The following is a 57,114-nucleotide window of genomic DNA, read 5'->3' on the forward strand; positions in this document are numbered from 1 at the left end:
CGCTGCTCGCCCAGCAGGCACTGCTCTTTCCACATCTCACCGTGCTCGACAACGTGGCCTTCGGCCCCACGAGCTCGGGGGTGAAGAAACGTACGGCCCACGATGCCGCGCGAAAGTGGCTGGCCGAAGTGGATGCCGCACAATTCGAACGGCGTAAGCCCGCCCAGCTCTCGGGCGGCCAAGCGCAGCGCATCGCGGTGGCGCGGGCGCTCGCCGCCGAACCTAAACTGCTGCTGCTCGACGAGCCGATGGCCGCGCTCGACATCGACGTGGCACCCGCACTGCGGCGCACCCTGCGGCGCGTGCTCGAGAATTGCACCGCCATCATCGTGACGCACGACATTCTCGACGCGTACACACTCGCCGATCGGGTCATCGTGATCGACAACGGGCGCATCGTCGAAGACGGCCCGACCCGGCGCGTGTTCGAGCAGCCGCGAGACCCGTTCACGGCGAACCTCGCGGGGCTCAACGTGCTGTCGGGCATCCGCACGCCCCTGGGCTTGCGCACCGCAGACGGAGTGGAGCTCGCGATCGGCGCGGGCGCGGCTGGGGCGGTCGGGAGTGAGTGCTCCGCCGCGATCCGCCCGAGTGATGTGCGGGTTTCGACCTCGCCGCCCCCCGACGGGGCGAACGCTTTGCCTGCCACGATCACAGACCTCGAGCCACGTGGCGACCTCGTCAGAGTGCGTGCGCTGAACTTTGCGGCAGACCTCCCGCCCGCGCTGGTAGCCGATCTCGACGTCTCGATCGGCACGGCCGTGTGGTTCACGTTCGACCCGGGCTCAGCGATCATCTACTCGGCCAACCGCTGACGCCGCGACCGCCGGACTCGCCTGGCTGGGGGCGTGGCCGAGCTGGTCGGGTGGCCAAGCCGGTCGGGTGGCCGAGCCGGTCGGGTGGGCGAGCCGGTCGGGTAGCTGAGCCGGTCGGGTGGCCGAGCCGGTCGGGAGGCCAAGCCGGTCGGGTAGCTGAGCCGGTCGGGTGGGCGAGCCGGTCGGGTAGCCAAGCCGGTCGGGCAGCCGAGCTGGTGCGCCCACGCGCACACCCGCACCCGCACCCGCACCCGTTCGTCGTTTGGTGCAGGGGCGGGGTGTCTGTGTCCAGTCGATTTCGGGTGGCGGAATGATGTGCGGTGCGCCTTCGATCATGATGAGCTTCCACCGGCTCTTGTGCAGGTGGCTGTGGTGAAACGTGCAGAGCAATACCCCGAGATCGACGTCGGTGCGGCCGGGCAGGTAGCCGACATCACGCCACGGCTCGGTGTGATGTGTCTCACACCACGAAGGCGGCCGATCGCATCCCGGCCAGACGCAGCCACCGTCGCGCGTGGCGAGTGCTCGGTTCTGCGCCGCGGTGAACAGGCGTTTCGTCTTGCCGTGCTGCAGAACGCGCCCTTCGTGCATAAGGGTCGTGATGATGTCGCCATGGCAGACCAGCTGCTCGACGGTCGAGACCGGCACCGGCAGATCAAGACCGTCGATCCAGCCGACTCCGGTGCCGGCGACAACGTCGTCAAGGGTGGCGTGAACGTTGATCGTGGGCCTCGCCCCGCAGAGCTGCGGCACATCGGGTAGCGCTGCGACCCGGTCGATGTACGCGGTCAGCCCGTCGGCGAGCAACTGCTCTCGCGTTCGCGGGTCAGCCAGCGTTGGGCTCACCTCCGCCACATCGTCGCCATCGCCAGCGCCAACGGCACGGGCATCGGCATCGGCATCGGCGTCGGCTTCAAACGCGAAGGGAATCCCGTCGCCAGCCTCGTGATCATCGCTTACGGCGCCACCATCACGGCCGTCGACTCCTTTCGGGGTGGCATCGCCCGAATCGTCTGGGCCATCGAAGCGGGGCAGGCGGGGGCTGAGAATGGTTTGCGCGATGGCCTGCCACTTCGCACCCTGCTCTGGGGTGAGGATTCCGCCGATCTTGAATGTGCCGTCGGCCTGCTCACGCAACCAGATGCCGCGCTTGGCTTCGAGGTCACGGGCGGTGGGTTCCGCGCCGTCAGGGTCGAGGTGCCCCTGCCACTGCGCCGCCATCACGGCGACCTGATCAGCCGACAAACCGAGCCCGCCGACGGCAGTGCGGTCAGCGGCGATCACGAGCATCTGCTCGCACTCGTGCAGATCAGCGCCGTACCCGACACGTTTCGCCGAGTCACCGAGCATTCGGGTCACCACGCCCGCGGTATCGACCCCAAGCCGACCCTCCCGCAATGCCTCTTGCACAGCGGAAAAGCGACCGGGATTCGCCGTACCAACCGCCGACACCGAAGACCGCACGGCAGTACCCAGACGCACCCGAGCCGCGGCAGTGCGCTTCGACACCCCGGTCAAGGCGCTGATCAGCGACACCGCATTCGGGCATCCGTTCTTCACCGTCAACCGCTCATCACCGAACTCGGCCCGCGACCGCTCAGCCACCTCACCGGCCACCTCGACAACGAGAGCCTCAGCGCATCGCAGAAGACCTTCCGCAGCAACCGCAAACGCGACCAACACCTCGTCAGCAAGCCCACAGGGCGCGGCAGCCTGGAATCCGCCAGACTCAACGACACCCTGAACAGCCGCGAGCAGCACCGCAAGTCGAGGGACGTCACACCCTGAGGGCGACGCCCCTGAAGGGGCCGAAGAGGCCGGTGCTGATCTGTTCATGCCACCAGTCAAACACCAGGCACTGACATTCCCTCACTAAAGAGGCCAGAATGTGTACAACTCGCCAACCCCACGATTGTGGAGAACAAGACAACACACCGGTCGGCCGTTCGACCGCGCGCTCGGCTAAACCGAGCGTCGCGGCCGCCGCGGATCGCTGGCGAAAAAGCGACTAGCGCGAACCGCCCACCGCGCCGTCGACCAGCTCCCGCGGATCGTCCGAGTCACCCGCGCCACCCAGGCCGGCGGCATCCGTGCCACCCAACCCCGAACCCGAACCCGAACCCGAACCAGCACCCGAACCCGAACCCGAACCAGCACCCGCACCAGCACCAGCACCAGCACCCGCACCCGCACCGAACCGCTCGAGCTTCGCCCCCTCCACATCGACGTCGGGCGTAATGCGATCGAGCCACCGCGGAATCCACCACGCCTTCTCACCGAGCAGGTACATCGCCGCTGGCACGAGCAACAGCCGCACCGCGAAGGCGTCGACGAGCACGCCGATGGCCAACCCGAAACCGATGATCTGCGCCTCGACGAGGTCACCGAAGATGAATCCGCCGAACACCGAGATCATGATGATTCCGGCAGCAGTCACCACCGAGCGCGCGGCGCGCAGACCCTCATTCACCGCCTTGCGAGCCGGCAGACCATGCACGTGAGCCTCACGCATGCCCGAGGCGATGAAGAGTTGGTAATCCATCGCCAGACCGAAGATGATGCCGATCAGCAGAGTCGGCAAGAAGCTCAGAATCGGCCCCGGGTCGTGAATGCCGAAGAGAAAGCCGAGCCAGCCCCACTGGTAGACCGCGGTCACGGCGCCGAGCGTCGCCAGCACGGTCAGCAAAAATCCGCCCGTAGCGAGCAACGGAACCGCAATCGACCTGAACACCAAGATCAGCAGCAGAATCGAAAGCCCGAGCACGATGATCAGGTACGGCGGCAGAGCCGAGCCGAGCTTCGCCGAAATGTCGATGTTGATGGCCGTCAACCCGGTCACCCCGATGCGCACGCCTTGCTGTTGCTCGATGGTGGGCGACAGATTGCGTAGGTCTTTCACGACCTGCTCGGTGCTCGCCGCCGACGGACCCTCGGCCGGAATGACCTGAAAGATCACCGTACGGTTGTCGGCCGACGCGCCACCGGGGGCCGCAGCCACGACGTTGTTCACCGTCAGCAGTTCGTCGGCGATGTTCGCTTCGAGGTGCGTGAGCGCGGCGGCGTCGGCCACCTCGGGCAGATTCGCAACGACGATGATCGCCCCGTTCATCCCGGCGCCAAAAGCGTCGTCGATTTGCGAGTAGGCCTTGTACTCTGTCGAATCGGACGGTTGTGACCGACCGTCGGGCAGCGCCAAGCGCATTGACAGCGCGGGTATTGCAACAATGAGCAGCACGATGACGCCCGTCACGAGAACGAGAACGGGGTGCCGCGTGGCGAGACTGCCCTCTTTCTTCGCCTTGGTCTTCACATGCTCAGCGTGCCCGGCAGCATGCTCAGCGTCATGTCCGGCCCCTCTCCCAGCAGCATGCCCGTCCGCACGCTCAACAGCGTGCCCCGCAGCATGCGGCACCGGATGCTCGCCCGCCCCCACCGCCGCGTGCTCACCCGAAGGCTCCGCAGAACCGCCGGCCACCGACGCCCCAGCCAACCGAGCAGCCACCGCCGCCCGCTCTTTCTTCGGCAGCACCCGAAGGCCGGCCAGCGACATCAACGCCGGAGTCAGCGTCAGCGCAATCAGCACAGCGACGCCCACACACACCGCGCCCGCCGAACCCATCAGCCCCAAGAATCCGATGCCCGTCACGTTGAGGGCCACCAGCGCAATGATCACCGTGATGCCGGCGAACATCACGGCGTTGCCCGAGGTTCCGTTGGCCAGACCGATCGACTCGCGCACCGGAACCCCGGCCCGCAACTGCCGTCGGTGCCGGTTCAGAATGAATAGCGAGTAGTCGATACCCACCGCCAGCCCGAGCATCAACCCCAATGTCACCGTCGCCGACGACATGGCCACGACTCCGGAGAACGACAAGACGCCGAGCGCGCCGACCCCCACGCCGACGAACGACGACAGCAGCGGTAGCCCGGCTGCGATGAGCGACCCGAGCATGATGAACAGCACGATGGCCGCAATGAGAACACCCACGACCTCGCCGGCACTCAGGCCAACACTCACCGCCGACATATCGGCCGAGTAGTTGACGTCGACCCCCGGCAGCGAGGTGGCATTGATCGCGTCGACGGCGGCTTGTTTATCGTCTGGAGTCACATCGACAGTCGCCTTGTTGAACACGACGGTCGCCACCGCCGTCGAACCGTCGGTCGAAACGGTCTGAATCTTCGACGCGGCTGCCAGCAATCGCTGCCCGTCGGCGATCTGCTGCTGTTGCGCTGCGAGGGTGGCCGGGTCGAGCTGGCCCGCGGCGGCCTGAAGCTGGGCCTGGGCATCCGTCAGCTTCTGGGCAGAAGCAGCGCGCTGAGCCTCGGTGTCGAACGGGTTGAGCGTCGACGAGACGCCCGGAGTCTTAGCCGCGGCATCGAGCGCCGTGCCTATGTCGGTCTGCTGCTCGGCGGTGAACGCCGAACCATTCGAGGTACTGAACACCACCTGCCCGGTGCCGCGATCTGCCTCGGGCAGCGATGCCTGCAGTTGATCGGCCACGTCTTGCGCGGGCGTACCCGAAATCGAGAACGTGCTCGACAGCGAGCCGCCCACCGTCGCGAACGCCGTGGCGACGCCCGCGAGAATCACTACCCAAACAGCAATCACGATCCAGGCCCGTTTGGCCGAGAACAGCCCGAGACGTTGTAAGAGCGTGGCCATGAGGTGCCTCTCGATGAGATGTGATCGCGGTTCGGTGAGCATCCGCTCGCACACCAGGCCAACGGATGCTGCCCAGCACTACGAACGGACGGCATCGTCTCTGCGACTATAACAAAACGGTACGTAACGTAATATGGCAATTGGCTGTGAGGTACGCTCGTCACGTGGAGAAGCTCGGACGCAAACGCAGCGAGAAATCGCGCGACGCCGTGCTTCAGGCGACCCGCGAACTGGTCACCGAATCGGGATTCACCCACGTGACCATCGAGAAGATCGCGGCACGGGCACACGTGGGCAAGCCCACCATCTACCGGTGGTGGCAGTCGAAGAACGCCATTCTCGCGGAGTGCGTGCTCGGCGGCGAAGTGCTGCCCGCCGTCGACGAAACATCTGCTTCAGAAATTCACACGAGCGCGAGCGAATGGTTTCGGGCGGTGCTCGGCTACGTCGATGAGAACGCAGCGCTGCTGCGCGGGCTTGTTGCTGCGGCATACGAAGACCCCGAGATCGCCGCGCAGCTCAGAGCGCACCTCGGCGACCCCATCGAGGCGGCGCTCATCGAGTGGGCGGGCGGCGCCGGCCGAGAAACACCGCTCGCCGGCGAGCTCTCGCCGCACGCGTTGGCGCAGCTGCTGTTCGGCGCGATTCTGTACCGACTCGCACCGACCCTCGGGGCAACCGACGCCTCAGACGTCGAGATGTTCGACGTGCTGATCGCTCGCCTGCACACGCAGTAGCGCAAAAATAGCTAGAGCCTGAAGAGCCGTTCGGCCGTGCCATGCGCAATGGCCTCGCGCTGGGCATCCGTCAGCCTCGCCGCCAGCAGAAACGGTTCGGCCTCGTCGTTGCCAACGAACGGGTAGTCGACCGAGTACATGATGCGCGAAGCCTCCATCATCTCGATGACGTATTGGAGGTTCGCCTGGGTGAACATTCCGCTCGGTGTGACATATACGTTCTCACGCATATATTCGGCGAAGGTTCGGTCGAGGTGCGTCACAGCCCGCGGTAAAGCTTCATCGAGCCGCTCGATGAAGAATGGCACCATCTCTCCCCAGTGCCCGAGAATGACCTGCAGTTTCGGGTAGCGGTCGAGCACGCCCGAAAGCACGAGGCGAATAAAGTGCACTCCCGTCTCGCTGTGCCAGCCCCAGGCCGCCGTGCCGAGGCGCGCCGAGACGAGCGGCGCGAAGCCAGAGTAGTTCTCGGCGATGGTCGCCGTCGGCGGCAACCCGGGGTGCAGATACAGCGGAACATCGAGCTTCGCCAGCCGCTTCAGAATCACGTCGAACCGAGCCTCGTCGAGAAACTGGTCATTCGTGCGGCCCATGATCATCGCGCCCACGAAACCGAGTTCGCCGACGCCGCGCTCGAGCTCATCGGCAGCAGCATCGGGCACGGTCGTCGGCAACGCCGCAAACCCGGCGAAGCGATCAGGATGCTCGGCAATCGCCGCGGCCAGCTTGTCGTTCGTCGCCCGAACCACCTCGACCGCGACCGAAGCCGGAACCCGCTGAACCGACTGAGACGACAGCACCTGCATCGCGATGTTGCCGCTATCCATGGCGACCAGCCGCCCCTCACCCAGATCGGTGAGCTCGTCATTGCTCGGTGTGTACGAGATCTTCACCGACGGGTCGATGCCCGTGGTGTCATGGCGGGCCGCCGCCGTCGGGTCGTCAGATGCCGCCCGAACGGCGGGGTCTGAGTAATGCTCTTCAATGGTGATGATCTTCATGGTGACAGCCTCTTCGATGCCCGGTCAGCCGGTGATTCCGGCCATCCCGATAGCTCGCGGCCGCGGTGCCGCGCTACGCTATATCGTCTATCTTGGCATGCGCGGGACGCTCGGCTAAGCTCGACGCATCGAGACTCGAGGCGCGTCAGGCCTCGAACCACGGAGTGATCACTGCACGCGCCAGCGTGTGACCGAACATGCTGAAGCCGAGAAACGCCGGTGTCGCGTCAGCGTCGAGGCCGAGCGACTCCACATCGAGCGCGTGGATGCCGATGTGGTACGGGTGATTACCGTGCCCTGCCGGTGGCGCGGCCCCGAGATACCGGGCCAGCCCTGCGTCGTTCTTGAGCTGAACAGCGCCGGCCGGCAACCCCGACCCCGTGTCATCTCCCGCTCCGGACTCCAGCGACGAGACCGACGCCGGAATGTCGGCCACGGCCCAGTGCCAGAACCCGGCCCCCGTTGGTGCCGCCGGGTCATACATGGTGATGGCGAAGCTCTTGGTCTCGGCCGGAAATCCGCTCCAGCGCAGCTGCGGGCTCGTGTCGCTGCCGCCCGCACCGAAGATACCGCTCACCTGAGCCGTAGGCAGTTCTTCGCCGTCTGTGACGTCGGTGCTGGTGACGGTGAAGCTGGCGACCTCGCCGATCGCGTCGTAGGGTGTGCTCTTCTCGTCGCTCATCAGCTTGCCGCCTCCTCGGCGGCCTCGCCGTGATCGACGATGTCTCCCTCGGTGAAAAGAATGCCCTGGGCGATCTCGCGCCACTTCGGCGTCTTGCGCAGCAAGAATTCCAGCTCCATGCTGAAGTGCTTGAATTCTTCACCCAGCGAATCTTCCATGATCGCCTTCGCCTGCTCGTCGGGCTCGACCGAGATGCGCTGCACGTACCAGCCGATCGCCTCCGCCTCTTCGCTGAGCCCCGCGCACATGCGGGCGAACGTTCGCGTCTCGGCGCTGAGTTCTTCGGGTGGCTCGTGATACTGATTTGACCCCATGGGTTCTGCCTTTCGTCTGAACAAGTGCAGCACATCGCAGCAAGCCCGCGAAAGCCCTTGCGCGGGCATGCTCCATTCCCGACGAGAGCGTCGGGATCAGGGGGTGACGATATTGAAGGCCGGGTCGCCGGGCGAGAGAACTGCAAAGACACTGGTGAGAGCCGTTTCGTCGCCCGCCGTGGTGAGACCGGCCTGCTTCGCGGCCTCGATGGAGCCGGCAGCGAGGGCGAGAATGGCGGCGTGCGGCAAGGTCAGGGTGAGATCGCTCGGTAGTGCTGAGTTCGCGACGTAGACGAGCACACCGTTTTTCAGCGTCGTGCGATATGTCTCGCCCGTGTCGGTGAAGTTCCAGGAGATCGAGCTGTCGATGTGCCAAGCCTTCGGGCCGTCGATCTGAATTGCGAACGCGTCGAAGAACTGGGTGATGCTGAGACTCTTCAGAATGTCTTCGGAGACAGTGGATTGAACGCTGCCGAAGTTGCCGGTGCGAAGTTCCATCGCGCCGGAGAGGTAGACAGACCGCCAGGTGCCGTTCTCACTACCGAAACCGAGCTGCTCCAGCGTGTCTGCGAGCAGAGCCTTGCCAGCCGCGTGGTCGGGTTCGGCGAAGACGACATGATCGAGTACTTCGGCAACCCACCGATAGTCTCCAGCGTCATAAGACACTTGCGCCTTGGCGACGATGCTATCGGCGCCGCCCATATATTCGACATACCGAACGGCCGCATCAACAGGGGTGTGCTGCCACAGCCTCGCCGGGTTGCCGTCGTACCAGCCCATGTATCGCTGGTAAATCGCCTTGACGTTATGGCTGACCGAGCCGTAGTAGCCGTGGGTGTGCCACTTCGACGTCAGCGCTGGAGGCAGCTGCAGCGTCTCGGCGATTTCTGACCCAGTAAAACCTTGGTTGATCATCCGAAGCGTCTGGTCGTGCAGGTAGGCGTACAGGTCTCGTTGGGTGGAGAGAAATTCGACGATGTTGGCTTTGCCCCAGGTAGGCCAGTGATGTGAGGCGAAAGCGACATCGGCGTGGTCGGTGTACCTGGCAATGGCCTCGGTCAGGTAGTGCGACCAGATGTGCGGGTCACGAACGACCGCGCCGCGCAGGGTGAGGAGGTTGTGCAGTGTGTGGGTGGCGTTCTCTGCCATGCATAGGGCCCGGTAATCGGGAAAGAGAAAATGCATTTCAGAGGGTGCTTCGGTACCGGGTGCCATCTGAAATTCGACCCGAACACCGTCGATGACGTGCGTTTCTCCGGTGATGGAGATGTTCACCGTTGGGGCGATGAGACTGACAGTGCCTCTGGAGGTGGTTTGGCCGAGGCCCGCGCCGACGCCGCCGGTGGCGCTGATTGGCAGTGCGACGCCATACATGTAGTTCGCCCGACGGCTCATCGCCGTTCCGGCGAACAGGTTCTCTTCGATCGCGTGCTGCATGAAACCGTCAGGAGCATAGATCGCGACCGTTCCGGCGTCGACCTCTGCTTGGGTGGTGACACCCTTGACGCCACCGAAGTGGTCGGCGTGCGAGTGGGTGTAGATCACCGCGACCACGGCACGGTCGCCGCGATGCTCGCGGTAGAGCTCGAGCGCGGCGGCCGCCGTCTCCGTGGAGATGAGCGGGTCGATGACAATGACTCCGTTGTCGCTTTCAACGAACGTGATGTTCGACAAGTCGAACCCGCGACCCTGATAGATACCGGGAACGACCTCAAAGAGGCCATGAGCTGCGACGAGCTGCGACTGCCGCCACAAACTCGGATGCACCGTAGCTGCGGCTTCGCCAGTGACGAACGTGTACGCGTCAGCGTTCCAAATCACATCGCCGCTTGCGTTCAAAATCTTGCTCGAGTCGAGCGTGCCGAGAAAGCCACGCCGTACATCGATAAAGTCTTGCGTGTCGTCGAACGGGAAGTCAGGCGCGGAAGACGGCGAATTGACGATCATGATGCATTCCAATCAGATAGATCTTGCCGCAGGCATCAGAAACCCGCACCCTGGGCTACGAGCAAGTCTCGAGCGGTGCCTCGCACCGCTCACCATAGCGCTCGCCAGCACCTACTCGGTATGTAAACAGGTATTGACTTGAGGCCGAGTCGCGCTACAGTAGCGGAGTCAGCAAACGTTTACATCGACTGTGGAGAGACATGTCTCAGACTTCTCAGGTGCCGGCATCGGGCACCGCGGCTAGCGGCACTGCGGCTACCGGCACCGCTCCGTCAACGACCGCCAAGGGTAAAGGGCGGCGGCCTAACAGCACCGCGATCATCCTGTTCCTGTCGCTCGGCGGCCTCTCGTATTCGGTGCTGCAGTCACTCGTCGCGCCGGCACTGGCCACCGTCGGACACGACCTGAACGTGTCGACGGCCGATGTGAGCTGGATTCTGACGGCATACCTTCTCTCGGCATCGGTTCTGACGCCTATTTTCGGCAAGCTCGGCGACATGCTCGGCAAGCGCCGCATCATGATCGTGGTTCTCGCGTTGCTGCTCGTGGGCACGGTGCTTGCCGCGCTGGCCCCGAACCTCGGCGTTCTGATTGTCGCTCGTGCGCTGCAGGGCGCGGCCGGCGCAGTGCTGCCGCTCTCGATCGGCATCGTTCGCGATGAGCTGCCGCGTGAGCGCGTGAGCGTCACCATCGGTCTGCTCTCGGCGATCTTCGGCATCGGAGCCGGTGTGGGCATCGTCGCCGCCGGGCCCATCGTGCAGTCGCTCGACTGGCACTGGCTGTTCTGGCTGCCGGCGATTCTCATTGTGATCGCCCTCGTCGGCACCATCGTGGGCGTGCCCGAGTCGCCCGTGCGCACGCCCGGCCGCATCGACCTGGTTGGAACCGCGATTCTCGCCATCGGCCTGGTGTCGATTCTGCTCGCCATCAGCGAAGGCGAAACCTGGGGCTGGGGCTCGTTCAACACCGTGGGCCTGCTCATTCTCGGCGGCATCGCCCTGATCGTGTTCACCCTCGTCGAGCTGCGGGTCAATGACCCCCTGATCGATGTGCGCCTGTTCAAGCACCGCGGTGTGTGGACAGCCCACATCGTGGCTCTGATCTTCGGTTTCGCGATGTTCGGCACCTTCGTGCTCGTGCCGACCCTACTGCAGCTGCCGTCGGCTCTCGGCTACGGATTCGGCGAATCGGTCTCGAGCGCCGGCCTGTTCTTGCTGCCGACCGTGGCAGCGATGATCGTCTTCGCGCCGCTCGCCGGCGTCATGGTGAAGCGATTCGGCCCGAAACTCCCCATGCTGCTCGGCGGCGTCTTCGTCACGATCGCCTTCATCATTCCTGCGGTGGCACACGACCAGCTCTGGCAGATCGTCGTCTCGGGCATCCTCACCGGCGCCGGCATCGGCCTGGCCCTCTCGGCCATGTCGAACGCCATCATCGAGAGCGTGCCGGCCACGCAAACGGGTGAGGCGATCAGCGCGAACACCATCGCCCGAACCATCGGCTCGAGCGTCGGAACGGCCGTCATCGCAGCGATCATCACCGCGAACACGACCGCGCAGGGCGTGCCGACCGACAACGCTTTCACGGTGGGCTTCTGGGTATGCGCCTTCGTCGGAGTGGCCGCTATTCTCGCCGCTCTCGCCGCTCCCTCTATGCGCAGACTGCGGCAAGAGGCCGTGGCCTCGGGAGTCGACGACCTGCCCGACGAGGTCGCCGCAGCTGGGCACTGAGTCATGGCCGACCAAACTCCGGGCACGAGCCGGGCCGTGCTCGAGGCAGACGAGGCCGCAGCACGAGCGGCGGCAGGCGTGACAGAGGTGGATGCCCGTGCCGACGCCGAGCTGACGCGCTCAGGCCGAGACGCCGTGGTCACGCAGCGCGCCCTCGTACGCGCGGCCCGGCGCCGCTTCGCCACCGACGGCTACCGCGCCACCACGGTGCGGCAGATCGCAGCGGATGCCGGCGTGAACGTCGCCCTGATCAACCGCTACTTCATGTCGAAGGAGGGCCTTTTCGAGGCGTGCATGATGCGCACGTCAGACGAACTCGACACGCAGACCGAGGCACGGGCATCCGGTATCGCAGAGGTGATCGAACGGCTCGTCTCGCACGCGGTCGACTCACCGAACGGCGACGACCCTCTGCAACTGCTGCTGCTCTTGCGCTCGTCGGGCGACGAGAACGCTGACCGCATTCGCCGCAAGACCATGGAGCACTTCACCGAGCGACTCGCCACGGCCGCCGGCTGGCATGCCGACGACGCCGCAACTGCCCCGCTTCTGCTGCGCGCCCAACTCGCCATCTCGATGATGCTCGGTGTGGTGATGCTGCGCACCTCGGCCGCCGTGCAGCCGGTCGCTTCGGCGACGGCCACAGAACTCGCCGCCCCGCTCAGCCAGGTCTTCACGGCCCTGCTCGCCGAGGGTCACGCACCCGAATAGCCGGAGCAGGCCGCTCCGCTCGCGGAATGGCGCAGGTCAGTGCACCGGAGTGCCCCCGGTCACCGCAATGGTTTCGCCGCTGATGTAGCTGGCCTCTTGGGAGGCGAGCAAGACGAAGGGCGGCGCGAGTTCTACGGGCTGGCCGGGGCGACCGTAGGCCGATTCGCTGCCGAACGACTCGATCTTCTCGTTGGGCACGAACGCGGGCTGAAGCGGTGTCCACACGGGGCCGGGCGCGACGCCGTTGACGCGAATACCGCGCTCGGCGAGCTGCTGAGCCATCGCCCTGGTCCAGTTGGCAATGCCAGCTTTCGATACCGCGTATTCCGCGAGCGCCGGCGACGGCTGAAAGCCCTGAATGCTCGAGCAGGTCACGATGGCGGCCCCGGGCTTCAGGTGCGGTGACGCCGCCTTGGTCAGCCAGAACAGCGGGTAGATGTTCGTCTTCAGCACGTGATCGAGCGTTTCGGTCTCGAAGTCGTCGATGCTGTCGACGGTGGGCATGGTGCCGGCGATGATGGCGAGAATGTCGACCCCGCCGAACGACTCGACCGTCTTGGCGACGAGTGCGGCATCCACTGTCTCGTCTTGCAGATCGCCGGGAAAGAGCAGTGCGCGCTGGCCGGCCGCCTCGACGAGAGCAGCCACTTCTTTGGCCTGCTCGTGTTCTTCGGCCAGATACGAGAGTGCCACGTCGGCGCCTTCACGGGCGTAAGCAATGGCGACGGCTCGGCCGATGCCCGAGTCTGCACCCGTCACAATCGCCTTTCGACCGGCCAGCCGGCCCGAGCCGATGTAGCTCGTTTCGCCGTGGTCGGGAGCCGGATCCATCTTTCTGATGTCGCCCGGAGCCGACTGCTGCTGGGCGGGGAAGGGCGGGTTCGGGTACTGGCGAACAGGGTCTTGGGGCGTGTAGATCGAAGGCATGATTTCACGCTAGTTCTGACCCTGAAGCCTGCGCACCCCCTTGACGCGCGGTCGAGCGCCAGGTGCCCTTCGCAATGAAGTTCACCATCACGTTGACCACAGCGATGGTCGGCACGGCGAAGAGGGCGCCCGGGATGCCCGCCAGCAGTGTGCCCGCGGCGACGGCGAACACCACGGCGAGCGGGTGCACCTTCACGGCCGAGCCCATGACGAGCGGCTGGAGCACATGCGCCTCGAGCAGGTGCACGAGCAGAACGCCACCGAGCATGATGAGGGCCTGAACCGGCCCGACGAAGACGAGGGCGACCGCGACCGCAATGATGCCGGTTGCAATGGCGCCGACCACGGGAATGAATGACGCCAAGAAGACGATGATGGCAATCGGAATGGCGAGCGGCAGTCCGAGGAAGAACGCGAACAGCCCCACACCGACTGCGTCGACCGTCGCCACCAGCAGCTGCACCCGAACGAAGGTGGTCAGCGTCAGCCAGCCGGCGTGACCTGCGCCGTCGATCGCCGGCCGCGCCCGACGCGGAAAGAGCCGCGTCACGAACCGCCACACTCCGGCGCCGTCGATCAAGATAAAGATGGTGGCGAACAGCGTCAACAGGGCCCCGGTGAGAATGTGCAACGCAGACGACCCCACCGTCAGCGCCCCGCTGAACAGTTGACTGCTGTGCGATTGGATGGCCGAGCCGATCTGATTGAGGTAACCGTCGAACTGCGAGCTGTCGATCTGCAGCGGTGACGTGCTGAGGTAGTTCTTGAACGAGTTGTAGGCCTGTACCGACTGCGTTTCAAGCGACGGCAACCCCGCGCGAACCTGCGTCTCGACGAGCAGAATCAGCGCGCCGAGAATGGCGAACGTGGCCACCAGCGACACCACGATCGCCAGCCACCGCGGCCAGCGGTGTCTGCTCAAGAACTGAACGAACGGCACCAGCAGTGCCGAAATCAGCAGCGCAACGAGAAACGCAACCACGATCTCTTTGAACGTGGCGATGAGATAGAACGCCACGGCCAGAACGCCCGCCACAGCGAGAAGGCGCCAGGCCCACTGCCCGGCGATGTCGACGGCGACCGGTACGGCACGCCGCACCTGGTCGGAACCAGCCGGGTCAGATCCAGCCGGGCCAGAACCCGCCGGCTCAGGGGAGAGGTCAGAATCGGTCATGGCGGTTCCCTTCGATAAAGCGGCCACCGTGCGGCCGTCATCACACTGTGCTGCAGAACTTCTCTCGTCGGTAGGCCTTGATTCGAACATCCGTAGGCTGACTGCTGCTCAACTCGGGTGGATAAAACTGTGACCGAATCAGAAGGTAGGCGACTCGGTGTCAGCCAGCGGCGAGGTCGTCGTTGGTGTTGTCAACGTCGGGCATGTACTCCCACCCATGTGCGGCGAGATACTCGCAGAACTCCGTCTCGAATGTGGCCTCGTGCTTGATCGACATCAGAATGCCCTCTCCGACGGTTTTCGGGCGACGTCATCGGGCTCCGCATCGTCGTCCTTTCCCGCAAGAAGATAGTAGAGGCCGCGGCCCATCCCGCTGGCACGCGATGGCTTCAGCGCTCCGTCAGTTACCAGGCCCTTCAGTATTGAGCTTGCGTTATTGCCAGCAACCTGCGCGACATCGGCAAGCTCGGGGCTGCTCACCCTTCCGCGCGACCGCGCCCATTCGAGGGCAATTCTCTCGCGCCCGCGCACGTTGAACACCGAGGCCAGTCGCTCTCCCAGTGCGGCCCGAATGCCAGGGCCTGGCGTGAAAACAGGCGGATCTTCGAGGGGGTATCCACTGACGAATCGGAGAACTGCGCCATCTGCCGTCTCACTGTGCGTCAGACGCCGGAGAACAAAATCTGCCTCGCCCACCGTCTTTTGAAGAACTGGCGCGAGTTCGACCGAGGTGATCCACCCACGCTCGACTGAGCACCGAAGGGCCAGAATGCTGTCTAGATCACCTCCTACGTCTGAAGGCTTGATGGAGTTGAGGAACTTCAGCCAGGGAACATCGACTTCGCCTCCGAGAAGCACGGTGCGAACGTACGGCCCGTCTATCTGATAGATCTCCGGGGCCGTTCTGCCAAGTCTCACCATGTCTGCCACCATGCGATCAACTCCGACGCCCTGACGTTCCGAAACTCGGAGTTTTGCTAAGGCATCGGCCAATGCGCGATTCCGAGTTGCCGAGGGGTGAGTGATGATGTTCTGCGGTGTCACGTCTGAAAAGAAGCCACCCGGCGTGTTCGCCACGCAGGCTACCTCGCCCGCAAGGTAGTCGGCTGCCTTTTAGTTTTGAGTTTGACCGGGGGTAACTCGCCCACCGCGCGCGCGTCGGCCGGGTTCCTCTTTCAGATCGACACGCAACAGCTCCGGCGGTCTGCCTCGAGACAATTCAGCCAGAACGTGATCGACCTCAGCAGCCACCGGGGCCGTGCCGACAAAGTAGATGCTCACAGTCGTCTCCTGGAGTTAGCGTAGACATTATCGCCTAAAGTATTTGCTCAGCTCTCCCGATAACGTCTTGCATACACTTTCGACTTCCCGGAATCTATGCACAACCGGATCAAGCGCCACGAACATCTGTTTTCCCGGTCACGGACGCCGAGATGAACGCAGATCGGCGTTCCTTCGAGAGCGCGATCGCCTCACGTGCGTCAGCCTCGCCTGGTAGCACGCCGCGCTCGGCGCCGAGCGACTGCCGCAGTTCGACCACGTGCTGCCGGGCGGCACGGTGTTCGCCTACATCGTGAAGGTTCCGGGCCTCGACACGCTCGTCGAACTGCGTCAGGCGCCCGCGGTGGCGGCGCGCCAGAGCGGATTCGACCCAATCGTTTTCGCGGCCGAGACCGTCGCCGACCTCGGCGCGTGGCAGCGGCACTTCGACGCCAATCACATTGCGCACTCGGGCGTGCTGCGCGGCACGCTCGGCTGGCTGCTCATCTGCCGCATCGAACCGTCGGCCGAGCAGCGCCGCCGTCACTTCGGCCAGAGATGCCGGCGCAGACGAGAGAAGGTGGTGGGCGGGGTTCTCTCGTCTCGTTCGGGTTCTCTCGCCACCGCGAGCGGCGCGCGGAGGCAGCGGAGCGGCGAGCGCCAGCAGACCGAGCCATCTTCGGGTAGGTTTCGTTGAATGACGAACCAGCACGAGCCCGGCGCCTGGTTTTTGAGCCGCGCCGAACGCGGAAACCTGGCAAGCGAGGTGCATTCGGGTAAGAGTGGCAAAGCGGCGTGGTCTGAGGGCAACCTCGTGCGGCCGCTCGTTCACGGCGCACCGTACTTCGCCCGGCTGCACGCCGAGTTGACCGCGCTGAAGCCGGGCGACCGGGTGTGGTTCACCGACTGGCGGGGCGACGCAGACGAGCGGATGCTGCCCGAAGGGCCTACGATCGGCGATCTGCTCGCGGGCCTGGCCCGCTCGGGCGTCGAAGTGCGCGGGCTGATCTGGCGTTCGCACGGCGAGCGCATCTCGGCTCCCATCAGCGGCAAATCGAACGAACGGCTCGGCCGCCAGATCAACGACGCCGGCGGCGAGGTGCTGCTCGACCAGCGCGTGCGGCTGTTCGGCTCGCACCACCAGAAGTTCTTCGTCATTCGCCGCCGCGACGACCCCTCACACGATGTCGCGTTCGTCGGCGGACTCGACCTCTGCCACAGCCGCCGCGACGACGCCCACCACGACGGCGATCCGCAAGCGCTGTCGATGGATGCCCGGTACGGAAAGACACCCCCGTGGCACGATGCCGCCCTCGAACTGCGCGGCCCCGTCATCGCCGACTTGCTCGCCGTGTTCGCTGAGCGCTGGAACGACCCGCATCCGCTCGACAAGCGCACCCCGTACCGCATGCTGATGCAGCGTCTCGCCCACATGCCCCGGCACCCCAAGCCGCTGCCCGAAGCCGCCGTGCCGCCACCGGCGGTGGGCCCCCACGCCGTGCAATTGTTGCGCACATACGGGGTGATTCGCCCGCCGTTTCCGTTCGCACCGAAGGGTGAGCGCAGCGTCGCACGAGCATACGCCAAGGCTTTCGCGCGCGCTCGGTCGCTCATCTACATCGAAGATCAGTACCTGTGGTCGCGAGAGATCGCGGCCGGAATCGTCGACGCCCTCGCCGCGAACCCCGCGCTGAAGGTTGTCATCGTCGTGCCGCGCTACCCCGACTCCGACGGCCCCCTCGCAGGCCCCCCGAGTCGCATCGGTCAGCTGCAGGCCATCAGAATGCTGAAGCGCGCCGCGCCCGGCCGCGTCGGCATCTTCGACCTCGAGAACGAGGCCGGAACTCCCATCTACATTCACGCCAAGATCTGCATCGTCGACGACACGTGGTTCACCTGCGGCTCCGACAACTTCAACCGCCGCTCGTGGACGACCGACAGCGAGCTGACCTGCGCCGTGATCGACACGTCGGCGGCCACAAACGACGCACCCGGCCGAGAAGCTGACACGGGCATCCACACCGGTCTCGCCAGCGCCCTTCGGCGTGAGCTCTGGGCCGAACACCTCGGCGTCAGCGAAGCGGATGCCCGGCTCGACAACCCCGAAGACGGCCTCAGCATCTTCAGGGCAAGCGCCGACGCCCTCGATGCCTGGCACGCGGCGGGCGGCGGCACCCGGCCGACAGGGCGCCTGCGCCACCACACACCCGAACCCGTTTCGCGCGTTCAGTCGCTCTGGGCCTCCCCCATCAACCGCATCGGCGTCGACCCCGACGGCCGCCCTCGCCGTCTGCGCGGCACCACCACCTTCTGACGCGCACGGCGGCCACCCCCGGCGGCCGGGCGATCACTACACGCAACCACTAGTACTGCCTACTAGTGCGCCAGGGCAGACCCCATGTGAACCTGATTCGGCAGCCGCTCGCAGGCGGCCGTCGCGGCGCAGAGCCGCGCACACCAGCACTCACAGCAGGGGGAATCCACGCATGAAAACACACAGCACTCGCACCCTTCGGGGCCTCACGATCGGCGGCGCCGCCCTCGCGGCCGCGCTGACTCTCGGGCTGAGTGGATGCTCGACCTCATCGTCGGGGGCAGCAACCACACCCTCGGCCTCGGCCAGCGCATCCAGCTCGGCCACCGCTTCGTCGACGCCCGCACAGTCGGCCGGCAGCGGCACGGCCACCTCGGCCTCGTCGATCGGCACCTGCGACGAGATCGTGCCCGAGCAGGTCGCGGCCACTCTCAAAGCGGGCCTGAAGCCGATAGCGGGCTACACTCCCACGGCCGGAACCTACCCCGCACAGATCGTCAGCTACGGCGGCATCGCGTGCGGATTCAGCGACAGCTCAGACGGCTCGACGCTCGTGGTGGCCGTCGCCAAACCGACCGCCGATGAACTCGCCCAGGCGAAATCGAAAGTGAGCGCGTCGTCGACGCCCACCGACGCGTTCGGCACCGGCAGCGTGGAGGGATACGTGGCGAACGGCGGCGGAACATCCACCGGCGACATGGAGGTCTTCACCGAGGCGGGCTACTGGCTCTCGACGGTGTCGCCGCTCTACCTCACCCCGAAAGACGCGGCTACGGTCGTAGCCGATGTGCTGCAGGCGCTGCCTTCGAGCTGATGCGGGCATCCATTCGCCACACGGGTCGCGCCGGCAGACGGTTGCCGACCCGACAGGCAGCCGGGCGCCCAGACCACCAAGTGGCCGGTTCGCCGCCAGCGCTACTCGTGTGAGCGGTGGATGAGGTTTTCTGATGTCACGACGACTCTCGAGCCCGAGGCGCGCGAGGATGTTTCCCACGTGAAAGTCGACGGTTTTGGTGGTGACGCCGAGCATCTGCGCGATTTCGCGGTTGGTGTGACCGTCGGCCACGAGCGTCGCCACGCGGTGCTGGTGCGGGCTGAGCGTCATCAGCGGGTTTCGGGTGACAGCACTGCCGAGCCGGCGAACCGAGGTGGCCATGATCGAGTCGGTGCGGGCGACGAACACGCGGGCGCCCAGCCTGTCGAGCTCGTCGCGCGCCTCGCGGTAGAGCCCGAGCCCTTCTTCGGGCGAATCGCCGCGGCGGGTCAGGGCGCTGGCAGCGACCAGCCTGATCCAGTTGCGGCCGAGCGGGTCGTACGACGGCCCGAGGTTCTCGATGGCGCGGCGTATGGCGGCGAGCGCTTCGACGTGCCTGCCGTCTCGGCCGAGCAGCAGGCCGGTGAAGGCGTGAAAGTAGGCGTCGTCCGACGTATTCACGGTCGCGCGCCACTCCTCGAGCAGCGCGCTCGATGGCACGACTTCGTTGAGGTGCCATGCCGCGAGCAGCTTCAGCGCGAACCATTCGCTGCGCTGAAAGTACCGGATGGTCGGGGTGCCGTCGACTCGCTCGGTGACGCGCTGCAGTTCGTACCAGTCATTGAGGCCGATGAGAACGATCAGGCGCACATGCAGCGTGAGCGCGTCGGCGATGACGCTGGTCTGTACAGGCGCCCGGTTCGCCCGGGATTCGGGCGCAGAACGGGGCGAGGTCTTCGCGGCTGGGCCCGAGCCCGAGGCGGAGGCCGAGCCCGAGGGCAAGGCCGATCGGGAGCCCAAGCCCGGGCCCGAGCTGGCGCGCGCCGGCAGTTCGATGTCGTCGAGCGCCATCAGCGCGGTGGAGAGTTCGCCGCGCGCGGCGGGAACGAGCGCCGTGGCGGCTCGCACGGCGCGGGCGGTCGAGGGCGCCGTCGAAGCAGCCTTTGGGTCGACGATGGCCGCGGCGCGTTTGGCGAACGCGTCTGCCTCGTTCCAGTGGCCCAGGCGCAGGCTGAGCAGCGCCAACTCGGCGAAGGCGTTGGCCGCGGCATCCACTCGCCCGTCAGCAGTTGCTGACTCGGCGATGCGCACCAAAGGCGCAATCGGCGGCGTGAGCCCTGCGGATGCCATCGCGCCACCCCCCTCCACGTACTTCGTTCGCGGCGTCGAGCGCTCAGTCGCCTCGTGCACCCCGCACGCGACCTTGCGTTGCATTCCCTCTTACATTCTGCCGAACATTGCGGGGCGGAGAAAGTGCGGCGATTCTGGCATGGCTGTCCGCGCGGGCGCGGCTGGCAGCGCGGGCCAGCCGGCTCGGCCCCCCGCGTCAGGCCACCGCGCCGCGTCAGCCCGCCGCGTGCGTGAGCGCGATGCGCTCCTTAATAGCGGTGAGCTCTGCCTCTGAACGGTGTACCCCGTTGCGCACGACGCCTACGATCGCGTGCAGCGCGCTGACGTTCTGCGTCGGGTCGGCGCCGAGCAGCACGAGGTCGGCACGGGCATCCACTTCGACCGCACCGAAGTCGGTGCGCCCCACGAACCTCGCCGGCGCAGAGGTCGTGGCCTGCAGCACCTGCAACGGCGAGAGCCCGGCCGCGGCGAGTTCGTCGAACTCTTGGTGCAGGCTGGCCCCTGGAATCTCCCACGAAGCACCCGTGACATCGCTCCCCGCGAGCAGCGGAACGGAGGCGTTGGCGAGCACGAGCGCGAGCCGCTTCTGCGCGTCATAGAGGTCGTGAAAGACGCTGCGGGTCGTCTCGGGCAGGGCAGAAGCGCGCTTCGCCGTCTTGTGCCAGAGTTTCTGCGTCTTCGGCGACATGAATCGCAGGTTCTCGTCGTCGGCCCAGCCCGCGTCGTCACCGCGCTCGTTCGTCTTCTCTCGAATGAGCGTGGGGCACTGCCAGGTTTCGTTCGCCACGAGCAGGGCCGCCAGAGCCTCGGCACGCTCATCGCTGTACGAGTCGAGAGCCTTGCGCATGATGCCCACCGTCTCGGCCGAGGTCATCAGCTGCGGGTTCACGACGATGCGGGCCAAAATGATCGAGAAGAGCTTAGCCATGCCCGGCAGTTTTGCCGACGGCAGCTTCGGCGCCTTCACCGCGGCCAGCTCGGCCCGAATGGCGTCTTCGTTGGTGGCGCACGACGCGAGTAACCCGAGGCCCGGCCCGAGGTGCTCGATGAACCGGATGCCCGCGTTCGACGCATCTTCGGCCATCGTGGTCGAGGGCAGGTGACCACCGAGCGGTATACCGACCCGGTTGGCTTCGGCCTGCGCCGCGGGGTAGATCTCGCCCGACACCAGCCCCATCTTGATGAAGTCGGCACCCTGCTCGTGCTGCGCCCTGATGGTGGCCGCAACATCTGCGGCGGTAGAAGCATTCAGCGGAGTCAGCAGCTCGCCCGGCAGGTGAAGCAGCGACGGCGCGCTGGCCGACTCGGCGAAACCGCCGGCCTGACGCTTGGCGAGCAGCGCCGCCGAGCCCGACATCTGCCGGTAGCCCGTGATGCCGAACGCGAGCATCAGCTCGTGCGCCCCGCTCGGGTCGGCGAGCTCGAGGGCGTGAGCGTGCATGTCGTTATAGCCGGGAACGACGAACGCCCCGCCCGTGTCGATGCTGCGAGCGCCCGCGGGAACCTCGGTCGTGATGGCCGCGATGCGATCGCCGTCGATGAGCACGGCGACGTCTCGCGCCACCGTGCCGGTCTTCACATCGACCACGTTCGTGTTGGTGAGTGCGATGGTCATGACTGCTGTTCCCCATTCGTCGTCGGCGGTGCCAAGAGTACCTCTGCGTTGCGCGTGGTGAGGTCGCGCCAGCCCGCGTCGGTCAGGTCGCCCCAGCCCGCGTCGAGACCCGCGATGTGCTGCGCGACCACGGGCGGCGGGGTGAAACACCAGTCGCTGCCGTACAGCAGATGATCGTGCCCTGCCGCCTGAATGAGCGCGGGAGCCGAGGCCGGCAACGGCGTACCGGCGAGGTCGAACCACAGCTTGGGCATCAGCTCTGCGAGAGTCTCGGTGCTCTCGTTCGGCCGAACGCCGGGCAGCTTCGGGCCGAACATCTGCTGAAACAGGCTGACTCGCGTGGCGATGAGCGGCAGCAAGCCGCCCGAGTGCGGCGCCACCCAGCGAATGCGCGGGTACCGCTCGAAAACACCCGAGAGCACCAGATCGGTGAACGCACGCGTCGTGTCGAAGAGGTACTCGAGCATCGGCGACGGGCGACCGAACGCGGTGTGCTCGGCGCCCGGCGAGGCCGTGGGATGCACGAAAACCACCGCCGATCGTTCGTCGAGCGCACTCCACAGCGGCTCGAGCGAGGCATCGGCCAGGTAGACGCCGTGCGCGTTCGTCTTGACGGCGATGCCGTCTGCGCCGAGTTCGTCGAGCACCCGCGCCGCCTCGGCGATCGAGGCGTCGACGGCCGGAATCGGCAGCGAAGCGAAAACCCCGAACCGGTCGGGGTGCCGCGCCTTCAGTTCGAGCGCGAAGTCGTTCGTTCGGTGTGCGAGATCTGCCGCCGCTTCATCGTCGCCGAAGTGCACCCCGGGGGCCGAGAGCGACAGCATCGAGCGTTCGATGCCGTTCTCGTTCATCAGCGCGAGGTGGGCCTCTTCGCTCCAGGCGGGCCAGCCGGGCATCCCATCGATGCTGTCGACGATGCCTGCGGCTCTGGCCTCGTCGGCGTACCAGTCGGGAATGAAGTGCGAGTGAATGTCGATCAGGCCGGGCAACGGTGCTCCTTGGTGAGGGTTCTGGGTGTGCGGATGCCCGGGCGTCGCTGCTTCGTGCAGCGGGCGCCCGGGCATCCAGTGGCCGACGGCTGGCGGCTGGCGGCTGGCGAGCTAGACCAGCGGCGAGACCACGGGGTTCTCGTTGCCGACCAGCGCCTTGCCGTAGACCTCGTACGACACGAGCGGGTTGACGACGCCGTGGCGGGCGGCGGTGTTCGAGTCGCGCCAGATGCGCTGCAGGGGGTTCGACTCGGCGAATGCCCCGGCGCCGTGCACGGAGATGAGCTGATCGATTGCGTGCGTCACCGACTCAGCGACGAGCGCGGTGTCTGCGCGAACGCGAGCTCGGGTGAGGTAAGTCGGGTAGGTTCCGGCGAGCGCGGCTGAGTCGATGTCAGATGCTGCGCGGCGAGCGTGCAGTTCTGCGGTGTCGAGCAGCAAAGCGACCTTCGCCAGCTCGAGCTGAACGGCGGTCGAATCGGCCTGGGTGGCGAAGAAGCTGTAGGCGATCGACTTCGTGGCGGCCTTCTCCACGACGTAGTCGAACGCGGCACGCCCGAGGCCCAGCTGCGCGCCGATCAACACGAGAGCCAGCATCGGCACGAACGCGGTGCGGTGCGTGGGTTCGTCGGCGAGGTCTTCGTTGTCGTACTGGCCGCCGATCGCGGGTGGCACCATCATGACGCGGTGGTCGGGCACGAAAACGTCGTTCACCACGATGCAGTTGCTCGCGCTCGAGCGCATTCCGGCGACGAACCAGGTCTCTTCGATGTCGTAGTCGGCACGAGGAATCACGGCCAAGCCCTGGTTGACGATCTCACCGGCCTCGTTCGGAATTGGGATGCCGACGCCGGCCCACGTGGCCAGGTACGAGCCGGAGTTGTAGAACCACTTACCGGTCACCCGGTATCCGCCGTCAACACGAACGGCCGAAGCGGTAGGGGCGAGCACACCCGTGACGAAGGCGTCGGGGTCGTCGCCCCAGATCTCGTCTTGCAGACGGCGCGACATGAGGCCGGCGAGCCAGCCGCACACGTTGCCGAGCGTGACGACCCAGCCTGCGCCGCCGTCGCCGTAGGCCGCGGCCGCTGCGACGTCGAGCATCTCTTGCGCCGTGGCCTCGAGGCCGCCGTAACGCTGAGGGGTGCCGAGCCGGAATGCTCCGGCGGCCTTCAGGGCGGCGATGGATTCGTCTGGCACGCGACGGAGTTCTTCGCCTTCGGCGCCGTTCTTACGCAGCAGGGGCGCAATCGCGGTGATCTGTTCGATGACCTCGGCGACTGTGGCCTGGGCGGTGATGGTGTCTGACAATTCGGGTACCTCTCCGTTGGGGTGTTGTGCCGGTACGTCCGGCACGAAGGGTCAGTGCCCGATTCGATCCGATGTCAGAGTCGTTGTCTCCACGTCTCATCCTCGAGCATGATCATCATGATCTTTTCTGATCGAGAATGCAACTCATTTACGAAAATCCCCGCGACTCCCTCGAAATCGAGGCCTCCCCCCTTCGGTTCAGTGCGCGAAACCGCTCGCGGGTGCGGGCGGGCGACTGAAGCGAGTGGATGCCGCGACGGCGGTGTTCGCCGCTGTCACCGCCTGCTCGCAGATCTTTCGAAACGCCATCACGTCGAGGCCGAGGCAGAGCACTCCGATGTCTTCTTCGAGGGCGGTCGCACATGACGCGGCCGTCGGGTCAATGATGGGGCCGCCGAGCAGCACCACGCCATTTGCTTTCGCTGCCGCTTTCACTCGCACCAAGGCATCCCGAATCGCCTCGCTACCGTGCAGGTTGGCGTTTGCACCCTCACCCAGCGCGTACGACAGCTCGCCCGAGGCGAAGACGATCACCCGAACCTGCTCGAGCGCGCAGATCTCTTCGATGTGCGCCAGCGCGTCGACGGTTTCGATCATGGGAATGAGAAACAGCCCGGCGTCGCTCTCGGCCGCATACTCGCTGAAGGTGCTGAGGGCGTACCCGGCCGCTCGGTAGGCAGGGCAGATGCCGCGGCGACCGTTCGGCGGGTAGGTCAGCGCGTCGACCATGTTCGTCACGTCGGCGGCGCTTCGCACCATAGGAATCACGATGGCTTCAGCACCCGCCTCGAGCGCCCGCCGGGCCGAGGTGGTGTCGTCAGGCTCCGGCACTCGAATGATCGTCGCGAGCCCCACGCCGTCAGCCGTGCGAATCGCGTCTTCGAGGGCGCGCGGGTTGATGGCACTGTGTTCGCTGTCGAGCCACACGTAGTCGAGACCGGTTCGGCCCATCACCTCGATCAGGGCGTGGTCGGCGGTGAAGCACTGCATGCCGATGGGCACTTCGTGGTTCTCGATCATGGTGGTGAGTCGGTTTGGCATGGTGAACACTGTGGGCTCCTAGTGGGTCGGTGGATGGTCGGGGTGATGAACGGGCATCCGTTCAGTGATCGACGTGGGTCTCTTGAAACGGCACTTCGTCGAAGCCGCCCGCCGGCGCAGTGAAGAGGCGAATGATCGTGTCGTCGGGGGTGCGGATTTCAAGCGACCGACCGGTGCGCCGCTGCTTGATCGGCGAGTGCGCAGCGCCAACCCGCTCAACGTGACGCAACCAGCCGGCGAGCGCTTCGTCGTCGGCCACCTCGAACGTGACGGGATCGTAGCCCGGGCGAAGTGGGTACTCGGCGGTCGCGACGCGCAGTTCGACCATGCCGGCGAACCCGGTCAGCTCGAGAATGACGCCGAACAGCACGCCGGTCTCGTCGTGGTGATCGAACCGCGTCACATGCTGGGCGCCGAGCACCCGAGCGAACCACTCGATGGCGGGGTCGAGCTGGGTGACGACAAAGGTCACGTGGTGCAGGCCGCTGACCTGCGGGGCGCGGCCGGGCATCCGCTCGAGCACGCTCTCAGGCGCGAGCCCAGTCGCGCGGTCAGACGTCAGCTCAGGCGCGGGGTCAGGCGCGGGGTCAGACGTAGGTTCAGGCATGCGCCACCGCAGCGCGAGGCGCCGTCTGAACCGAGCGCCGGCGCAGCACGAGCAACCCCATCACGAGCATCGCGAGGGCGGCCACCACCGAGACGATCGCGATGACGACGAACACGATAGGAGTCGACACTCCCCCGGCAAGCAGCACGCCACCGATGACCGGCCCGAGAATCGCCCCCAGCCGCGCGACGCCCATCGCCGACCCGACCCCGGTTGCCCGAAGCGCGTCACTGTAGAACGTCGCGCACAGCCCCACCGTGCAGAGTTGCGCACCGATCGCGAAGAATCCCGCGAGAAATGTCGTGATCAGAAGGCCGGGTGCCGAATGTGCGACCTGCCCGATAGCCGCAATGGCCACCGCGCCGAGCAGGTAGCCGGCAACAATAGTCGCGGTCGGTCGGGCACGCACGAACCGCCCGAGAACGATGCTGCCCACGATGGAACCCAGGTTCAGCATCACCGCGCCCAGAATGCCGGTGCGGGCATCCAGACCGTTCTGGGTCGCTACGAGAGGTATCCAGTTGGTGAGAAAGTACGTCATCAGCAGGCTGAGCAGCAGAATCAGCCAGAGCATGAGGGTGCCCACCGCGCGCCCCTGGGTGAACAGGCTCGGCAACGGTGCCCGCTCTTCAGCCGGGGCCGGCTGGATGCTCGGCGCGTACTCTTCGGGCAACCGCAGTCGCTTCAGCACCCGGGCAAGAGCCCGCTTGTCGCTGCGCATCGAGAGAAACCGCACCGACTCGGGTATGGCGAACACGATGACCGGAATGAGGATGACCGGCACGAGTCCGCCGAGCCAGAACACGCTCGCCCAGCCGAACGCCGGAATCAGCACAGTCGAAAGCAGCCCGCCGACGACCGCCCCGAGCGGAAACCCGCAGAACATCAAGGCGACGGTCGCTGCACGTCGGCGAACCGGAGCATACTCACTGGTCAGCGAAATCACCCCCGGTAGTGCTCCGCCGAGCCCCAGCCCGGTCACGAACCGCACGATGAGCAGTGTGGTCGTGGTCTCGGTGAACGGAGTCACGAGCGAACCGATAGCCACGATGGCAACCGAGATGAGCAGCACCGGCTTGCGCCCGAACCGGTCGCCGAGCAACCCGAACACGATGGCACCCACGAGGCCACCGAACAGCCCGATGCCGAAGATCGGGCCGAAGTCGGCCACGTTCGCACCGAACTGTTGCGCGATTCCGTTGGCCGCGAGCGCGATCACCTGCGTGTCGAACCCATCGACCATCGAGATCACGGCACAAACGCTGATGATAAGCACCTGAAATCGGCCGATCGAACGGCCTTCGAGTAACGAATCGAAACTCCGGGCTTCGCTGAGCCCGGGTGCAGTGCTGCTCATGAGTGCTCCTCCATGCGGTTCTGCGACCGCGCCGACGACGATGTCGAGATCTACAGTAGCGTTAATTGTCTTAGTGTCAATGTCTCTTGGTGAATTGCTGTCTTGCGTATTTACGCACCGGCGTCTGCGACGAGCCCCTGCGAGCGGATGCCCACGATCGCACACTGCTCGTCGGCATCGGGCACCGCCCCACTGACCCCGACCGCGCCGATGATCTCGCCGGCCTCGTCTCTCACCAGCACACCGCCCGGCACAGGAACGAGCTCACCCTCGGCCAGCTGAGTGATGGCACCGAAGAAGTGCGGATGCCCCTCTGCTCGTTCGACGAGCGAACGACTGCCGACGCCCATGTTCAGCGCCCCCATCGCTTTGCCGCGAGCGATCTTCTCGCGCAGCAGGCTGGAACGGTCTTCGCGAGCAAACGCGATCAGGTGTCCGCCGGCGTCGAGCACCGCCACGGTCATCGGTGGCATTGTGGATGCTCGGGCATGACCGAGTGCGGCCGAAATGATTTCTTGCGCCATCGTCAGGGTAATCATGGGTGCTTCACCTTCATTGGTTAGGGCTCAGGCCGAGCTGAGCGAGCCGAGCGGGGGGCTGAGCGGGGCTGATGCTATTGTTTTAGTGACTTAGTGTGTCGACTTCGACGAAAGGCTGGCGTGTGTCTCAGCTGACTGCAGATGGCTCGTATCGGCGCAATCGCATGAGTGCAGCCGATGAAGTGGTGAAAGACATCCGCGCGCAGATTCTCTCGAGGCGGCTCGAACGGGGCGTTCGGCTGCCCTCAGAGAAAGAGCTGGCCACGCAGTACGACGTCAGCGCTCCGACCATTCGCGAAGCGATTCGCGCGTTGAGCGCGACCAGCCTGGTCGAATCGCGCCATGGTTCGGGCACCTACGTCACCGCCGACGGGTCTGCACTGATCTCTTCGGCTCTCTCGGCAGTGATCGAGCTCGAAGATATCGATCTGCCGAGCATCCTCGACGTCTCGGGGGCACTGTACGTCAGAGCCGTCACCGTGGCAGTGGATGCCGCGACCGACGACGAGCTGAACGAGCTTCGAACGACGGCCGAAGTGCTGCGCCAACCGCTCGATTCTGTCGACTTCGGCCCCGCGCTTCGAGCGTTTCTCAGCCAGCTCGTCGAGCTCTCGCACAACAAGCTGCTGATCTCCATCGCTGCTTTTCTCATCGAATCTCAGATCACTCTTGCCCAGGAGGCCGCAGAACGTCGGCCGGCGACGTGGAACGAGATCGGCGGTCACTTGATCGATGAGCGCGTCGCCATCGTCGATGCCCTGCAGAAACGAGACACCGCCCTCGCCCAGGCCGCCGTTGCCCGTTATATGACGCGCGGCACCGAGCTGGTGCGCGAGCACGCCCCGGCCTCCTGACCCGGCCATCGTGGGGCGTGCACGTCAGGCCTGAGTGGCGTCGATCATCGTTCCGACCAGAAGAGCGGGCCGGTCAGAGCGGTTGCTCCAGGCGTGATTCGTGCCCCGAATCACCACCGAGTCACCGGGAACCATCTTGACCTCGTCGACGTCGGTAACGAGATAGATCTCGCCGATGACGCAGGTGATGCAGTCGAGCGTGTCGGTGCGGTGCATGCTCGGGTGGCGGGCGAGGTCGGCCTCGGTCGGCGCATATTTCTGCTCGACCTGTTTGTTCAGCGCCGTCAGTTCTGATTTGTGCTCTTCGACGTCAGCACGATCGGGCGGAATCTCGAGGGCACGGTAGAGCATGCCGCCGGGCGCCGGTTCGCGGCGGGCGATGCCCACCGAGCGGTCTCCTTCGATGCTGTTGTCGGGCGGCATCTCTTCTGTCGCCCACAGCGTCGCCCGCCAGTAGTAGCCCTCTTTCGACTGAACACTCGAGGGGTCGGGTTCGGTCGATAGCACGGCCGAGCGGCCGAGCGAGTCGGCTCCGACGACGTATCGATTCCATCTGGCCACGTGTATCTCCTTTGATCGCGTTCGCGCTGGCATGCGCTGCATCCACTCTAGAGACTAGACACTAAGTTAGCAAGAGACCAAATGACTTGCTCGACTCCGACGTTAGCTTCGTCGTTGAGATGCGATGATCGCGGTCAGCGGTTCGACGACGAGCGATTCGAAACCGACCTGATCGCCGAGCACCGTCACCTCGGCTTCGCCCTGTCGATAACGCGGCCACTCGCGCCCGCGCACCTCAGGAGCACCCGTGCGCGCGAATGTACTCCAGGCCTCTTGCATATCGCGCGAGAGCTGCGCGTCGACCTCGTCGTACGCCTCGGCCGGCTCGAGGTTTCCGAACACATAGCGAATCTCGGCAGTGTGCTTGGCGAGGTCGCCGCTCGCCTTCGCACCCGGCGAGACCCGTGTGAAGCGGTAGGGAAAAACCGTTCGTCCCAACTGAACGAAGCGATTGAGGGTCGCGAGGGCGGGTTCCGTCCACACCGCAGTCGTGAAGAGAACGTCGAGAGCGGCGTAGGGGTCATCGGTCGAATCGTGAAGTACGGCCATCGCCTCGGCGCGCCGGTCGCCCGCGAATGCTGCCGCCATGTTCTCGACAACGGCCCAGTCGTAGCGGCCCCCGGGGCGAATGAAGTAGCGCGCCTCGTTCGCGACCCGGCCAAGAAGTACGGGCACATCATCCGCCCAGCCGGCGAAACCCTGCTGCGACACGACAACGCCGTCGGCCACCGGGCTCCACGTGAGATTGGCGGGCGTGTGCACTCGCCCCGCCACGGGCGTCGTGCCATTCAGTGCGTGCGACGCCTGAAGTACGTCGCTCGCGGGCAGTGCCCGCAGACGATCGAGGTCGCGCGCGCCGAGCAGGTCGAAGAACCTTTCGGCGGCATCGTACGCGCGCTCGACAGTCGGCGCAGGCTGAAACGCATAGTCTTCGTAGCCGGCGCTCTGGATGATCGCGCGGTGAAACAATCCCCGTGCGGTCGGCGTCGAAAGCAGTGTGCGCACAGCCCACGCCCCCGCCGATTCACCGAAGATCGTGACACAGTTCGGGTCACCCCCGAAGGCGCGGATGTTCGTTTTGACCCAGCGCAACGCCGCCACCTGGTCGAGAACCGCGAAGTTCGCCCCCACGCTCGGGTGCGCAAGAAAGCCGAACGCGCCGAGGCGGTAGTTCAGTGTCACCACCGTCACGCCGCGCTGCGCCAGAACCCGACCGTCGAAGGCGTCTTCTGAACCGGCGCCGCCCAGATTGCCCCCACCGTGAAGCCAGACCATGACCGGCTGGCGGGCATCCACATCGAGCGAATTCGTCCAGACGTTGACGAAAAGACTGTCTTCGCTCTGCTCCTCAACGCGAAGGTCGAAACTCGCGCCGCCCGTCTGCAGCGCTGCCGCGCCGAAGGCAGTTGCGTCTCGAGCGCCCTCCCAGCCAGACGGTGGGTGCGGCTCTCGCCAGCGGAGTTCGCCCACCGGCGCTGCCGCGTAGGGAATGCCCAAGAACTCTGCGCCGTCGCCTACGCGATTGCCCCTGATCAGCCCCTGCTCAATCTGAACCTGCACCACGAAAAGCCTCATTCCATCACCGGTTCCCGTCGGGGAACGATTGGCACGGTACGCTTAATCTATTGATGTGTCAACGGATATGAACCCGACTCCGATGGGAGCATGATGGTTGTCATGACCGAGATTCGCCCTGCCGACACCAGTGGAGCCGCACTCGCCGGCGGCAACGAAACGAGTTCGTCATTGCTCTCGGCCGACGAAATGCTGCTCTGGCGGGGCTTCTTGAGCTGGAGCCAGACGGTACTGAGCGACGTGGCGCGTGAGCTGCTTCATCAAACCGGTCTGACCGCCGCCGAGTTTCAAATTCTCGTTCGCCTGTACGAAAGCCCGTCGGGCGCGCTCGAGCAGCGCACCCTCGCCACCGACCTCGACTGGTCGGCCTCACGGCTGTCGCATCAGCTCTCTCGAATGCAGAGTCGTGGGCAGCTCATCCGCCACACCGAGGGTGCGGGCCACGTCGTCGACGTCACCCTCACCGACCACGGCAGAACCCTCGTGACGTCAGCGTTGCACGTGCACGCCGAGGCCGTGCAGAACTCGTTTCTCTCAACACTCACCCCCGCGCACCGCCAGGCCCTGCTCGCTCTCACAAGCCCCTGACGTCGGTTCCGCTCGTTCACCATCTGTGCGCCAACAAGTGCCCAACCGCGCGGGTGGCACTCGCAAACACCGAATAGAGCATGCCACGCCTCTGCCTGCGGAGGCGTCATCGCCGGCGCGATCATCGTCAACGAGCCACTGCCTACCAACCTGGCGAGCGAGAAGTTTGCCCGCCTGAATGAGCGCTCGCACGCGTCGAAGCGATATGTCCTCGCGCTCGGCGAAATCCGAAACGCTCTTGACAGCGATTCTGATAATAGTCATTATTAGGAAGCGCTCACACAGACGTGACGACGAACGGAATGATATGAGTTTGGCAACGAAGCCGCAGACCCGCATCGGTGTAGACATCGGCGGAACATTCACCGATCTGGCAAGTGTCGACGACGAGGGAGTTCTTCGCGTATCGAAGATTCTGACCTCGCACGGCGAAGAGGAATCGGCTGTTCTCACCGCGCTCGACGCGGTCAAAGACGCGAAGATGGCGGCTCCCCCGGTGGTCGCTCACGGCACCACCTTGGTGATCAACGCGCTGCTCGAGCGCAAGGGCGCACACACCGCACTCGTCACCACCGAGGGGTTCGGCGACCTGCTCGACATCGGGCGGGCGAACCGCCCACAGATGTTCAACCTGCGCTACCGTCGCGACGAGCCGTTCATCGAGACTCGCATGCACCGTGAGATCGGCGAGCGCATGTCGGCCAGTGGTGAGACCTTGCAGTTTCCTACCGCCGAAGCCATCGGCGACCTCGTCGCGTGGATTCGTGAGGTCGAGGCAGAATCGGTGGCCATTGCGTTTCTGAACGCATATGTCAATCCGAGTCACGAACGCCAGATTGCGGATGCCCTGGCCCGCGAACTGCCCGGAATGCCCATCACGCTCTCGTCTGACATGAGCCGGCACTGGCGCGAATACGAACGCTTCAACTCGGCGGCGGCCAATGCGTACGTTCTCCCCTCGGCCAAGTCGTACCTCGGTCGCCTGGAGTCTCGACTCGAGTCTGCGCATGCGGGGGCATCGTTCTTCGTTCTCGATTCCAACGGTGGCCTGCTCGAACCCGAAACGGCGTCACAACTGCCATTGCGGCTCGTGGAGTCGGGCCCCGTCGCGGGAGTCGTGGGGGCACGCGACCTTGGCATTCGGCACGGCATCGAACGTATCGTGACCTTCGACATGGGCGGCACCACTGCCAAGAGTGCCCTGGTCGAGGGCGACCGCATCTCGTCGACAGAGCTCTACTGGATCGGCGGCTATGCGACCGGGCTGCCCGTTCAGGTACCCACCATCGACATCATCGAGGTAGGCGCCGGCGGCGGATCGATCGCCTGGCTCGACGACGCAAACCGCTTGCAGGTGGGCCCGCGCTCTGCAGGGTCACAACCCGGCCCGGCCTGTTACGGACTCGGCGGCACCGAGCCGACCATCACCGACGCGAACGTCTACTGCGGTCGACTCCTTCCCGTGCAGATCTCCGACGGCATCGTGCTGAGCAAAGATCAGGCAGCCGATGCCATCGAAACGGTCGCTGAGAAGATGGGGGTCTCTGCCAGACACCTCGCCGTGGGCATCCTGAAGGTAGCGAACCTCACCATGGCCGCGGCCGTGCGCCGCCAGACCCTCGAGCGCGGCCTCGACCCGCGCGAGTTCACCATGGTCGCCATGGGCGGCGCTGGCCCCATGCATGCCTGCGATGTCGCCGACGAGGTGGGCATCAGACGCGTCATCGTGCCCCAATACCCCGGTCACTTCTGTGCGCTCGGGATGCTCGGGGCCGACCTTCAGTTCGAAGAGACCCACATCATCCATCAGCCCTTGCACCTCGTCGACTGGTCGACCGTGAGTCAGCGCATTGCGGTGCTCGAAGGAGAACTCACTCTGCGGCTCGCCGAGGCCACGTCGATCGAGACGACCGCGAGCATCTGCACCGTCACCGCTGGACTCCGGTACGAAGGGCAAGAACACGCGCTGCGCATTCCTTTCAACCGAGACGAGCTCGACGCCGGCGACGCGCGGGCGATACTGAGGCAGACGTTCGAGGCCGAATACGGGCTTCGGTACGGGCACATCAATGCGACGGCCCGCATCGAACTGCTCGACTGCGAAGTGGTCGCTGTTCGCACGCTTCCCCGCCCCCTCATCGAATCAGACGGCAATGACGCGGGTCAGACGCACCAGAACTCGCCGACCTCGGTCGACGTTGTATTCGACACCGACGGCGAACTCGTTTCGTGCCGGGTGATCGAGCGCGGTGATTGGCCGGGCGATCAGACGTTAGAAGGTCCACTGATCATTCAAGAACTGGGCGCGACAACCGTCGTGCCCACCGGATGGTCTGCACATATGGCTGCCGATGGAGCACTGGTGATCGAACATGACTGATACCGCTACCTACGTAATCGACCCCATCGAGCGGGAGATCTTCACCTACACGGTGGAGTCGATCGTCGAAGAGATCGACATCAACATCACGCGCACCGCGCACTCGCCGCTCGTTTACGAGTACAAAGACTATTGCGCGGGGCTGCTCACCAAAGACTTCGCCCTGCTGGGGCAGAGCCAGTCGAACCTGCCCATCTTTCTCGCCGACCTCGGCGACCCGGTCTCTGACGTGATCGACATCATCGGCGCCGAGTCGCTTCGAGCCGGTGACGTGGTGCTGACCAACTACGGCGAGGTCTCGGGTCAGCACCTCAACCACGTGGTGGCGTTCACCCCACTATTCTCTCGCGAAGACGAGATTCAGGGCTACCTCGCTATTCGCACGCACTGGGCCGACGTTGGCGGAATCACGCCGGGATCGTTGTCGTGGGAGGGCACCGACCTTCGTCAAGAAGGCTTTCAGGTGCGAGGTCTTCGGGTCATGCGGGAGGGCAACGTCGTTCCCGAGGTCGTCGAGACCATTCGGGCGAACTGCTACATGCAAGCCGAAGTCGTGGGTGATCTGATGGCCCAGGCCGGGGCGTGTCTCGTCGCCGCCGAACGATGGAGAGAGCGGGTGGCCTCGCGCTGGAGCGGCGAGCAAGTGGCTCAACTGGTCGCCGCGCAGCTCGAGACCAGTCGCCAGCTCGCTGCTCGCGCCGTGTCGGAGCTGCCCGACGGCGTCTACGAAGCGTCGTGCATGACCGACGACGGCGGGGGTGTCGGCACAGCGCCGCTGCGCCTCTCGGTGAAACTCATCGTCGAGGGTGACCGCATGGTCGCCGATCTCTCTGATCTGCCCCCACAGGTCGCGACACCGATCAACGCGGGTAAGAACGGCGGCGCCATGAGTGCCATGCGGGTGGCATTCAAGTCGCTGCTCGTGCCGAATCGGCAAGCCGATCAAGGGCTGTTCGAACCGCTCTCGATAGTGCTGCCCACGGGCACAGTGCTCAGCGCCACAGACGGTGCCCCGATGGCACACTGGAACACGACCATCCCGACCATGGTCGATCTGTTCTTGAGGGCGATCGGCAGCCGGCTGCCCGAGCGGGTTCCGGCCGGCCACCATGGCTCAATGGCCGCGCTCATGCTCACCGGGCGCCGAGCCGACGGAACCTGGGTGCAGTACATCGAGACCGGTAACGGCGGTCACGGCGCCCACTCCGAAGGCGACGGTTTCGGCCCCCTGAAGACCTTGATGCACGGCGACAACAAAGCCATTCCCATCGAGCTCGTCGAAGGCAGTGCACCGGTTCGTTTTCACAGCTACAAATTGCTGCGCGACGCCGGTGGAGCCGGTCTGCACCGTGGCGGCCCCGGCATTGAACGCATCATCGAGCTTCTCGAACCACTCACGCTCAGTGCCGGCATCGACCGCACCGTCGACCCGCCGTGGGGCATGAACGGAGGCGCCCCTGCCCAATCCGGCGAGATCGCACTACTCTACCCGGGCACGCAGACGTGGCAGATTATCAGCAAGGTCGACCTCGAGTTGCCTGCCGGCGCCCTCATTCGTCAACGTACGGCAGGCGGCGGAGGCTGGGGCGAACCGGTCAGCTGACCGACGAACGAAAGAAGCGAAACCGTGACCACGAACAAAGAAGTTCCCTTGGCAAGAATTCACGGCGCCAACCGTGCAGAGGCTTTTCCCTGGGAGGCCGACGCCACAGAGTCGCGCGACCTCGACAGCGATTCGACCCGCGGCCGGCTCGTCGCCAGCGCCATCGAAGTCTTTCGTAAGAACGGCTACGAGGGCGCGAAAGTGGGCGACATCGCTCGCCGGGCCGGCCTGACGACGGGCGCCATCTACTCCACGTTCGGCAGCAAAGACGCCTTGTTGAGCTATGCCGTCTGGACGGCGAGCGGCAAGGCCATCGACGAACCTCTGTACAACGCGGTCGGCGCACCGGTGCAAGCCCTCGAACGCCTTCGCATGGTGATCGGTGACATTCTGCACGCTCCCAATCGTGAGCTGCACGTGGAATCGGTCTTCGCTATACGTCGCAGTCAGGCGTTCGCCGACATCGCCATACCGCAGGGCCAAGTACGTGCCCAACGCCTGGTGCACTTGCTCGCCGAAGCGCAGAAGAACGGTGAGATTCGGCATGACCTCAACGTCGACGCCCTGGCGCTGTACTTGCTCTCAACGCTTTCGGGGGTGGCGCTTCTCGCCATCGGCCGAACCATCGAATGCTCTGAAGACGACTGGAAGAAGGTCATCGACACGATGATCGACAACCTCAGGCCGCAGAACGGCTCCGCCGATCATCCATCACCCGCAGTATCACCCGTCACACAGCACCCAACAGAACCAGGAGAATCACAATGAAACTACGCATGTCACGTGCGGCTCGCATCGTCGCGATCGCCGCCGTCGCAACAGTCGGCCTTGCCGGCTGCGCTTCAGGCGGCAGCACCGCTTCGAGCACCAGTAGCAATGGCGCTACGACTGCCGCAACCCTCGCTCTGAACTTCTCGCCGAGCGGTATCGACCTGCCGGTCTACGACGCCCTTGCCAAGGGATACTACGCAGACGAGGGCCTGAATATGAGCATCCTGGTCACCAAGAGCGGTCAAGATGCCATCAACGCCGTCAACTCGGGCCAGGCCGAATTCGGCACCGCAAACCTGCCGTACCTCGCGCTCAGCGAATCGCAGAACATCAAGACGCTCTCGGTGGGCAACCGCTTCGGCACCCACACGTTCGGCCTGTTCATTGCGAAAGACGGCGGCTCGACCAACCTCACAGACCTCGAAGGCAAGACCGTTCTCGCGGCAAGCTCAGGCATCATCGATGAGACCAAGGGCGTGCTCGAGAAAAACGGTGTCGACACCTCGAAGATCAACTTCGCCACCATCGCCGCCTCGAGCTTGCTGACCGCCTACGCCGGTGGCCAGGGAGACGCTCTCGCCACCTCCATTCCGTTCGGCGCCCCCGCCGTTCAGCCCACTCGACCGTCGTACGAAGTCAACTTCTCGGACTACGGCGCGACCATTCCCGACTACACCTACTTCGTTCGCCCCGACACTGCCACGTCGAGCCCGGCTCAGATCACCGCTTTCTTGAAGGCCACCTACAAAGGGCTGCAAGACTCGCTGAACGACCCCTCGGCCGCCGTTACGAGCATGGCTGCCCAGGTTCCGGGGCTCAACACTGACACCGCGCTCGCGCAGTGGAAGGCCATCGTGCCGTTCATCTGCACCGTGGGGGCAGCGCCTGGTTCATCGGTCGCCGAGATGCCCGAAGCAGCGTGGGCAAGCGCCGGAGGAATCATGTCGAGCCTCGGAATCACTCCGACCACGGTCGACACCAGCTCGATGATGACGAACCAGTTCACCACTGGTGTCACCGACATCACGTGCCCCATCGCGGCACAATAATCGCGGCACAAGAGAAGGGCAAAAACGCATGACTGCCACAACCCTTGACCCACCTGCGGTCAGCATTCAGAACGTCTCTCGGCTCTTTCGAACCCGCCAGGGCACCACTCAGGCACTGAAGGGTATCAACCTCGAGATAGCCGACGGCGAATTCGTCGCCCTGCTGGGGCCGTCGGGTTGTGGCAAAAGCACGCTGCTCACGCTCATCGCGGGCCTTGACACGCCCTCGAGCGGCGAGATCAGCATGTACGGCACGAAGCAGGTCGGCCCGAATACCGCCGCTGGGTTCGTGTTTCAGAAAGACCTGCTGCTTGATTGGCGGTCGGCGCTCTCGAACGTGCTCATTCAGTTCGAGATGCGGGGCATCCGCCCCGGTAAGGCCGAAGTAGCACGTGCACGGGAACTTCTGGCAATGGTGGGCGTCGAGCAATTCGCCGACGCCCACCCGTTTCAGATGTCGGGCGGTATGCGTCAGCGGGTGGCGATCTGCCGCGCACTGGTGCATGACCCACGGCTGTTGCTGATGGATGAACCGTTCGGCGCCCTCGACGCGATCACCCGTGAACGGCTGAACTTCGAGCTCGCAGAAATCGCGGCACGGTCGAAGAAGACCGTGGTGTTCGTCACACACAGCGTCGAAGAGGCGGTCTTTCTCGCCGACCGGGTCATCGTGCTTTCACCCCGGCCCGGCGTCATCCACGCCGAAATCGTCATTCCGTTGGCACGGGATCAGCGCGGCTGGCCGGGCGAAGGCACGCCGCTCGACCCGTACGTGCGTCAGGCCCGTCAGGCGATGGACGCAATTCATCTTGAACGGGAGAATGTCGCATGAGTGCATCCGGTGTGCTTCGAACCTCGCCGCGCCAGCTCGGCCGGCCAGCCGATGAGCCTAAGCCCGAGCGCCTGCCCTCGCTCTGGCGAGAACGCGTGGGCACCGGGCTCTGGGGGCTCGCGGGCATCGTGGTGCTCGTTCTGCTCTGGCAAGTGATTGTGATGGTCACGAACCAGCCTCAGACCACGTTGCCGTCGCCGATTGCGGTTGCGCAGTCGATCGCCAAGAACGCGAGCCTGCTCTGGTCTGGCGTACTCGTGACTGCGCGCGAGATCGTCATCGGGTTCGCTCTGGCTGTGGTGATCGGCAACCTGATCGCCGTGCTGCTGTCGCTCTCGCGCTTCGCCGAGCGACTGCTCTACCCGACGCTGGTGCTGTTGAACACCGTGCCGAAGGTCGCCATCGCGCCGCTGATCATCATCTGGTTCGGCTTCGGGCCGACCACGAACGCGATTCTGACGCTCGTCATCGCCATCTTCCCGGTGATCGTCAACACCACACTCGGTTTGCAGAGCTGCGGCGACGACTACCTTCGGTTGGGCAAGGCAATGGGCGGCAACGGGCTGCGCCTGTTCTTCAAGATTCGTGTGCCGTTCGCCATGCCGAGCATTCTCGCGGGCACCAAGCTCGCGATGACGTTCGGCACGACGGGCGCCGTCGTGGGCGAGCTTCTGGCGGGCCAGGCCGGGCTCGGTTACGTCTCCCAGTTCTCGGCCGGTCAGCTCGATACGCCGCTCACATTCGCGGCCATCGTCGTGCTCTCGGCGCTCGGTCTCGTGCTGTTCTATTTGGTCGTGATCGCCGAATACTTCATCTTGAGGTCACGGCAGCCGACGCACTAAGCCAGCGACCGCGTCAGGCCGCGGCGGTCGTACAGCCGCGTGGCGAGCAGCCCCGCGATCACACCGACCACGGCCGTGATACCGCAGAAGATCAACGCCCGACCCAGCCCCGACTCGAGCGTGCCGCCGAGGTAGAGCACCGAGCGGGTGCCGAGGTAGATCTGGTGCATCGGCTCGAAGCTGCCGAGCCAGCGGAAGAGCGGCGGGGTCGCTTCGAGGGGAATCGTTCCGCCCGCTGAGGGCAGCGAGAGAATGATGAAGATGAAGAGGTTCACGAGCATCCCGATGCCACCGAAGATGGCGTTCACCGCCTGAGCGACGATCGCCACGGCCCAGATAGCTGCCGCCGAAAAGGCCCAGAGCTGGAGGGGGTTGTCGATGGGCATGCCGAGCGCCGAGGCGATGGCCACGTAGAGGCCCGAAACGACCACGGCCAGGCCGAGCATGATCGCCCATTTCAGAATGAGCGTCGAAGCGCGGCTGAGGCCGGAGTGGCGCGTCAGCGTGTAGACCGGGCCGACTTCTGAGGGCACGAAGCCCAGACTGCCGTCGACGAAGGTGCTGACGATGAGCGAGCCGGTGAAACCGCAGAGAACAATGAGCAACGCGAAGTAGAAGGCAGAGAGGCCGCTTCCCGTGCCATTTGGCAGCGGATTATAGGGTTCGACCGAGATGGTCGCCCCGGTCTGAGCGAGCGACTGGTCGGCCATCGCCGTGACGATTGCCGCCGTCGACGTTCCCGACCGTGGGTTTGTCAGCACGGTGATGGTGGGTGCCGGGGCGGCGGCGCTGCCGGTCGAAGCGGATGCGGCATGAGCCAGGTAGGTCGTGCTGTAGTCGGCCGGCACGACGATGGCGCCATAGAGTGTGGCGTCATCCATCTGCGACTTCGCCTCGTCGAGAGTGAGTGTCGACACGTCGAACTTGTCGTGGTCGATGCCCGCGACGAGCGCCGATGTGAGCTTGTCGCCGACGTTCGTGGTCGTGCCGTCGGGCAGCGTGTCGCCTGTGTCTTCGTTCACGATGGCAATCGGAAAGCCCGAGAGGCTCGACGACGAATTGATGGTGCCACCGAGGTAGAGCGCGGCGAGCGCACTCATGACGCCGATGACGATCACCGCGGGCACCGCCCAGAGGCGAGCGCTGGCGAGCAGGGCGAGACCAGTCTTTTGCGTGAGATCGTCAGTGTGATTGTATGTGGCCATCGCGTTTCTCCATTTTTCTTACATGTGTATGTCTACTATACGCCTGTAAGATAAATACATGCCACCCGCAAACCAAACTCGGACAGACCCGCGACCAGCGCGAAGTCGCGAGGCCCTCATCAACGCCGCCATCGCTCTGGTCGACGCGCGCGGCGCCGACGAGATCAGCGTCACCGACCTCGCGGCTGCGGCCGGCGTGACGCGAATGACGTTCTACCAGCACTTCACCGATCGGAATGCCCTGCTGCAGGCTGCGGGTATCGCCCGCTTCGAGGGTGCCCTCGATCAGTTTCGCGCCGCAGACGGTTCGAGCTTTGAAGCGGCGCTGATCAGCCTCTTTCTGCACATGGCCGAGAACCGCACGTTCTACCAGCGGCTCAACGAGGGTCGAAGCGGTCTGCAGGTCTACCTGGCCATTCAGAACTACATCGCCGAGCAGATAGCTTCGTCGACGCTCTTCGCAGGGGCGCCGTTGTCGGCGCTGCAGAAGGTGTTTCTCGGCGGCGGGGCCATGGCATACACGACCGATTGGCTCGACTCCGACTCGCTCGGCTCCGACTCGCTCGGCTCCGACTCGCTCCTGCTCGAGCCGGCCGCGCGCCAGGCCGCTGCCGAACTCACCGCGCTCATCGCTGGGTACCGGGCAGCGACCTGAGGCGCAGAAGCGCGGTTCAGTCTGACCGCACGCGCATCCGTCGATCAGTCGTCACTTCGCAGAGCGAGGCGAATGCCCGGCTCACGGCCGCACCGTTTCATGCCACAGGCGTAGCCCGAACTATCGCTCGCCGCTCGTCGGGCCAGCCCCACCCAGCCGGGGAAGCATGCTCCCAACGGCTCAGACGCGCATGAGGCCGCCATCGCAGACCACGGTTTGCGCGGTCATGAAGGCGCTGTCGTCGCTTGAGAGAAAGCACACGGTGCCCACGATGTCGGAGGCAACGCCGACACGCTTTATCGCTTGCATTTGCGCGACGTGTTCGAGCACTTCGTTGCCGATGAATTTTTCGCCGCCTGACGTGCGAGAGGCGGTCGGGCAGACCGCATTGACGGTGATGCCGTAGGGCGCGAGGTCAGTTGCCAACGCACGCGTGAAACCGACCACCGCACCCTTGGCAGCCATGTACGCGACCATGCCAGACACGGCGAGACCGAGCGAATTCGAGGCTAGGTTCACGATTCTGCCCCAGCCGCTTTCACGCATCGAGCGCATCACCGCGGTCGCCATCAGAAACTGCGAGTCGGTGTTGATGGCAAAGATTCGCCGCCACTCGGCGTAGTTCAATTCGAACAGGTCGACAAACGGAAAAACGCCCGCGTTGTTAACGAGAATGTCTACCCGGCCACCGAAGTCGAGCAGTTCAGGAGTGATGCCAGCGACGGCATCGGCATTCGAAATATCGGCCGTGATGCCGGTGGCTTTTCGGCCGAGTTCTCGCACCGCCGACACGGTCGCATCAGGCGAATGGATGTCGACGGCAATGATGTCGGCGCCTCGACGGGCGAGTTCCAGTGCGATTGCCGTGCCGAACCCGCCGGCCGCTCCAGTGACAACGGCGACTCTGCCGCTATGTGTTTCAGTGATCATGCACCGAACATAAGGTTCACTATCGTTTAAGTCAATGCACAATGGTGAAACTGGAGAGGGCCGAGAATCGGGGTCGCAGCGTGGTGCGCCTAGGCTAGCTTTCATGGCGTTGCGCGATGCATCATCGAAGACAAGTACCGATCGCGGAGACAGATCGAGAAAAGTCATTCTCGACGTCGCCACCAAGCTGATGTCGGCGCGAGGCTACGACGGAACCAGCATCTCGGCGATCGCCACAGAGTCAGGGCTGCCGGCGAGTTCGATCTACTATCACTTTTCGTCGAAGCTCGGCATTCTGACCGCCATCATCGAGCGCGGGAGCCACAGGTTTCTCGAGGGCGTGTCGCTCGCCGCATTTCCGCCCGAGAATTCGCATCGAGAGAACGTTTTCGAGCTTCTTGAGCGCGGGCAGCGCGGCATCGAAGCAACCCCCGAGTTCGTGCAGCTGCAGTTCGTCATCATGTTCAACTCGCCCGCGGGCGTTGTGAATGCCGCTGTCGAACAGACGCGGGCCGAAGAACGCGAGGGTCTTCGAGTCGGGCTGGCGGCCGCCTACGCCGACCTCGGCGAGACCACGGCAGGTGTGATCGCCAGCGAGCTCGTCGATTTTGTCGGGGCCGCTTTCGACGGCATCTTCGTCGCCGGCCGCCCGGGCTCAGCGACGACGAAGGCTAACATTCGCCTGCTCGCCGAGGCGACTGACGCGTTGGCGAAATCGGTTCTCGCCAGAAACTGACTTGACCGGTCAGAACCTCGCCAGGTCGGGCTGTTGACTCGCACGCCGACGTGGAGTACTTTGCATGTGTCGCTAGTGTAGTGATCGTTACATACAATCTCGAGTATGCCGAAGCGGCGATGACCAACGCGGCGTAGTCAAGACACCAGTCAGCAAAGGAGCATTCTGATGTCCCCCACCACTTCGAAGCCCGAGGAATCGGCTCTGCCGAAGAGCATTTCATGTGACGTTGCGATTGTCGGTTACGGGCCTGTTGGCATGGTGCTGAGCGGTCTGCTGGCACAACGCGGGTTCAACGTGATCGTCGTCGAGCGCCATCACACGCTGTACCCGTTGGCCCGGGCGGGCCATTACGACGGTGAGACCATGCGCACGTTTCAGGCGCTGGGGGTAGCGGATGCCGTCGAAATCGCCGCCCAGCCGATGCTGCTCTGGAACCTCGTCACCGCCGATATGGAGGTTCTGGCGACCATCCACCTCGGCGAAGGCGGCGCGGGCTGGAAGGAGAGTTACCTGTCGTACCAGCCCGAGATCGAGAAGATTCTCGACGCTCGCGCCAGGGAGCTTGGCGTCACCGTGTACAACGGGGTCGAGGCGTTGCAGATCGATCAGAGCGCCGATCGCGCCACGGTCACCTGCCGGCCGGTCGATGACGAGAACGCAGAACTGACCGTCATCGACGCAGCATTCGTCATCGGCGCAGACGGCGCAAACAGTTTCGTGCGCGAGTCCCTCGGAATCGAGCGGGCGCAACTGGGTTTCGCGCCGATGGATTCGCTGGTGATCGACTTCAAGCTGAACGACTCAGATCGTGAATTGGATCGGCTGCCCGAGGTTCTGCAGGTGCTCGACCCTGAACGTCCGCAGCTCGCGGGTCGCTGGGAGGGCCGCAACTACTCGCGCTTCGAGTTCATTCTGCACGAGGGCGAAGACGCCGAGGAGTTCGCCGCCATCGAGAACTGCTGGAAGCTTCTTGAGATGTGGGATCTCTCGCCCGCCGACGGCGAAATCGAACGAGGAATCGTCTATCGATTCGAGGCCACACTCGCCCCCGAGTGGCGTGACGGCCGCATTCTTCTGGCCGGCGACGCCGCGCACACGATGCCACCGACCATGGGCCAGGGGCTGTGTTCGGGCATCCGCGACGCCATCAACCTGGTCTGGAAGCTCGATGCCGTGCTTCGCGACCAGGCCGAGGTTTCGTTTCTCGACACCGTGCACAGCGAACGCAGCGCGCACGTGCAGCACCTCATCGAGATGTGCGTCGGCCTCGGCGAAATGTGGAACACCCGAGACCTTGAATCAGCGCACCGGCGCGACGAAATGCTGCGCATGGGCAACGTGCCCCCAGCCCCCGCCTTCCCCCGGCTTGGCGCCGGCATCGTGGCGGCCGAAACAGACCACAGCCTGATAGTGGATGGCCGCCCGGCACCACAGGGCCGTGTCGCGTTCGGCGGGCAAGCCGATCGTCTCGACGAATTCGCATCGGGCTGGCAGATCGTCTCGCGCCACGCCCTTCCTGACGGGCTCTTCTCGGCAGGGCAGCAGAGCGTGCTCGACGAACTCGAGTTCGGCTTCTCACACGTGTCACGCGGCCCTGGCCCCGACTACTACATCGATGTGGATGGCGAGTACGAGCTGTGGTTTCGTAAGCACGGCGTGCGGGCGTTCATCCAGCGGCCAGACAAATACGTCTTCGGCGCTGTCGCCGAGCTGACCGACCTGCCTGCGCTCGTCGACGCTCTGGGCAGCTCGCTCGAAGACGCCGGCTGGAAGTTCGCTTTCGAGCGAGAAGCGGTAGATAGTGACGACATCAGCGTCGTGGGCAGTGCGCGCATTCCGTACCCCGAGACCGTCGATTTCTCTCACGCGAGCGACGCCGCAGAACAGCTGTTCACGTCGTTCTTCTCGGCGAAGACGAGGCGCAAGATCAACGAGACCCACGTGCACTTTCACCCCGATCAGGTCTATTACGCCGACGCCACCCTCGGCTGGCATTGGGACACCAACGAAGAACTTCGGGGGGTATGGAAGCAGTACATGCCGTTCTGGAAGTCGACGGCCAAGTCGTACCCGGTACAAGTCGCCGGCGATACCACCACAGGTGCCGCGGTCGTCGTGACCGACACCCCCGAACTCTTCGGCGGAGAGATTCGAGCGATCGCCATCATCGATTTCGCCGACGAGAAAATCACCCGCTGGATCGACTACTGGGACGGCCGGGGCTTCGGCTCCGACGCGGTCTCGAAGATGCGCACACCCGCCGAGAACTTTCCCGACACCGTGGGCGAAGACACCGTCGACGACCGTCACGCGCCCGAAATGGCGAAGGCCGTCGACGCTCTGATGCGGGCCATCGCATCGGGCGACGCCGCGCAGCTCGACAAGATACTCGCCTACGACGCCACGTTCGAAGACTTCGCTCTGCGCACCCAACTGCGAGGGAGCGCCGCCATCGCCCGATACATCAAACGGGCATCCGGTCGCCTGCCCTACCAAGGGGCCGACGTCATTCACATCGTCGGCAACGCACAAGGCGGCGGGTTCGAGTGGATGCCCGCTACCCCCGCAGCCCCGCGCGGTGCCGCCATCGTGACGCTCAACGAAACGGGTAAAGTCACCTCGCTCGGCATCACCTACGACGGCGCCGCCCTCGACGACGACCAGATCATCACCCTCAGCGGCCTCGCCGTAGAACCGCGGCGGTGACGACGTGAGCGAACAGCAATTTCCCTCAAACTGGGGCCGATGGGGGGCAGACGATCAGCTCGGAACCCTCAACCTCATCGACGAAAACGCGCGCACTCGGGCTGCCGCAGAAGTGCAGACCGCGCGTCACGTGAGTTTGTCGCGCGTCACGAAACCGATATCGCTCACGACAGGGCTCGGACCGGTCGGCAGCGAGGTAGTGATGCCGGCAGCGGTGATGCAGGTCGTGAACTTCATGGGCGCGCATCCACTCGCCCTCACCGACTCGTTGTTCATCAACACCCACAACGCCGCCCTCACGCACGTGGATTCGGTTGCGCACATGCCTGTCGATGGCCTGGTCTACCCGGGCGTGCCCGTCGCAGACGCTGTGACGCCTGTCGGGGTTCGTCATGGGTCTGCCGACCCGTTCAGCGCCGGCGTCGTGACCCGAGGAGTGTTGCTCGACTTGGCGCCTGAGGCCGGTGCGCAGATCGACGCCGGCGCCCGCGTCTCGGCGGCCGACCTCGATGCCGCGCTCGAACGAACCGGTGTTTCATTGGAGCCCGGCGACGCGGTGGCGGTGCGCGGGGGCTGGGACACGAATCTCCCGATGCATGAGCCGGTTCCGGGCCTCGATCTCAGCGCGGTGAAGTGGCTCGATCGGCACGGTGTGAGCTTCTACGTCGGCGACATTGCCGACCCGCATCCCTTTGCGTTGCCGCTCGCGGCCCACCAGGTCGCACTCGCCAGGCTCGGTCTTCCGCTTGTCGATGCAGCCAACCTCGAAGAGATCGCCCAGGTGTGCCGCGAACTCGAGCGATGGAGTTTCATGCTCGTGCTGGCGCCGCCGCGCATCACCGGAACGACCGGGCTTCTCGTGAACCCGATCGCGATTTTCTGACCTCGTAAATAAAAGGAGCAACACACATGCCTGACCCGATAGACGACGACGGCCCCTTCACGTTCATCAATGTCTTCGACATCGCAGAAGACGAGATCGACACCTTCATCAAGGAGTGGAAGCAGCGCTCGGAGTTGATGATCACCGCCGACGGATTCATCTCTGCCGAGCTGCATCGCGCAATCGACAGTGACACCCACTTCAAACTCATCAACGTCGCGAAATACGAGAGCCTGGCACAATTCGAGGCCGCCACTCACGACCCGAAATATCGGGCAAATCTTGAAAAGTATGCTTCAGCTTCAACGTGGAAGGCACACCGGGGCTTCTACCGCACGGCCGCCAAGTTCGACTGATTCTCGCCCTCACCACAGAAAGAAGAACCTTCGTCACACCCACCGGCAACCCGCGAAGCAACACAACGAAGTGAGGAAGTGCACTAAATGAACGCTTTGAATCCTAGTGAGCTGTTAGCACAGCTACGCCAACAGCAGTTCTACATGGTCACCATGCAGGCCAACACCCCGACAGAAGACCCGCTCTCGATTCTCGGCCCGAACATGGAGGAGCATCTGAACTGGCTCATCGAGCAGGAGAACAACGGCACCCTTTTCCTCTCCGGTGCAGCAGCAGATGAAACGGAGTGGGATGGCAGCGGAGTGGCGATCATCCGTGCGAGATCGCGGGCGCACGCCGAGCAGATCGCTGAGACGGAGCCGTTTCACCGTGCTGGGCTTCGCACGAACACCGTTCGCGGGTGGCAACTCAACGAGGGCAACGTGACCGTGAAGCTGAAGCTCTTCGACAACTCTTTCGAGATCAACTGATCACGCGGGTATGCGGTGGCAGAGGAGCCGGTATCATTTCGATCCATGAGTAGTGTGCATCGCGTTTCGCCACGTAGTGTGCCAGCGCCCTTGGGCAAATACAGCCATCTCGGCGTCACAGAAGCGAACGTGAAAGTAGCGGTGTTCTCGGGCCAGATCGGCGTCACCGGCGCCGGCAGGCCTGCAGCCGGAGCCGCTGCACAAACACGGCTCATCTTCGATGCCATCTCAGGCCTACTGAAATCGCAGGGTGCGACCCCGGCAGACCTCATCAAACTCGTCACGTTCGTCGTGAGCCGCGACGCGCTAGCGGAGTTCACCGCCGTGCGCGACGAGGTCTATGCAGAGTGGTTTCCGGCAGGGGACTACCCGTCAAGCACGATTCTGGTCGTGGCCGGTCTCGCGGCCGAGTCACTTCTCGTCGAGGTCGAAGGTAGTTTCGCCTGCCCACCCGAAAGCAGTGGAGGTGCTGTCGCCGCGCAAAAAGGCGAGTGAGAGGTTCAGATGATTTAGCAAGTGGTGCGATGCTCGCCGGTGTCACGCGTTCACGTCTGAGGCGGGCGGGGCGACGCGTTCCTTAAGGAGCCGGGCCGTGATTCGGTCGCCCTGGCTGATCGCTGCGACTCCGACGATGACCGTGACGCTCCGAGCAGTTCGCTGGGCAGGGGGAATCTCGCCGAGCCACAGAACGAGATGAGCCCACCGACCGCGGGCACCCGATACAGCAGCGACGTCGACGCGACGACCGGCATGCGGGCGACGGCGTACCCCGAGAGCACGAAGCCCAGAGCCGAGGGCAGCAGGCCCCGATAAACAGCTCCCAGCCATGCGGAGCCGCTGGCCAAGATCAGCTGGGTCCAATCGACGGGCGCGATCGGCAGAGTCATGATGGTGCCGGCGACCATCGCGTAGATCGCCTCTTCTATCGCCGAGCGGCGGCGAAGCAGCCCGCGTGAGAGGGGGTGATATACGCCCTGCACAATCATCGACGTCATAGTTGAATCATGCGCGCCTCGACGAGTCGTCGTCACCCCCGCCCGGCAGCTGCTCGCCTGCCACGGCAGCAACATCGTCGACATGCTGACCGTTGCTGAGATGGAGGTGTCATCCGTTCGAGAGGGCGCGGCGGGCACCTACGCGCGTGCGATTCTCCCCCCAGGCGTGGAAGAACCTCACGTCGACCAGCGGCAGCGCGCTCCACCTGCGTCTCATCGACATGGAGCCGAGCGCATCCATTCCCGCCCTGGCCGCCGGCGAGATTGAACTTGCCCTGGCCCACCACTACTCGAACACTCCCCCCTCTCTGGCTCGCGCTGGTAGCTGCGGGTTTCGGCGTGGCGCTCATCCCTCAGCTGGCAGCCGTGAACGTGCCCGACGACGTAGTTCTCCTCGATCTGCACGTACCGATCTATCGCAACACCGTTCTGGTTTCGCGGCGAGCGTCTGCCAGAGATGCAGGTCTCCTCCACATCAGTTCGGCGCTGCCAGCCGCTGCACTCGAAAAACTGCCGGCACCCTGCCTTTGACTCAGGATGAACGGACTATTTCACCTTTCTGATGGGCAGAATCAGCGCTGCACCGACGAGACCGGCGATGGCGCCCGCCACGAACAGGGCCGAGTAGTTCTGCGGATTCACCACGCTCGCCCCGATGAGAAGAATGAAGGGAGCAAGGGCCGGAACGAGAAACGAGGGAAAGATCACTGCGAGCCCGAGTATGCCCATGTCTTTGGCGGGGTTCTCAGGGTCGGGCAGCACCTGGCTGGCCAAAGCAATGTCGACGGCGATGTAGACCCCCTGCCCGGCTCCTACGATCGCGACCGCAATGAGAAAAGTCAAGAATGTGGTGGCGTTGGCTGCGATGACCAGTCCGACCGCGAAGGCGAGCGCCGCCACGATAACGAACGGCTTGCGACGACCCATTCGGTCAGAGATTCGACCGCCGATGAACGCGAAAACGACCGCAGCCACGACCAGCGTGAGACTGCACACCGCCACAGCCTGCGAAACGCTCGACGAGGTGAAGCCCAGCCGATTCACGAGGTAGAACAGCTGGTACGACTGAATGGCGGCCACGCCGCAGAACAGCAGCAGGCGACTGAACCAGACCAGCGCGAAATCGGGGTTCTTCACCGGGTTGGTCCAGAACGTACTGAAGAACAGAACGACTGTGACGACGGGGCGTTCCTCCTTTGTGATCGGGCGGTCTTTCAAGAGCACCGCGAGGAGCGTAATCCCGATCACACCTAGGGCTGCTGGCGCGAACACCTGCCACGCGAGGCTAGGCACGGCCTGCGCCACGAAAAGCCCGACCAGGGCACCGAGCAGTGATCCCATCCCCGCGACGGCAGACGCGGGGCCGCGCTTCAAGGTGGGAATCTGATCGGGAATGATCGAGGTGACCGCCACAGTCACGGCGGCCGCGCCCACAAACAGAAGGGCGGCAGCGATCGCCAAAGTGGCCGTGTTCGATGCGAGGTACTCGAACACCGCACCTAGCGCGATCAATAAGGCACCGAGAAAAAGGTAGGGCCGCCTCCGCCCGAGTCGCCCCGTTGTGCGGTCACTCAATCGCCCGAACAACGGGTAGGCGACGACGGCCAACAGAGAGGCCGCGCCGATCGCAATCGAGAACACCACAGCCTCGTTGGCGGGATCGATCGTGCTCGCCCTCAACGGAAGCGTCAGCACCAGCGGAGTAAGTTGACCCATCCCGATTCCGAGCGCTGCACCACCGAGAAGAGGCAGAAAGCCCCGTTGCAGCTTCGTGCCTTCTGCGGGCGAACCCTCAGCGAGAACGTCGCCCTCGCGGGCGGAAGAATTGAACTGAGCACTTGTCATAAGCGGGCACCTTTGCATCGCGATTGATCAGCCGCTGACAGCGACTAATCACACAATAGCCACTCATTTACGAAATCGCACCACATTTGCGATAAAAAGCACTTGTACGAAACTCGCTCAACCAGTTGACCGACGACCTCGTGGCCGGCGGTCAACAGCTTGCCAATTCAGACGAGTGGGTCGTCGTGGTCGACGGTGCGCCGGGAAACCTGCTCACCACTGACCGGGTCGACCGCCGAGCGAGTCGTCATCGTGGTCTGGCGGCGCCTGGTGATGAGCACGACTCCCAAAATGATGCCGAGCACGCCGGCAGCCATCAGAATGTATCCGACGAGCTGGAGGTCGATCCACGACTCCTGGATGTTCACGGCGAACGCCAAGATGGCGCCCACGACGAATAGCGCGATTCCCGATCCGAGACTCATGGTTTTCCCTTCTTGATTGCGAGCATTCTGAGGCCGGAGCCGTTAGACGCGGCGGTTTCCCGTGAGGAAGCGCAGCAGAAAGACGATCAGCGCGATGACGAGCAGAACGACGCCAACCCAGATGAGGAAGCTCAGAGCGTGGGCGATACCGCCAGTGATCAAGAGGATGATCGCGATGATCGCAATAATCGCTACGAGGATGTTCATTGGTTACCTTTTCCCAGTCGGCCCGCGATAGGGCCAGGTCAGATCGGCTCCCGATTGAGAGTCATACCATCCTAACAACTAGTTCAGTGGACTAGCAATCGGTGGACAACACCACATAACGTGTGGCAGGCGCGTCTAACTGGAGAAACCGATCTGGTCGACCGTCTGACGCATCATGGTCAGGAAGCGGGCGACGATGCGCGCCTCCTCGACCGTCAGGGTCTGAATCGCGGCGGCCATGTTGTTCTGGGCGACCGCGAGCATGGGCCCGGTGTCTCCCTCGGCCGCGGTTGTCGGCACGATCTCGCTCGACCGCCGATCTGCACTGTTTTCACGACGCTCGACAAACCCCCCTGACTCGAGCCGCCGAAGCAGAACGGTGGTCGATGCGCTCGAAATGCCGAGGTATCTCGTGACGTCTTTCGAGGCGACTGGATGCCCAACCGCCCGTTGATCGAGAATGAACCGCAACGCTAACAGGTCGTTCTCACCGAGACCCATGGCAGTGCCCGTTCTGCGCCGCATGGCCGCTTCAGCTGCACGATACATATGTAACGCTTCGAGTACGTTCGAATCGTGCTGCGCAGCGGCAGCGACTGGGTTAGAGTCTGCTCTGACAAGATCGCTGAAGTCGAAAGAGTCAGTCACGTCACCTAGTCTCTGACATATTTTGCTAGTTTGGCTAGCAAATTCGGCATACTCAGCGTATAAAACTTGATTCGCGCTCGAAAGGAAGTCATGGCGCCCGACAACAGTGGTGTTGTTGGGCAGTCGCTCGCCCACAGATATACCGTCACCGCGAGAATTGGGTCGGGCGGCATGTCGACGGTCTATGAGGCCCTCGATACCCAGCTCGGCCGAAGAGTCGCTATCAAGATCTTCAACCCGGGTGAGGCCAGAGACGACGATCGCCGTCGCGGTGAGGTGGATGTTCTCGCCCGACTGAACCACCCGAACCTGGTCACGATGTACGACGCGCATCTCACGTCTGGTGACACGGCCACGCCGAGCTTCGTCGTGATGGAGCTCGTCAACGGGCCCGATCTGCGATCGACCCTCGATCACGGCCCGCTACGCGGATCGATTGCAGCACAGGTGGCGGCCGACATCGCGCAAGCGCTTGCAGCCATGCACGCCCAAGGCATTGTGCACCGCGATCTGAAACCGGCGAACATCCTGCTCGCGCCCACCGGTCTGCCGTCGCCACGGTATCGAGCCAAACTGACCGACTTCGGTATCGCCCACCTTGTTGGTACCGACCGCATGACAACGGTCGGAACGATCATCGGAACCGCCTCCTACCTCAGTCCGGAGCAGGCGGAGGGCGCCCCGCCCGGGCCCGCGGCAGATGTGTACGCGCTCGGCCTCGTCATTCTCGAAAGCCTGACCGGGCACAGAGAGTACCCGGGAACGGTGGTCGAAGCACTGAGCGCCCGAGCATCCCGAGACCCTGTGGTCAGCGACGAGTTGCCGATTCGCTGGGCATCGCTCATCACCCACATGACTGCCCGGTCTCCCGAATCCCGCCCCAGTGCACTCGAGGTGGCCGAGCGGTCTCGCGAAATCACGGCCGACCTAGCCGCCTGGGATGGCTCACCAGTGTCACCCGACACCGGTGAGGCCACCGCCGCGATGCTTACCCCGACGCGAAGACTACCGCTGGCTGAGCAGACGCTGACCGATGAGACGCTGACCGATGAAGCGCCGACCACGCAGACGGTCATCGCCGAGACGGTGATCGACAGGCACCCGAGGCGCGGGCTCCGACCAGCGCTTCTCATCTGCACTGCGATCGTCGTACTGGCGGGTGCGGTCTGGGCGGGTGTCGCGCTGCTGCCGGGCCAGCTCATGTCGGATTCGACTCGGCCGGCTCCTGTCGTGACGACATCATCTGACTCGAGCAGTGCTCCAATCGATCAAGGAACGACGACCCAGGTCGAACCGGTGGCCACGTCAGAACCGACGGCCGAGCCCACCACTTCCACGCCGTCGTCTGTGCAGCCGACGGCGACGACGGCACCCAGTTCGGCGGCACCTTCGCCCACCGACAGCGGAAACGGGAACAACGGGAGTGGGAACGGAAAAGGCAACGGCAACGGCAACGGAAACGGAAACGGCAAAGGCAACGGCAACGGCAACGGCAAGGGCTGACGACCCTGAACTCTCGAGAATTCGAATAATGCCTCGCCGGTTCGTCAGATGAGGGTCGGAATGCCTAGGGTGTGGTCATGACCGCGCAACCAGCCGATCCCTCGAGCCACAGTCGCCCGGAGCCACACTCCGGCAGCCTCGCAGGGCGCCTCAACTGGCTTCGGGCAGGCGTGCTAGGCGCGAACGACGGCATCGTCTCCGTTGCAGCCATCGTCGTCGGGGTCGCCAGCGCCAACGCGCCGTCGACTGCCATCGTCGCGGCAGGGTCTGCGGCGCTCGTCGGCGGCGCCATCTCGATGGCCCTCGGCGAGTACGTGTCGGTGAGCAGCCAGCGCGACTCACAGAACGCCCTCATCGAGAAGGAGCGGGCTGAACTTCACGACGACCCCGAAGGCGAGTTGGATGAACTGGCCGGGCTCTATGAGAATCAGGGCCTCACTCCGCAGACCGCCCGGCAGGTCGCGATCGAGCTCACAGAGAACAACGCCCTCAAGGCGCACCTCGCGATGGAGCTCAACCTCGACGAGAATGACGTCGCGAGCCCCTGGGCGGCGGCCGGAGCATCCGCTCTCTCATTCATCATCGGCGGCGTGCTGCCCCTGTTGGCTATTCTGCTGCCACCCGACCAAGCGCGGGTTGCTGTCACCTTCGTCGTCGTGCTGATCGCTCTGGCCGCGACAGGCGTCATCGGCGCCCTACTGGGCGGTAGCCGCGTCGCCCGTGCGACGTTGCGGGTCGTCATCGGCGGCGCTCTGGCTCTCGTGGCCACCTTCGTGATCGGCTCACTACTCGGCACGTCAGGCATCGGCTGAGCGGGGCGACCACATCTGCCGCACCGAGGCAACCCCGAAATTCGTGCGGTCAGCGTGCGGGCGGGCCACCCACTGATCGCGTCATCGCCCGACAGCTTCTGTTGAACGGGCAGGAGTCGGCCGTTGCGGTGCGATGAAGACGAGGGCCGGGAACGTGATGAGGGCCAGCGCGAGGTGCATGAGAACGAGAATGAATACGCCCGCCGCCGGCTGACCTTTGTAGAGAATCCACGCATCCGGAGCGAAGCCGACGACCGTGACAACGACCGCGAGCCAGAAGTACAGTCGCCGCCCACGGCTACTCACAAGGGTGACGAGTGGCCAGGCCAGTGATGCGAGCACGACTCCGATGATTGTGAGCTTGCCATAGTCGGAAAAGGCGTAGTGATCGTACCCTTTCGTCGCGGGGAAGAGCAGCACGCCCAGTTGAGCCAGACCAGCGCACGCGAGCAGTGAAGCGACTACCGCGACGACGGTGGCGACAATAAAGCGCACGATGCCCGGCTGATTGCGGCCGAGCGGAAAATCGATGCCCATGACGCCGAGAAATCGCCCATGCGAAGCCCGTGTGGGTTCGTTACGCGAACCGGTCGTCATCTGTCGCTCGTTTCTCTCGCGGTCTGCGTGGATGCCCGGAACAAGTCACCTCACCGTCGCCACGATACGTTCGCACCCGCCGCCGAGCATCGGTCAAGCGGGTGATCTTCGAGTCATCACGAAGGATGACACCGCGACGACAGCATGCGGAGCGGAGTCGATCACAGGATTCACACACGAGTGCTGACGTGTTGAGTGGGCTGTCAGTCTTGGTGAGCGCAGATTTCGCGTGTGCCCGCGAGACCGATTCGGCTGGGCCACAAAGCCGACCCGGTACTGTTGCTGCCGTAGCCCACGTTCATCTGACCTGACGGGAACCAACGTTTGTGACCTCTTCAAGCGCCGCCCCCTCAACCATGGTGGTCATTCCTGCGTTCGGTTCGCCTGAGCTGACCGATGGGGTCGTGCACGACCTGTGTCGCGACGGAAGTGATCTCGACCCGGCCGTACGCATCGTGGTGGTCGACAACGCCGGTGACTACGTGCTCCCGCAGGGGAACATCGAGGTTGTGCGCCCGGGTCGCAACGTGCGGTGGATCGGTGCCGCGAAATGGGCCCTCCGCACCTCGGCACACGAGGCGTATGCGGTGTGCGCGGTGCTGAACAACGACATCCGGCTGTCGCCCGGGTTTCTCGACGGGCTGATCGCCCCGTTCAGGGCCGCAAGCGATATCGCGCTGGCGGCGGCCTGCTACGACGACTTCTGGCTGCACCAGCGGGCTCACACGATTCCGCAGACCGCCGCCGAGTACGTGCCGCGCGACGTGCTTCGCGACGTCGATTTCTGTGACGGCACCGCGATCGCGTTCGCGGTGGCCCCCATCGTCGAACTGGGAGGGCTCGACGAGGTGACCTTCGCCCGGCACGGCTACGGCGCAGACATCGACCTGGCGATCCGGGTGCGCGCGGCCGGCCTTCGGTGTGTGGTCACCGAGGGCGTCTATGTCTCGCACCTGCGTCGGCAGACGATGAACCGCACCGGTCAGTCGTCGGAGGGCAATCGTGCAGAGATTTTGAACGGTCTGAATGCCAAGTGGGGAGACGGATGGCGGGCCCAGGTCGGGCTCGCACCGGAGTCTTTTCCGGCCCACAACACGGGGAGCGGGGCATCCTGGTACCTGACCCCGCCGACATGGTGAACCGACCCGGCTCGTACCCACGGCGGATCGTCTACGCGGGATTCGCCACTCGCCACCACAGCGGCGGTGTGCACGTGATGACTCAGCACGTTCAGCTGCTGCGCCAGAGCGGCCACGAGGCCTGGTTGTGGCTGCCCGATGAGGATGATCGTACCGACTGGATCGCGGATGATGTGCCGATGCTGTTCGGCGCAACCACTCCGATCGGCGCCGATGACCTCCTGGTGCTGCCAGAGACACCAACCATCCAGGGCCGCGATCCGGCACTCGGAGCACGCAAGGTCATTTTCAACCAGAACCATTTCTACACCTTCGCCGCAGGAGAATCCGATGCGAACTTTCCCGGCTGGTTACCCGCGCCGGCGATCTGGGCTGTGACGGCCGAGAGTCGTAATGTGCTGGCCGCCGCCCTCCCCGAACTGCCGGTGCGCGTGGTGCCCAACCCGGTAGACGGAGAACTGTTCGCCCCCGCCCCAGGCCAGGCCAGGCCATTCAGGGTGAGCTGGTTTTCCAAGAAACGGCCGCGGGAGGCCTCGCTGCTGAAACGGCTGCTGGCGAACGATCCGCGGCTTTCGAGGGTGGAGCTTGTGGAGCTGGTCCAAGCCCCGCGGGCGGAGGTGGCCGCCACCCTGGCAACTTCCGCTGTATTCATCGCGCTCGGGCACACCGAAAGCTTCGGTCTGCCGGTCGCCGAGGCGCTGGCGTCAGGCTGTCTCGTAGTCGGTTACGACGGCGGCGGCGGTCACGAGCTGTTCGAGGCACCCGGAGCGTGGCGAGTGCCGGATCAGCGACCGCTGCTCATCCGCGACCAGGTGGCAGAGCTGATCCAGAATATCGACGCTTTGGCTCCGCTGCGCGCCGCGAACCGCTCCTGGGTGCTGGAGCGCAACTCGTTCGCTCAAACCGATGCGGCGCTACAGGAGGCCGTTGCTGCCGCGTGGGCTGGGCCCGGCGACGATGCCTTGGCCGTGCATCCGGTCGCCTGGCTCGATAGCCTCGGCCCGAACTTCACCGCCTACGCCTGAGGGTCACGCCCTGACGGGTCAGTAGGCGCCCTTCACGACGTTGACGAGGTCTTCGCCAGCCAGGTACCGTCGCACCTGTGCGTTGACCAGCGCGAAGGCTCGCGCACCGGCCTGCGAGATGGAGCCGGCCGCGTGCGGGGTGATGATCAGGTTCGGTGCCTTCCACAGCGGGTGGCCAGCGGGCAGCGGCTCCGGCTCCATCACGTCTAGGGCGGCGCGCAGCCGACCTGTCGTCAATTCGGCGAGTAGCGCGGCGGTGTCGACGACCTTGCCTCGAGCGACGTTGACGAGCACGGCGCCATCGGGCATCCGGCCCAGAAACTCGGCGTCGACCAGGTTGGTCGTGTCTGGGGTGAGCGGAACCGTCAGTACCACCACGTCGGCCTCAGGCAACAAACTCGGCAGCTCTGAGGTGGCATGGATGCCGTCACGTGCCGTATGCGCAACGAGCACCGGGTCGGCGTCGAAGCTCCGCAGCCGTCGGGCCGTCTGTTCACCGAGGTCACCGGCTCCGATGATCAGAACGCGCTTGTCGCGCAGGTCATCGGCCTCCAGAGGCTCCCAGTTGCCCTGGCGCTGCGCCTCCACGAAGTGGGGCAGTCGACGAAGCGTGGCCAGGATGACCGTCATAACCAGCTCGGCGACCGCCGAGCCGTGCACGCCGCGCGCGGTGCATAGAGTGACACCGTTCGGTACGAATTCGAGAATGTCCTCCACGCCCGCACTCGTCAGCTGAGTGACCTCGAGCTTCGGCATTGCCTGGAACTTGGCGGCGAGGTTCGTGGAGTCCTCGACCTGCGGCACCCAGAAGACGGTCTCCGCCAGCCGTTCGGGTTTGTCGCCTTCGCCGTTCCAGACGATCACCTCGACCCCGTCGGGGAGGGATCCGAGGAGTTCTCGAGCATTTGGATCGGGTACGCACACGACAGTCATTGATCCAGCGTAGTCAACGGCGTTGTTGGGCCTTGGCGTACTGCGTAACGGACTTCTACACAAGGTGGAAGCTCGCACACCGGGAGTACTTAGAATGCCAGTAGGCACCGGCACATTCGTCTGCCGGTGAACAGCTCTGCGGAT

General features: G+C 64.6%; 54 protein-coding genes (1 of these 54 running past the window's edge). 25 read left to right on the forward strand and 29 right to left on the reverse strand.

The window, feature by feature from the left end; translation table 11 throughout:
* Positions 1-815, forward strand: partial view of a sulfate/molybdate ABC transporter ATP-binding protein gene (locus IEX24_RS07530; RefSeq protein ID WP_188676045.1) — the 3' portion only. Its footprint begins 241 nt before the window's first position; the window shows 815 of its 1,056 coding nt (coding positions 242-1,056); its start codon lies beyond the left edge, outside the window; the stop codon is at positions 813-815.
* Here IEX24_RS07530 and IEX24_RS07535 read toward each other — a convergent pair.
* Both IEX24_RS07535 and IEX24_RS07540 read right to left on the reverse strand, forming a co-directional pair.
* Positions 786-2,651, reverse strand: coding sequence for an HNH endonuclease signature motif containing protein (locus tag IEX24_RS07535; protein ID WP_188676047.1), 1,866 nt, complete (start codon positions 2,649-2,651; stop codon positions 786-788). The two genes, IEX24_RS07530 and IEX24_RS07535, sit on opposite strands and share 30 nt — an antisense overlap.
* Positions 2,652-2,823: 172 nt before the next feature.
* On the reverse strand, positions 2,824-5,481 hold the full coding sequence (locus tag IEX24_RS07540; protein WP_203585869.1) for an MMPL family transporter: 2,658 nt from the start codon (positions 5,479-5,481) through the stop codon (positions 2,824-2,826).
* A 164-nt stretch (positions 5,482-5,645) separates the two neighbouring features.
* Here IEX24_RS07540 and IEX24_RS07545 point away from each other — a divergent pair, with 164 nt between their 5' ends.
* Positions 5,646-6,218 (forward strand): TetR/AcrR family transcriptional regulator, encoded by a 573-nt coding sequence (locus IEX24_RS07545; RefSeq protein ID WP_188676050.1) that lies wholly within the window; start codon positions 5,646-5,648, stop codon positions 6,216-6,218.
* Positions 6,219-6,229: 11 nt separating this feature from the next.
* On the opposite strand, the gene IEX24_RS07550 is transcribed toward IEX24_RS07545, so the two are convergent.
* From IEX24_RS07550 to IEX24_RS07565, 4 genes are all read right to left on the reverse strand, one after another.
* Positions 6,230-7,219 carry an amidohydrolase family protein gene (locus tag IEX24_RS07550; protein WP_188676052.1) on the reverse strand — a complete coding sequence of 330 codons (990 nt, stop codon included), beginning with the start codon at positions 7,217-7,219 and terminating at the stop codon, positions 6,230-6,232.
* Positions 7,220-7,364: 145 nt separating this feature from the next.
* Entirely contained in the window at positions 7,365-7,901 is a 537-nt protein-coding gene (locus tag IEX24_RS07555) for a YbhB/YbcL family Raf kinase inhibitor-like protein (protein WP_188676055.1), read from the reverse strand.
* A complete protein-coding gene (locus IEX24_RS07560) occupies positions 7,901-8,215 on the reverse strand; it encodes a ferritin family protein (RefSeq protein ID WP_188676058.1) in 315 nt (104 codons plus the stop codon). The genes IEX24_RS07555 and IEX24_RS07560 overlap by 1 nt, the downstream gene beginning before the upstream one ends.
* Before the next feature lie 96 nt (positions 8,216-8,311).
* On the reverse strand, positions 8,312-10,162 hold the full coding sequence (locus IEX24_RS07565; protein WP_188676061.1) for an alkyl/aryl-sulfatase: 1,851 nt from the start codon (positions 10,160-10,162) through the stop codon (positions 8,312-8,314).
* Positions 10,163-10,362: 200 nt separating this feature from the next.
* On the opposite strand from IEX24_RS07565, the gene IEX24_RS07570 reads away from it, so the two are divergent.
* Together IEX24_RS07570 and IEX24_RS07575 are read left to right on the forward strand one after the other, a co-directional pair.
* Positions 10,363-11,892, forward strand: coding sequence for an MFS transporter (locus IEX24_RS07570; protein ID WP_188676064.1), 1,530 nt, complete (start codon positions 10,363-10,365; stop codon positions 11,890-11,892).
* Positions 11,893-11,895: 3 nt separating this feature from the next.
* Entirely contained in the window at positions 11,896-12,603 is a 708-nt protein-coding gene (locus IEX24_RS07575) for a TetR/AcrR family transcriptional regulator (protein WP_188676067.1), read from the forward strand.
* A gap of 36 nt (positions 12,604-12,639) precedes the next feature.
* Here the strand turns inward: IEX24_RS07575 and IEX24_RS07580 are convergent, their stop codons facing one another.
* The 3 genes from IEX24_RS07580 to IEX24_RS07590 form a co-directional block, all read right to left on the reverse strand.
* On the reverse strand, positions 12,640-13,530 hold the full coding sequence (locus IEX24_RS07580; RefSeq protein ID WP_188676070.1) for an SDR family oxidoreductase: 891 nt from the start codon (positions 13,528-13,530) through the stop codon (positions 12,640-12,642).
* A 4-nt stretch (positions 13,531-13,534) separates the two neighbouring features.
* The gene (locus tag IEX24_RS07585; RefSeq protein WP_188676074.1) at positions 13,535-14,704 is read right to left on the reverse strand and encodes an AI-2E family transporter; all 1,170 of its coding nucleotides are present in this window, start codon (positions 14,702-14,704) and stop codon (positions 13,535-13,537) included.
* Between the two features lie 276 nt (positions 14,705-14,980).
* Positions 14,981-15,781: an ATP-binding protein gene (locus tag IEX24_RS07590; protein ID WP_188676077.1), complete on the reverse strand. Its 801-nt coding sequence runs from the start codon at positions 15,779-15,781 to the stop codon at positions 14,981-14,983.
* A 463-nt stretch (positions 15,782-16,244) separates the two neighbouring features.
* On the opposite strand from IEX24_RS07590, the gene IEX24_RS07595 reads away from it, so the two are divergent.
* Both IEX24_RS07595 and IEX24_RS07600 read left to right on the forward strand, forming a co-directional pair.
* Positions 16,245-16,661 (forward strand): hypothetical protein, encoded by a 417-nt coding sequence (locus IEX24_RS07595; RefSeq protein ID WP_188676080.1) that lies wholly within the window; start codon positions 16,245-16,247, stop codon positions 16,659-16,661.
* Positions 16,662-18,278, forward strand: coding sequence for a phospholipase D family protein (locus tag IEX24_RS07600; protein ID WP_188676083.1), 1,617 nt, complete (start codon positions 16,662-16,664; stop codon positions 18,276-18,278).
* 150 nt (positions 18,279-18,428) lie between these two features.
* On the opposite strand, the gene IEX24_RS07605 is transcribed toward IEX24_RS07600, so the two are convergent.
* From IEX24_RS07605 to IEX24_RS07645, 9 genes are all read right to left on the reverse strand, one after another.
* Positions 18,429-18,707 (reverse strand): hypothetical protein, encoded by a 279-nt coding sequence (locus tag IEX24_RS07605; RefSeq protein WP_188676086.1) that lies wholly within the window; start codon positions 18,705-18,707, stop codon positions 18,429-18,431.
* Positions 18,708-18,813: 106 nt separating this feature from the next.
* Positions 18,814-20,466 carry a helix-turn-helix transcriptional regulator gene (locus IEX24_RS07610; RefSeq protein ID WP_188676089.1) on the reverse strand — a complete coding sequence of 551 codons (1,653 nt, stop codon included), beginning with the start codon at positions 20,464-20,466 and terminating at the stop codon, positions 18,814-18,816.
* A 130-nt stretch (positions 20,467-20,596) separates the two neighbouring features.
* Positions 20,597-21,997: an amidohydrolase family protein gene (locus IEX24_RS07615; protein ID WP_188676101.1), complete on the reverse strand. Its 1,401-nt coding sequence runs from the start codon at positions 21,995-21,997 to the stop codon at positions 20,597-20,599.
* Positions 21,994-22,986 carry an amidohydrolase family protein gene (locus IEX24_RS07620; protein ID WP_203585868.1) on the reverse strand — a complete coding sequence of 331 codons (993 nt, stop codon included), beginning with the start codon at positions 22,984-22,986 and terminating at the stop codon, positions 21,994-21,996. Before IEX24_RS07620 ends, IEX24_RS07615 begins: the two co-directional genes overlap by 4 nt.
* Before the next feature lie 111 nt (positions 22,987-23,097).
* Entirely contained in the window at positions 23,098-24,297 is a 1,200-nt protein-coding gene (locus tag IEX24_RS07625) for an acyl-CoA dehydrogenase family protein (protein WP_188676108.1), read from the reverse strand.
* 198 nt (positions 24,298-24,495) lie between these two features.
* Positions 24,496-25,338 (reverse strand): HpcH/HpaI aldolase family protein, encoded by an 843-nt coding sequence (locus IEX24_RS07630; RefSeq protein ID WP_229715181.1) that lies wholly within the window; start codon positions 25,336-25,338, stop codon positions 24,496-24,498.
* Positions 25,339-25,399: 61 nt separating this feature from the next.
* Positions 25,400-25,945, reverse strand: coding sequence for a VOC family protein (locus tag IEX24_RS07635; protein ID WP_188676114.1), 546 nt, complete (start codon positions 25,943-25,945; stop codon positions 25,400-25,402).
* A complete protein-coding gene (locus IEX24_RS07640; RefSeq protein WP_188676116.1) occupies positions 25,938-27,302 on the reverse strand; it encodes an MFS transporter in 1,365 nt (454 codons plus the stop codon). The genes IEX24_RS07635 and IEX24_RS07640 overlap by 8 nt, the downstream gene beginning before the upstream one ends.
* Before the next feature lie 110 nt (positions 27,303-27,412).
* Positions 27,413-27,841, reverse strand: coding sequence for a GlcG/HbpS family heme-binding protein (locus IEX24_RS07645; protein ID WP_188676118.1), 429 nt, complete (start codon positions 27,839-27,841; stop codon positions 27,413-27,415).
* A gap of 122 nt (positions 27,842-27,963) precedes the next feature.
* Between IEX24_RS07645 and IEX24_RS07650 the strand changes: the two genes are divergently transcribed.
* Positions 27,964-28,695 carry a FadR/GntR family transcriptional regulator gene (locus IEX24_RS07650; RefSeq protein ID WP_188676119.1) on the forward strand — a complete coding sequence of 244 codons (732 nt, stop codon included), beginning with the start codon at positions 27,964-27,966 and terminating at the stop codon, positions 28,693-28,695.
* Positions 28,696-28,719: 24 nt separating this feature from the next.
* Here IEX24_RS07650 and IEX24_RS07655 read toward each other — a convergent pair whose 3' ends face one another.
* Positions 28,720-29,256, reverse strand: a complete 537-nt coding sequence (locus IEX24_RS07655) for a cupin domain-containing protein (RefSeq protein ID WP_188676121.1) — start codon at positions 29,254-29,256, stop codon at positions 28,720-28,722.
* Between the two features lie 102 nt (positions 29,257-29,358).
* Positions 29,359-30,816 (reverse strand): carboxylesterase/lipase family protein, encoded by a 1,458-nt coding sequence (locus tag IEX24_RS07660; RefSeq protein WP_188676123.1) that lies wholly within the window; start codon positions 30,814-30,816, stop codon positions 29,359-29,361.
* A gap of 117 nt (positions 30,817-30,933) precedes the next feature.
* Here IEX24_RS07660 and IEX24_RS07665 point away from each other — a divergent pair, with 117 nt between their 5' ends.
* The 7 genes from IEX24_RS07665 to IEX24_RS07695 all read left to right on the forward strand — a co-directional run bounded on the left by IEX24_RS07665 (position 30,934) and on the right by IEX24_RS07695 (position 38,896).
* Positions 30,934-31,419 (forward strand): MarR family winged helix-turn-helix transcriptional regulator, encoded by a 486-nt coding sequence (locus IEX24_RS07665; protein ID WP_188676126.1) that lies wholly within the window; start codon positions 30,934-30,936, stop codon positions 31,417-31,419.
* Positions 31,420-31,726: 307 nt separating this feature from the next.
* Positions 31,727-33,799: a hydantoinase/oxoprolinase family protein gene (locus IEX24_RS07670; RefSeq protein ID WP_188676129.1), complete on the forward strand. Its 2,073-nt coding sequence runs from the start codon at positions 31,727-31,729 to the stop codon at positions 33,797-33,799.
* Complete coding sequence (locus IEX24_RS07675) at positions 33,792-35,402, forward strand: hydantoinase B/oxoprolinase family protein (RefSeq protein ID WP_188676132.1); 1,611 nt, start codon at positions 33,792-33,794, stop codon at positions 35,400-35,402. Before IEX24_RS07670 ends, IEX24_RS07675 begins: the two co-directional genes overlap by 8 nt.
* Positions 35,403-35,426: 24 nt before the next feature.
* Entirely contained in the window at positions 35,427-36,170 is a 744-nt protein-coding gene (locus tag IEX24_RS07680; protein WP_188676135.1) for a TetR family transcriptional regulator, read from the forward strand.
* An 8-nt stretch (positions 36,171-36,178) separates the two neighbouring features.
* On the forward strand, positions 36,179-37,222 hold the full coding sequence (locus tag IEX24_RS07685; RefSeq protein ID WP_188676138.1) for an ABC transporter substrate-binding protein: 1,044 nt from the start codon (positions 36,179-36,181) through the stop codon (positions 37,220-37,222).
* 28 nt (positions 37,223-37,250) lie between these two features.
* On the forward strand, positions 37,251-38,054 hold the full coding sequence (locus tag IEX24_RS07690; protein ID WP_188676142.1) for an ABC transporter ATP-binding protein: 804 nt from the start codon (positions 37,251-37,253) through the stop codon (positions 38,052-38,054).
* Positions 38,051-38,896 carry an ABC transporter permease gene (locus IEX24_RS07695; protein ID WP_188676145.1) on the forward strand — a complete coding sequence of 282 codons (846 nt, stop codon included), beginning with the start codon at positions 38,051-38,053 and terminating at the stop codon, positions 38,894-38,896. The genes IEX24_RS07690 and IEX24_RS07695 overlap by 4 nt, the downstream gene beginning before the upstream one ends.
* Here IEX24_RS07695 and IEX24_RS07700 read toward each other — a convergent pair.
* Positions 38,893-40,101, reverse strand: coding sequence for a YhgE/Pip domain-containing protein (locus tag IEX24_RS07700; protein ID WP_188676148.1), 1,209 nt, complete (start codon positions 40,099-40,101; stop codon positions 38,893-38,895). The genes IEX24_RS07695 and IEX24_RS07700 overlap by 4 nt on opposite strands.
* A 58-nt stretch (positions 40,102-40,159) precedes the next feature.
* On the opposite strand from IEX24_RS07700, the gene IEX24_RS07705 reads away from it, so the two are divergent.
* A complete protein-coding gene (locus IEX24_RS07705; protein ID WP_188676152.1) occupies positions 40,160-40,756 on the forward strand; it encodes a TetR/AcrR family transcriptional regulator in 597 nt (198 codons plus the stop codon).
* A gap of 180 nt (positions 40,757-40,936) precedes the next feature.
* Here IEX24_RS07705 and IEX24_RS07710 read toward each other — a convergent pair whose 3' ends face one another.
* Positions 40,937-41,686, reverse strand: coding sequence for an SDR family NAD(P)-dependent oxidoreductase (locus tag IEX24_RS07710; RefSeq protein WP_188676155.1), 750 nt, complete (start codon positions 41,684-41,686; stop codon positions 40,937-40,939).
* A gap of 103 nt (positions 41,687-41,789) precedes the next feature.
* Between IEX24_RS07710 and IEX24_RS07715 the strand changes: the two genes are divergently transcribed.
* From IEX24_RS07715 to IEX24_RS07740, 6 genes are all read left to right on the forward strand, one after another.
* Positions 41,790-42,422, forward strand: coding sequence for a TetR/AcrR family transcriptional regulator (locus IEX24_RS07715; protein ID WP_188676158.1), 633 nt, complete (start codon positions 41,790-41,792; stop codon positions 42,420-42,422).
* A 168-nt stretch (positions 42,423-42,590) separates the two neighbouring features.
* On the forward strand, positions 42,591-45,131 hold the full coding sequence (locus tag IEX24_RS07720; protein WP_188676160.1) for a bifunctional 3-(3-hydroxy-phenyl)propionate/3-hydroxycinnamic acid hydroxylase: 2,541 nt from the start codon (positions 42,591-42,593) through the stop codon (positions 45,129-45,131).
* A 4-nt stretch (positions 45,132-45,135) separates the two neighbouring features.
* Entirely contained in the window at positions 45,136-46,014 is an 879-nt protein-coding gene (locus tag IEX24_RS07725) for a cyclase family protein (protein ID WP_188676163.1), read from the forward strand.
* A gap of 26 nt (positions 46,015-46,040) precedes the next feature.
* Positions 46,041-46,370 carry an antibiotic biosynthesis monooxygenase family protein gene (locus IEX24_RS07730; protein WP_188676165.1) on the forward strand — a complete coding sequence of 110 codons (330 nt, stop codon included), beginning with the start codon at positions 46,041-46,043 and terminating at the stop codon, positions 46,368-46,370.
* Positions 46,371-46,457: 87 nt separating this feature from the next.
* Positions 46,458-46,841: a YciI family protein gene (locus tag IEX24_RS07735; RefSeq protein ID WP_188676168.1), complete on the forward strand. Its 384-nt coding sequence runs from the start codon at positions 46,458-46,460 to the stop codon at positions 46,839-46,841.
* 45 nt (positions 46,842-46,886) lie between these two features.
* Positions 46,887-47,336, forward strand: coding sequence for a RidA family protein (locus tag IEX24_RS07740; protein WP_188676171.1), 450 nt, complete (start codon positions 46,887-46,889; stop codon positions 47,334-47,336).
* A 50-nt stretch (positions 47,337-47,386) separates the two neighbouring features.
* Here the strand turns inward: IEX24_RS07740 and IEX24_RS07745 are convergent, their stop codons facing one another.
* The 5 genes from IEX24_RS07745 to IEX24_RS07765 form a co-directional block, all read right to left on the reverse strand.
* The gene (locus tag IEX24_RS07745) at positions 47,387-47,836 is read right to left on the reverse strand and encodes a DMT family transporter (RefSeq protein ID WP_188676174.1); all 450 of its coding nucleotides are present in this window, start codon (positions 47,834-47,836) and stop codon (positions 47,387-47,389) included.
* Between the two features lie 546 nt (positions 47,837-48,382).
* Positions 48,383-49,681, reverse strand: coding sequence for an MFS transporter (locus IEX24_RS07750; RefSeq protein ID WP_188676176.1), 1,299 nt, complete (start codon positions 49,679-49,681; stop codon positions 48,383-48,385).
* Between the two features lie 167 nt (positions 49,682-49,848).
* Positions 49,849-50,106, reverse strand: a complete 258-nt coding sequence (locus IEX24_RS07755) for a DUF6458 family protein (RefSeq protein WP_188676179.1) — start codon at positions 50,104-50,106, stop codon at positions 49,849-49,851.
* Positions 50,107-50,148: 42 nt separating this feature from the next.
* A complete protein-coding gene (locus tag IEX24_RS07760) occupies positions 50,149-50,313 on the reverse strand; it encodes a hypothetical protein (RefSeq protein WP_188676181.1) in 165 nt (54 codons plus the stop codon).
* Positions 50,314-50,448: 135 nt separating this feature from the next.
* A complete protein-coding gene (locus tag IEX24_RS07765) occupies positions 50,449-50,961 on the reverse strand; it encodes a MarR family winged helix-turn-helix transcriptional regulator (RefSeq protein WP_229715157.1) in 513 nt (170 codons plus the stop codon).
* Positions 50,962-51,051: 90 nt separating this feature from the next.
* Between IEX24_RS07765 and IEX24_RS07770 the strand changes: the two genes are divergently transcribed.
* Positions 51,052-52,464 carry a protein kinase domain-containing protein gene (locus IEX24_RS07770; RefSeq protein ID WP_188676184.1) on the forward strand — a complete coding sequence of 471 codons (1,413 nt, stop codon included), beginning with the start codon at positions 51,052-51,054 and terminating at the stop codon, positions 52,462-52,464.
* A 77-nt stretch (positions 52,465-52,541) separates the two neighbouring features.
* Entirely contained in the window at positions 52,542-53,276 is a 735-nt protein-coding gene (locus IEX24_RS07775; protein ID WP_188676187.1) for a VIT1/CCC1 transporter family protein, read from the forward strand.
* An 81-nt stretch (positions 53,277-53,357) separates the two neighbouring features.
* Here IEX24_RS07775 and IEX24_RS07780 read toward each other — a convergent pair whose 3' ends face one another.
* Entirely contained in the window at positions 53,358-53,873 is a 516-nt protein-coding gene (locus tag IEX24_RS07780) for a DUF6069 family protein (RefSeq protein ID WP_188676189.1), read from the reverse strand.
* Positions 53,874-54,199: 326 nt separating this feature from the next.
* On the opposite strand from IEX24_RS07780, the gene IEX24_RS07785 reads away from it, so the two are divergent.
* Complete coding sequence (locus IEX24_RS07785; RefSeq protein WP_188676192.1) at positions 54,200-55,012, forward strand: glycosyltransferase family protein; 813 nt, start codon at positions 54,200-54,202, stop codon at positions 55,010-55,012.
* A 77-nt stretch (positions 55,013-55,089) separates the two neighbouring features.
* Positions 55,090-56,037, forward strand: a complete 948-nt coding sequence (locus tag IEX24_RS07790) for a glycosyltransferase (protein ID WP_188676195.1) — start codon at positions 55,090-55,092, stop codon at positions 56,035-56,037.
* A gap of 18 nt (positions 56,038-56,055) precedes the next feature.
* On the opposite strand, the gene IEX24_RS07795 is transcribed toward IEX24_RS07790, so the two are convergent.
* Positions 56,056-56,970 carry a 2-hydroxyacid dehydrogenase gene (locus tag IEX24_RS07795; RefSeq protein WP_188676199.1) on the reverse strand — a complete coding sequence of 305 codons (915 nt, stop codon included), beginning with the start codon at positions 56,968-56,970 and terminating at the stop codon, positions 56,056-56,058.
* Positions 56,971-57,114: the final 144 nt, after the last annotated feature.

Source organism: Subtercola lobariae (assembly GCF_014640255.1).
GTDB lineage: Bacteria > Actinomycetota > Actinomycetes > Actinomycetales > Microbacteriaceae > Subtercola > Subtercola lobariae.

Excerpts from the sequence above, each read along its gene's own strand:
- IEX24_RS07535 (WP_188676047.1), bottom strand. The coding sequence starts at position 2,651 with ATGAACAGATCAGCACCGGCCTCTTCGGCCCCTTCAGGGGCGTCGCCC.
- IEX24_RS07540 (WP_203585869.1), bottom strand. The coding sequence starts at position 5,481 with ATGGCCACGCTCTTACAACGTCTCGGGCTGTTCTCGGCCAAACGGGCC.
- IEX24_RS07550 (WP_188676052.1), bottom strand. The coding sequence starts at position 7,219 with ATGAAGATCATCACCATTGAAGAGCATTACTCAGACCCCGCCGTTCGG.
- IEX24_RS07555 (WP_188676055.1), bottom strand. The coding sequence starts at position 7,901 with ATGAGCGACGAGAAGAGCACACCCTACGACGCGATCGGCGAGGTCGCC.
- IEX24_RS07560 (WP_188676058.1), bottom strand. The coding sequence starts at position 8,215 with ATGGGGTCAAATCAGTATCACGAGCCACCCGAAGAACTCAGCGCCGAG.
- IEX24_RS07565 (WP_188676061.1), bottom strand. The coding sequence starts at position 10,162 with ATGATCGTCAATTCGCCGTCTTCCGCGCCTGACTTCCCGTTCGACGAC.
- IEX24_RS07570 (WP_188676064.1), top strand. The coding sequence starts at position 10,363 with ATGTCTCAGACTTCTCAGGTGCCGGCATCGGGCACCGCGGCTAGCGGC.
- IEX24_RS07575 (WP_188676067.1), top strand. The coding sequence starts at position 11,896 with ATGGCCGACCAAACTCCGGGCACGAGCCGGGCCGTGCTCGAGGCAGAC.
- IEX24_RS07580 (WP_188676070.1), bottom strand. The coding sequence starts at position 13,530 with ATGCCTTCGATCTACACGCCCCAAGACCCTGTTCGCCAGTACCCGAAC.
- IEX24_RS07585 (WP_188676074.1), bottom strand. The coding sequence starts at position 14,704 with ATGACCGATTCTGACCTCTCCCCTGAGCCGGCGGGTTCTGGCCCGGCT.
- IEX24_RS07600 (WP_188676083.1), top strand. The coding sequence starts at position 16,662 with ATGACGAACCAGCACGAGCCCGGCGCCTGGTTTTTGAGCCGCGCCGAA.
- IEX24_RS07610 (WP_188676089.1), bottom strand. The coding sequence starts at position 20,466 with ATGCAACGCAAGGTCGCGTGCGGGGTGCACGAGGCGACTGAGCGCTCG.
- IEX24_RS07615 (WP_188676101.1), bottom strand. The coding sequence starts at position 21,997 with ATGACCATCGCACTCACCAACACGAACGTGGTCGATGTGAAGACCGGC.
- IEX24_RS07630 (WP_229715181.1), bottom strand. The coding sequence starts at position 25,338 with ATGCCAAACCGACTCACCACCATGATCGAGAACCACGAAGTGCCCATC.
- IEX24_RS07635 (WP_188676114.1), bottom strand. The coding sequence starts at position 25,945 with ATGCCTGAACCTACGTCTGACCCCGCGCCTGACCCCGCGCCTGAGCTG.
- IEX24_RS07640 (WP_188676116.1), bottom strand. The coding sequence starts at position 27,302 with ATGAGCAGCACTGCACCCGGGCTCAGCGAAGCCCGGAGTTTCGATTCG.
- IEX24_RS07645 (WP_188676118.1), bottom strand. The coding sequence starts at position 27,841 with ATGATTACCCTGACGATGGCGCAAGAAATCATTTCGGCCGCACTCGGT.
- IEX24_RS07665 (WP_188676126.1), top strand. The coding sequence starts at position 30,934 with ATGACCGAGATTCGCCCTGCCGACACCAGTGGAGCCGCACTCGCCGGC.
- IEX24_RS07670 (WP_188676129.1), top strand. The coding sequence starts at position 31,727 with ATGAGTTTGGCAACGAAGCCGCAGACCCGCATCGGTGTAGACATCGGC.
- IEX24_RS07675 (WP_188676132.1), top strand. The coding sequence starts at position 33,792 with ATGACTGATACCGCTACCTACGTAATCGACCCCATCGAGCGGGAGATC.
- IEX24_RS07685 (WP_188676138.1), top strand. The coding sequence starts at position 36,179 with ATGTCACGTGCGGCTCGCATCGTCGCGATCGCCGCCGTCGCAACAGTC.
- IEX24_RS07690 (WP_188676142.1), top strand. The coding sequence starts at position 37,251 with ATGACTGCCACAACCCTTGACCCACCTGCGGTCAGCATTCAGAACGTC.
- IEX24_RS07695 (WP_188676145.1), top strand. The coding sequence starts at position 38,051 with ATGAGTGCATCCGGTGTGCTTCGAACCTCGCCGCGCCAGCTCGGCCGG.
- IEX24_RS07700 (WP_188676148.1), bottom strand. The coding sequence starts at position 40,101 with ATGGCCACATACAATCACACTGACGATCTCACGCAAAAGACTGGTCTC.
- IEX24_RS07705 (WP_188676152.1), top strand. The coding sequence starts at position 40,160 with ATGCCACCCGCAAACCAAACTCGGACAGACCCGCGACCAGCGCGAAGT.
- IEX24_RS07710 (WP_188676155.1), bottom strand. The coding sequence starts at position 41,686 with ATGATCACTGAAACACATAGCGGCAGAGTCGCCGTTGTCACTGGAGCG.
- IEX24_RS07715 (WP_188676158.1), top strand. The coding sequence starts at position 41,790 with ATGGCGTTGCGCGATGCATCATCGAAGACAAGTACCGATCGCGGAGAC.
- IEX24_RS07720 (WP_188676160.1), top strand. The coding sequence starts at position 42,591 with ATGTCCCCCACCACTTCGAAGCCCGAGGAATCGGCTCTGCCGAAGAGC.
- IEX24_RS07730 (WP_188676165.1), top strand. The coding sequence starts at position 46,041 with ATGCCTGACCCGATAGACGACGACGGCCCCTTCACGTTCATCAATGTC.
- IEX24_RS07735 (WP_188676168.1), top strand. The coding sequence starts at position 46,458 with ATGAACGCTTTGAATCCTAGTGAGCTGTTAGCACAGCTACGCCAACAG.
- IEX24_RS07740 (WP_188676171.1), top strand. The coding sequence starts at position 46,887 with ATGAGTAGTGTGCATCGCGTTTCGCCACGTAGTGTGCCAGCGCCCTTG.
- IEX24_RS07745 (WP_188676174.1), bottom strand. The coding sequence starts at position 47,836 with ATGACGTCGATGATTGTGCAGGGCGTATATCACCCCCTCTCACGCGGG.
- IEX24_RS07750 (WP_188676176.1), bottom strand. The coding sequence starts at position 49,681 with ATGACAAGTGCTCAGTTCAATTCTTCCGCCCGCGAGGGCGACGTTCTC.
- IEX24_RS07755 (WP_188676179.1), bottom strand. The coding sequence starts at position 50,106 with ATGAGTCTCGGATCGGGAATCGCGCTATTCGTCGTGGGCGCCATCTTG.
- IEX24_RS07760 (WP_188676181.1), bottom strand. The coding sequence starts at position 50,313 with ATGAACATCCTCGTAGCGATTATTGCGATCATCGCGATCATCCTCTTG.
- IEX24_RS07770 (WP_188676184.1), top strand. The coding sequence starts at position 51,052 with ATGGCGCCCGACAACAGTGGTGTTGTTGGGCAGTCGCTCGCCCACAGA.
- IEX24_RS07775 (WP_188676187.1), top strand. The coding sequence starts at position 52,542 with ATGACCGCGCAACCAGCCGATCCCTCGAGCCACAGTCGCCCGGAGCCA.
- IEX24_RS07780 (WP_188676189.1), bottom strand. The coding sequence starts at position 53,873 with ATGACGACCGGTTCGCGTAACGAACCCACACGGGCTTCGCATGGGCGA.
- IEX24_RS07790 (WP_188676195.1), top strand. The coding sequence starts at position 55,090 with ATGACTCAGCACGTTCAGCTGCTGCGCCAGAGCGGCCACGAGGCCTGG.
- IEX24_RS07795 (WP_188676199.1), bottom strand. The coding sequence starts at position 56,970 with ATGACTGTCGTGTGCGTACCCGATCCAAATGCTCGAGAACTCCTCGGA.